The organism is Parvibaculum sp. (assembly GCF_035511255.1).
Classification (GTDB): domain Bacteria; phylum Pseudomonadota; class Alphaproteobacteria; order Parvibaculales; family Parvibaculaceae; genus Parvibaculum.
In genome coordinates, this window is sequence record NZ_DATKFR010000158.1 from 1 (window position 1) to 40,509 (window position 40,509).

Below are 40,509 nucleotides of genomic sequence, written 5' to 3' on the forward strand. Positions count from 1 at the left end.
GGATCGGCCTCGAATTCGGCAATGATTTTCGGCACCGCCTCCCACATGTCGAGGCTGACGGCGTTCAACCGCTCCGGATTGTTGAAGATCATCCAGCCGATCGCGCCGTCTTTCTCGGCGATCATGCGAGGCGTGGGGGAGGGCATGGGGGCTCCTTGCGGATTTGAAGGTGGCGCATTCTGCCCAACCCGACCCCAAGTGTCATCCCGGCGCATGCCGGGACCCAGGGGCGGCTAGCACTGAGCCATTGGCCCCTGGGCCCCGGCACAAGGCCGGGGTGACAGATTTTGATCTCAAACCGGCGCGACGCATTCCATGCGGGGTTCGTGGACCGGCGGGAGATTGTCCTTCAGATCGGCAAGGAGATCGGATTTGATCGTCTTGTAGGCCGGATCGTTCCATAGGTTCCGCCATTGCTGCGGATCGTTCCCGTGGTCATAGAGCTCGCCCTCGGTGCCGTCGTAAAGCGTGCCGGGGAGATACGCCGTGATCGTGTAGCCGTCGCGATAGATGGTACGGAGCCCTACGGTCGTCCCATCGACATGGGTGCAGTCCCATTCGGTGAAGACACGTTCGCGCTTCTGGCGGGCGGCGTCCGCATCGGATTGGGGGAGCGGCTTTCCCTGCATCCATTCGGCGACCGGCAGTCCCGCGATTTCGCAGAAGGTCGGTGCGAGGTCGATCTGCCCGACGGGTGCCTTGACGCTCGTCGGCGCGACCTTCGCCGATTTCGCTGGTCTCCAGATGAAGGGAAGACGCATCAGCGCATCGACGTGATAGGGGCCCTTGAAGAGCAGGCCGAATTCGCCCTGAAACTCGCCGTGGTCGGTCGTGAAGATGACATCGACATCGTCGCCCCAGCCGCGCTTTTCGATCGTCGCCATGATCTTCGCCACCGCCTCGTCGATCAACTCGTTCTCGACATGGGTGAAGGCGTTGATCTCGCGCACCTGATCGGCGGTCATGTCCTTCGCGCGGAAGTCCGGCGGCGCTTCGTAATTGGTGACGCGCTCGCCCGTATACCATTCCATCCAATGGCGCGGTTTGCCGGCCAGGATCGCTTCGATCTTTTCCTTCGAGCCTGGATAGAATTCCGGCATCGGCGTTTCGCGCCACGGATGCCGGCCGAGTTCCGACTTCGGCGGATCCCATGGGTGATGCGGATCGGGGAAGGAGACCCAGCAGAACCAGTCGTCGTCGGATTGGAGTCCGTCGAGCCAGGCGATGGTCCGGTCCGCCACCCAGTCGGTGTGGTAATGCTCGCGCGCGATGTCGTTGTAATGAAGCTGGCAACCGCCGGTCTCGCCGCCGCCTTCGGCATTGACCTGAAACTTGTCGTTGAGGTTGCGGTAGAACTTTCCGATCGCGTCCGGGTCGGTCTTTTTCAGCCACTCATTGTAGTGGAGGATCAGCGGCGAATGCGTCGCCATCTCCATGTGTTCGAAGCCGCGATGCGGGCCGTACTCGCCGACGCGCGCCATACGATTTTCGTAGAATTTCAGTTCGAGATCGAGAAAGGGCTCGAAATGCGCCTTGCCGATCAGCGCGGTGCGGTAACCGGCTTTTTCATGGAGGTATTGCGCGACGCTCGGTGCGTCGGCGGGAAGCGGCACGCCGTTCATCCAGACGCCGTGCGTGGACACATATTGTCCGGTAATCATGGTCGAGCGCGCCGGCATGCAGACCACGTTCTGGTTATGCGCGCGGGTGTAGTTGATGCCGTTCGTCGCCAGCGCGTCGATCGCCGGCGTACGGGCGACCTTCTGCCCATTCGCGCCGATGGCGTCGAAACGCATCTGGTCGGTGGTGATGAAAAGGATTTTCCGGCCCATAAGCGTCCTCCCGCGATGCCTTCTATATTAATGTTTATCATTAAAGCATCGGGAGGGAACGCGCCAGACCGTTCTATTCCTCGCCCTTGAGGAAATGGATCATCGCGGGGAAGGCCTCGCGATCCTGAATCATGAACATGTGTCCGCCCTCGAAGAAGCGCAGTTCGGAGCCCCTGATGCGGCCCGCCATTTTCTCCTGCGTCGCGGGAAGCGCGATGCCGTCATGGCGGCCGGCGCAGATGAGCGTGGGGCAATGAATCTGCCCGAGCCGGTCCCAGGTGTCGTGTTTCGCACGCGCCTCGAGTTGACGGTGGCGACCCATGGCCATGCCAGGTTCATCCGCATAGGGATCGTTCGAGGCGAAGGCGACCATCGCCTCGTACTGTTCGGGATGCGCCTCGGCCCAGGCGGCGTCGTACCGCGTATCGGAAATCGGGATCATGTGGCGCGCCCGCGCTTCGCCCTTCAGATGCTCGATTTCGTGGAAGGGGAAGGAGGCGCCGCCCGCACCGCCGGGCGAGGTGCAGGCGAGCACGAGGCCTTCGACCATGTGGGGATGGTTGATGGCAAGTTCCTGTGCGACCATGCCGCCGAAGGAAACGCCGATGACGAGAGCCGAGCCCCAGCCGACGGCCTGCATCAGCCCGGCGGCATCTTCCCCGTAATCGGCCATGGAATAGGGACGGTCGGGTTTCGACGTCCGACCGAGGCCGCGCTGGTCATAAGCCAGCACGTCGAAATGTTTCGGCAACGGCCCGTCGAAAATATTGGGCTTCATGCGGAGGTCGCTGGCCGTGCCGGAAATGAACAGGAGGCGCGGGCCCTGGCCCTGGCGCTCATAGTAAACGTCGAGATCGCCGACTTTCGCGAAAGGCATAATAAAAGATATCCCCACTTATATTCCGAACGACTCAGACCATATCACTTGGAGCGGAGAGACTTGCGGGACGCATGGTCGCTTCGCCGGGGTGGGCCAGCGGGATGCTGGCCGGGGAGACCGGTGGGAAGCCGGTCTCGGCAGGGGGCAGCGGGACGCTGTTAGTTCTCTTGTTGAACTATCCCTTAACCGCTCCATATGCTAGTTTGTCGGCCCGAGTTTGTGGAATTGGCTGGCCCTGAGGGGCCATGGGATCGAGGAAGGAGCACCTGCATGTCGAAGCCGGTGGAACGCAATTATGCGGAAGCTCTGGCCGTCTGCGATCCCGTATGGGAGCGCATCCGGTCGGAAGCGCAGGAAATGGCCCAGAGCGAGCCCGCGCTGGCGAGCTTTCTCTATGCGACGGTTCTGAACCATCGTCAGTTCAACGCCTCGCTCGCCTATCACCTCGCGCAGAAGCTCGGGAACACGGAAATCCGGGCGATGCAGCTTCGCGAGATTTTCGACGAGGCGCTGGCCGACGCGCCGGATATCGGCGATGCGGCACGGGCCGATATCGTCGCCTATTACGACCGCGATCCGGCATGCCATTCCTATGTCCAGCCGCTTCTGTTCTTCAAGGGCTACCACGCGCTGCAGACGCATCGCATCGCGCATTGGCTCTGGATGAAGGGCCGCCGCGCCATGGCGCTCTATCTGCAGAACCGGATTTCGGACCTCTTCGCGGTCGATATCCACCCGGCGGCGAAGATCGGCCGCGGCGTCTTCATCGACCATGCGACCGGCATCGTCATCGGCGAAACGGCGGTGGTCGACGACGACGTCTCGATGCTCCACGGCGTGACGCTGGGCGGCACCGGCAAGGAAACCGGCGACCGCCACCCGAAGGTCCGCCGCGGCGTCCTCATCAGCGTCGGCGCCAAGGTGCTCGGCAACATCGTCATCGGCGAATATAGCCGCATCGGCGCGGGCAGCGTCGTGCTGCACGACGTTCCGGCCCATTGCACGGCTGTCGGCGTCCCGGCCAAGATCGTCGGTTGCGCGGGCTGCGACAAGCCGAGCCACGAGATGGATCACATCATCGGCGAAGAGAAGGGCGGGGCGGAGTAACTCCGCCTTACGGCAACCGGTCCTTCAGCGTATACCAGAGCACGCCGGCCAGTAGCCCCGGATAGCGCAACAATGTGCCGCCGGGGAAGATCGGCACCTTGATGTCGGCCATCCAGTCGAAACGTTCGGCTTGTCCCGCGACGGCTTCCGCCAGGAGCTTGCCGGCGAGCGTCGCGATGTTGATGCCCTGGCCCGAATAGCCCTGCGCATAGAAAACGTTCGGCGCGAGGCGGCCGAAATCCGGGATGCGCGGCATGGTGATGGCGAGTGTGCCGCTCCAGGCATAATCGATCTGCACATCCTTCAGTTGCGGGAAGACGCGCAGCATCGGCTTTCGCACGAAGGCAGCGAGATCGCGTGGTAACCGGCCCGAATAATTCTCGCCGCCACCGAAGAGGAGTCGATGATCGGCGGAGAGCCGGTAGTAGTCGATAACGAACTTCGTATCCTGCACGCCGACATCGTCGCGGATGAGCGCGCGCGCGGCGGCCTCGCCGAGCGGTTCGGTGGCGAGGATGAAATTGTTGACCGGCATGATGCGGCCCGCGATACGGGGCTCGAGCTTCCCGAGATAGCCATTGCAGGCGATGACGACATGCCGCGCGGTGACGGAGCCCTTGGCCGTTGCGACGCGGGCCGGATCGGTCCTGGCAATGTCGAGCACACGGGAATTCTCGAATATCCGTACGCCCTTTGCCGCGGCCGCCCGCGCCAAACCGAGGCAGTAGTTGAGCGGATGAAGATGCGCGGCGCCCAGGTCGAGAATGCCGCCATGATAGCGCGTCGTCGCCACCATCTCGTGGATCTCGTCGCGCGGCACATAGCGCAGCGTCGTGACGCCGTATTCCCGCGCCATGTGCTCGACCTCGGCGCGCATCTCCGGCGCTTCGCGCTCCTTCCAGGCGGCGTGGAGGATGCCGGGCTTCAACTCGCAATCGATCTTGTGATCGGCGATGAGGTTCTTGACCGTCGCCAGTCCATCGATGGCGAGCGACCAGAGGCGATGCGCCCATTCGCGGCCGAGCATCTCTTCGAGCGTCTGCTGGTCCTTGCGATGCGTCGTGCCGAGCTGGCCGCCATTGCGACCCGAGGCACCCCAGCCGACGCGTTCGGCCTCCAGAACCGCGACGCTGTAGCCGCGTTCGGCGAGATGGAGCGCCGCGGAGAGGCCCGTATACCCCGCGCCGACAATGCAGACATCGGCGGTTTCGTCGCCGCGGAGGGCGGGATGGGCGACGAGGCCTTTCGCTGTCGCGAGGTAGTAGGATTCAGGATGGCCTTGCGGCATGAGAATGCTCAATCGATGTCGAAAACGATTTCCTCATGCGCGTCGGCATGAACGTCGTTGATGTCGAAGCAGGCTTCCCACGGTACGGAATCGCGCATCTCCTCAAGCCCGTCCGCGTCGTCCCACTCGCTGTAGAAGGCGACCGTCTTGCCGTCGCTGCCGGTGAGAAGGCGCGCATGCCGTAGCCCGGCGGGTGGCGAACGGTCGAGCTCGCGCTCCTTGTAGGCGCGGAGCTGCGTCAGAATGTCTCCGGGTTTCGAGGTCTTGTAGCGAAGCAGATAGGCGACGGCCATGACGTTTCCTGTAAGGGTTGTTTGAAGCTCTATAGCACGGCGCGGCGTCTCTTTCCTCCTTTGCGGAAGACCGGGAAAACGCCAGAATGCCGCAAAACAAAAACTTGCAACGGGAGAGACGGATGGGACGGGTCGAAGGCAAGGTCGCGATCGTGACGGGCGCGGCCAAGGGTATTGGCGCGGCAAGCGCGAAGGCGCTGGCGCGGGAAGGGGCGAAGGTCATCTGCTCCGATCTCGACGAAACCGCAGGCGAGGCACTCGCGGCCGAAATTCAGCGGATGGGCGGCGAAGCCGTCTTCGCACGCCATGACGTGGTCGACGAGAGCCAGTGGGAACGTGTGACGAAGCTCGCCGAGGACCGCTATGGCGGGCTTCACATCCTCGTCAACAATGCCGGCATCGCACCCGAAGGCGGACCCATCGAGGACAAGACGCTCGAAGATTGGCGTCACACCATCGCCGTCGATCTCGACAGCGTCTTTCTCGGCTGCAAACACGGTATACGCACCATCAAGAAGACGACAGCAAAGGGCGGCTCGGGGTCGATCATCAATCTGTCGTCGATCCTCGGGCTGGTCGGATCGGCGAACGCCGCCGACTATGTGGCGGCGAAAGGCGGCGTCCGTCTGCTCACCAAGGCGGTCGCGCTCGAATGCGCCGCGGCCGGCTACCGCATTCGCGTCAATTCGGTGCATCCGGGCTATATCGACACGCCGATGGTGCGCGCCGTCGTCGACCGGGGCATGCCGGGTCTCGCGCAAAGCGGTAACGAAGTCGTGGAGCTCCTGACCATGCTGCATCCGATCGGCCGGCTCGGCGCCGCCGAGGAAATCGCCAATACCATTCTTTTCCTCGCGTCCGACGAATCTTCCTTCACCACGGGGACGGAACTCGTCGTCGATGGCGGTTACACTGCCCGTTGAAGGATGGTTTGCGCCTGGGCCCGCAAGCCGCTAAAACCTCGTTCATGCGAGGGCAAGCGGGCCCGCGCGACTGACGATTGGAGACGGATTTGGACAAGACCGAAATCAAGCGCATCGAAGCCTATCTGCGCGAGAAGTTCCGCCTGCCTTCGATCACGGTCACGAAGCGGCCGCAGAAGGACGATTCCTGCGAAGTGAATATCGGCGAGGAATTCATCGGCGTGATCTTCAAGGACGAGGAAGACGGCGAAGTCTCCTATGCCTTCCAGATGGCGATCCTGGATATCGATCTGCCGGAGTGAGCTGTCCGGCCTCGCCCTTCGAGATCCGTCTCGAAGGGACCCCGACCCTCAATCCGCGATCGTGCCTTCGAGATCGCTCGGCAATCCGGGAGCCTCGAATGAGGTGACGAGCCGGATGAGCAACTCGTCGATCCGCTGCCATTGATCGAGATGCGCGCGCTTGTAGCGATAGGTGAGCGCGAGGTTCTGCGTCAGCAAGAGGCTGCGCGTGCAGTTCGGACTGACGATGAGCGGCGTCGTCCGTTGGCACGTGATGAGGACGAGCCTGCCGTCGGTATCGGTGCCGACCAGCAAATCCTGATCCTTGTAGCCGGAGTCCGCCCTGAAGCCGAATTTCTCGAGCCCGTTCCGCAATTTTTCGGGCGGCGTGGAGGCGAGGTATTTCGAATAGACCTCCTTTAGCCGCCGTTCGGCCGGTAGCATCGCGGCCGACTCTCGCAGGGTGAAGAAGGTGACCGTTGCCTCCGGCGTGTTGTCGGTGAATTCCGCCTGTCGTTCCGGCACGTAAGGCGCGAAGTCGGGCAGCAACGCGTGCATCGCGACTTCAGGCTGCGCGCCGCCGCTGCGTTGCGAGGGATAGCGCGTATAATTTTCGGGAATGAGAAAGCGCGTACCGCCGATCACGGCCTCGACGCGCCGTGTCGCGGCGCTGGCCTTCGGATCGTGGCCGAGAATCTCGCCGGGCGTCGGACCGAAGTAGTAGTAGAGGAAGGCCCCGGAGAAACTCAGTACAGCGAGAATGACGAGAACCGGTAGAATCCAGGCCGGACGTTCGTGAACGAGTTCCCCGCCCGATTGCTTCTGCCGCGCCACTCCATCGTCCCCCGAAACATGCGCCCTGACTCTGGCGACATAGTAGCGACGCCGCTCTAACGGACAATGACTGTCTCGCCCTGAAACGGGCCGACGACGCAATCCGGCACGCCGTGACCGGCCGACTTTACGAGACTTTTTCTAACTCACTGAAAATAAAGGAGTTTTTTAAACGCTCCGCAATCCGGTGCGGCTGGTATGCGGCTTGCGGACAGGAGCCGAGAAAGCGGGGCACCCGCAATGTGCGGCAGGGGTTTGGGTAAGACATGTCTGAATGGTTGGCGTTTTTCTTTTCGGTTTCGACGGGCTTCGTGGCGGCGGGCCTCGTGGGCAGCATCTATCGTCTCGTCACGAGCAAGCCACCGAGTTTTCAGGTTTGGTCGGAATCGACCGTTGGACAGTTCGTGGGGGTGCTGACGCTGATCTTCGCCGGGCCGAACGTCATCCTCCGCAACGCGTTAAGGGCCCAGGTCTTCGAGAACAGACCGCCGGTATGGCTGCTGCTCTCGGCGGCGATCGCGATGATCTGGAGCTTTCTTTCCGGCGTCTTTCTATTGAGCTTCCTGCTCGCGGCCTGAACCTCAGGCCGCCCGCCTGCGTCTCAGTCTGCTGCCCAGCGAGCCGATGAAGGCGGCACCGATCGCCGCGATGAAGGCCCAGGCCCAACCGGCGGCCCACAGGATCAGGTTGGCGACCGTCTTGAAGGCACGAAGGCTGGTCTTTCCCGTCAGTTCGACGATGCCGCGCGTTTTTGTACCAAGCTTGCCGCCCATTTTTGAGAGGTGAGCGAGATCGTCACCGCTCTCCACATATTTCATCAGCCGCACAGACTCCGCCGGCCCTACGCTCTTTTCGAGTGCCGCAATGTCACCGAAGACAGGCGTGAGCTTTGCCATCGAAACGCCATTCGCGTAATCGGCGACCGCGTGGCGCGTCGCCGACGTATCGGCGAGATTGACGGTTTTGAGCGTGCCTCTGAGCTTTTCGAAATTGACCGCCTCGCCGACGAGCCGCGTCATGTCGCGCGTGAAACGCACGGTCAGCGTGCCGGCTTTCTTCGCCACCTTGAGGAGCGATACGCCGATCTTCGCCGGCAGTGCACCGCCGCCGGTGGCGATGGTCGCGGTCGTTGCCGCGAGGCCGACGACGGAGAGGCCGAGGACGAGCTGCGAATAATCCTCGCCGTTGATGAGTTTCGTTCCCTCCGAACCTATGTCGCGTACGTCGCCGACCACGGTGAGATCGGAGGTGATGGCGCCCATGAAGGAGGCTGTGTCGCTACCTTCGCCGGAGACGAAGCCCTCGAAGAACCCGCCTGTGTTGCGCATGATCGCGCGGCCAAGCGTCTTTTCGTGGGCGAGGCGCGACGCTGTGCCGGGTTCGATCGTGACCTCCATGTAGTCGGCAATGTCCGAATACATGATGGCGTCATCGTAATTGCCCGCGTCGAGCGCCCGGTCGATGCGCTGGCTGAGGTCGGAGCCGCTGGTCCGCTGCGCAAGTTCGGCTCGAATAAAGGGGTCGGCGGGGATGGCGTCCTCCGACACATAGCCATCGAGAAGACCATATTGAAAGGCCAGAATGAAGAGGATGGGGACGACCAGGATGAAAATCAGAATGTCCAGGAATATCCTCATACGGTGAAATCTCCGGGTGCCGACGGTGCTGACTTCAGCTTGCGGCATCGGATGCATATGCGCAACCTCGCAGCGACCTCATCCGCCGATCAGACCGCCCTTCTTTTCGCGGATCGCGAGGACGGAGGGGCGGGGTGGCATGTCGGCCGCGAAATCGGGCCAGCGTGTCGCGGGATCGTTGAAGGTCGAGGCACGTCTGAAACCTTCGAAATCCTCCGTGCCGTCGGCGGCCGGATGCTGGACGGCGACGAAGAGCGTCGTCGAATCTGGTGTAAAGCAGGGCCCGCACATCTCGGCGCCGACCGGCACACGAAAGAAGCGTCGCGCGGTGCCGCGTCCATTGCCATCGGTTTGCAGCGCGAAGATGCCATCGGCGGCGCCCGAGGTTTCGCTCCATTTCTCGCCCTGATCGGTCGCGACCCAGAGCCTTCCCTTGCCATCGACCGCGAGATTGTCCGGGCAGGCAAACCAGCCGTCCCCGGTCGTCGCCTCGTTCCATTGGGCTTTCACATCGGGCTTCGCCGGGTCGCCGCAGGCGACGAGGAGCGTCCAGGAGAAACGTTCCGAACCGTGGTCGCCGTCCTCCGGCGCGATCTCGACAATCTGTCCCCAGAGATTCTTCGCGCGCGAATTGACGCTGTCGACTTTGTCCGCCGTACGTTTCGCGTTGTTGGTGAGGGCGACATAGATTCTCTGTGTCAGCGGATCCGGCTGCACGTCCTCCGGTCGGTCGAGCGGCGTCGCACCCAGAATGTCAGCGGCACGCCGCGCCTCGATCAGAACATCGGCCTGTGAGGCGAAGCCATGCGATGCATCGAGACCGTTCTGTCCATGGACGAGCGGACGCCATATCCCGGTTCCGTCCTGCTCGAAGCGGGCGACATAAAGCGTGCCCTCGTCGAGGAGACCGCGATTGGCGGCGCGATCCTTGGTGTCGAATTTCGCGGCGCTGACAAATTTATAGAGATATTCGAACTGCTGATCGTCGCCCATATAGATCGCGAGGCGGCCGTCCTTCGTCGCGGCATTCTCGCAGCCTTCATGCTTGAAGCGGCCGAGAGCGGTGTGCTTGCGGGGCGCTGCCGCCGGGTCGAGAGGATCGACCTCGACCACCCAGCCGAAGCGATTGGCTTCATTCGGCTCCTTGCCGATGTCGAAACGGTCGTGGAACCGCGCCCAGCCCATCTTGTCGCCGGGAATGCCCATGCGCTTGTAATTCGCCTCTTCCGGGTGGCCGTCCGGCAGCGTGCCCGCGAAATAGATGTTCACATTCTCCTCGGCCATCAGATAGGTGCCCCAGGGCGTCACGCCGCCGGCGCAATTGTTGACGGTGCCGATGACACGCTTGCCTTTGGGGTCGGCGGCGGTCCTGAGGCGGTCGTGGCCGGCTGCCGGGCCGGCGATCTCGATTTCCGTGTCGAGTGCGGTTATGCGGCGATTATACGCGCCGCCGGGGACCGGTCTCCATTTGCCGCCCGCGTCGCGCCCGATCTCGACGATCGTGCCGCCATGGGCAGCCATCAGCACGTCAACCTGCTCCGCGCTGGCGGCCATCGCGTCGGTCAGGTCCGGAAACATCAAGTCGGCGTTGGTGTATTCGTGATTGACGCAGAGGAGGCCATGGTCGCTCGCGCCGGACCCGTAGGGCAGGGGCACGAAGCCGACATAGTCGTTGTTGTAGCCGAACTGTCGCCGCTGCCCGTCGGCCGTCTGGTTCTGGGGATCGAAGGCGGGGGCGTCCACGAGCACCGCATCGCCCCAGCGGATCAGGATGTCGGCGTCGTAGCCCTCGGCGACATGATGCGTCTGGTCGACACCGCGCGCGAGCTCCTTGAAGTTGAAGCCCCTGGCGGCCGGCTTGTCGCAGGCGCCGAGCGCGACGAGGCTCGTCGATGTCGTGGCGAAGAGACCCGCCGCACCGAGACCCTTCAGGATCGTCCGCCGCGACCAGAGGTCGCCGAGCGACGGCGCCATGTCGCGCGGCACGGCCGTGTCGTCCACGGCCTCGATTTCGGTCTCGAAAGACTTCCGCTGCGTCATGATTGTCCCCTCTGGCTTGTCAGCAATACCTAGGGTGCGTGCATTGCAGCTTTGTGACGGCGCGGCTCGTCTCCGGCGACGAGCCGTGCCATATTCGCCTAAACGGCATCCCATATTCGAGGACAAGACGAATGGCTATCTATGCGCTGGGCGGTACGCAGCCCATCCTTCCGCCGCAGGGCGAATATTGGGTCGCGCCGAATGCGCAGGTCATGGGCAATGTGAAGCTCGCTCGCAATGCGAGCGTCTGGTTCAACGCCGTCATCCGCGGCGATAACGAACTCATCAGCATCGGCGAGAATTCGAATGTGCAAGACGGCTCGGTGCTGCACACCGACCCGGGTTCGCCGCTCACCATCGGCCCCAACGTCACGATCGGCCACATGGTCATGTTGCATGGCTGCACGATCGGCGAAGGCAGTCTCGTCGGCATCGGCAGTATCGTGATGAACGGCACCAGGATCGGAAAATGCTGCCTCATCGGCGCGAACACGCTGATCCCGGAAGGCAAGGACATTCCCGACTATTCGATGGTGCTCGGCGCGCCGGGCAAGGTCGTGCGGACATTGACGGAAGAGCAGGGCGCGGCGTTGCGCCTCTCCTCCGATCATTATGTCGAGAACTGGAAACGCTATGCGCGCGAGCTGACGCTCGTCGGCTGAAGGAACAAGAAAACACCAGGGAGAACATCATGAGCAAAGCTCAAGAGAAGACGGCAGCCCCGCAGGAAGTGCTTTACGACGTCTTGGAACATATCGCGACGATCACGCTCAACGCGCCGGAGCGCATGAACACGATCTCGGGCCCGATGCTGGACCAGTTGACGGCGCGGCTGCTCGAAGCCAATGCCGACAAGAATGTGCGCGTCGTCATCCTGACGGGTGCGGGTCGCGCCTTCTGCGCCGGCCTCGACCTGCGGGCCATGACGGGAGGCGGCGGTGGCGGGACGGGCATTCTGAGCGGCAGCATTGTCTCGACCTCCCTTGATCTGCGCAACACGCCGCCGACGGTGCTGCACGAGATGGAGAAGCCGACCATCTGCGCGCTCAATGGCGGCGCGGCAGGCTACGGCATGGATACCGCGCTCGGCTGCGACATGCGCATCATGGCGAAGTCGGCGAAGCTCGCCGCCGCCTTCTGCAAGCGCGGCCTGGTGCCGGAATCGGGCGGCACGTGGTTCCTGCCGCGCCTGATCGGCTGGGAAAAGGCCGCGAAGCTCATTTTCACGGGGCGCACATTGTCCGCCGAGGAAAGCGTCGAATGGGGCCTTGCTTCGGAAGTTGTGCCGGACGAGGAGTTGATGCCGCGCGCCCGGGCGCTGGCGAAGGAAATCGCCGCCAATGCGCCGCTCGCGGTGCAGGCCGCAAAACGCATGATGCGCATGGGCCTTAACGAACCTTTCCCGGAACATGTGCATCATGTCTATCTGCAGCTTCTGCCTCTGATGCGGACGGAAGACGTGAAGGAGGGCATGACCGCCTTCATGGAGAAGCGGCAACCGAATTTCGTGGGAAGATAGAGAGCTAAAGGGCAAAAGTGGGGCAGGGCATCCATCCGAGTTTACCTCCCCCCTTGAGGGGGAGGTCGATTGGCGCAGCCAATCGGGCGGGGGGGCTTCTGCGAAGGACTCTTTTCCGCGGCCTACCCCCCTCCCAACCCTCCCCCTCAAGGGGGGAGGGCTTCAAAAAAACGCATATCGCGGCTGCAATTCTTCTCGTCCTACTCTTGATCCCAGCCGCAGCCGCGCACGCTGCCGGCTTCAGCGGCAATTTCAACGGCATCGCCACTGCCGCCGGCATGACGCTCAATCTGCAGGAGGTGGGCGGCCGCGTCGTCGGGCGGCTCAGCCTGCCTGGGGGGCAGAGCTACGCGCTCAACGGCGAGCGCAATGCGAAGGGTGCGCAAGGAACGCTGCGGGCCGGATCGGCGGCCGACAGCACCGCTTTCTTCCGCCTTGAGGAGCGCCCGCTCGGCGTCCAGTTCCTCTTCATCCCGCTCAAGGCCGACGGCGGTCCGAATGTCATAGAGGCGCACGACTATTCCTTTGTTGCCGAAGGTGTTGCCGTATCGGCGAAGACCAAGTTTCTCGCCGCGCCGCAGGCGAACGAGAAAATCGACGTGCTGCGCTTCATCGACGAATATCGTCAATGGGATCCACGCGACGTCGCGCGCATCTATGCGACGTTGGGAGAGCGGGATCGCGGCCTGATCCAGCTTTACGACCATGCCTCCGCCGATCTGCTCTGGCGGGTCTGCGCGGCGTCCGCGGCCGGTGCCGTCGTTGCCGGCGACACGCTTGCCGAATTGCTGGACCGTCAGCAGACGAACTGCGAAAGCTTTCTACCGCTCGTCGAAGCCGCGCAGAAGAAGGGGCTCTTTCCCGAATTCATCCGCCGTGCGCGGTTTCAGTTCGAGATCGTGCGCGAGACGATCGTCTGCGACCGCGGCCAGTCGTCGCCATCCAAATGCGCCGATGTAAGCGCACTCGGTGCGCCGCTGATCGTCAATTGGCGCGACGCTTCCTCGATCATGCGGGAGCTGGCGGGACTGCCTTTGTCGGCGTCGGTTGAGCAGACGCCCGACCAGCCATCAACCGACGAAGCCGCAGCGGGCGCGATGATACCTTATCCAGCTACCCGCGGATCGAAAGTGCAAATGCAGGACGTGCCTCTCCGCGCCGCGATCGTCGACGCGCCGGAAACATCGGCCGCGAAAACGCCATCGGGAAAACTGGGTGCCGCCGCGTTGAAGGCTTTCGTCGCGGCGCGCCGGCACGGTATCCGGCTGCCTTTGCCGGACCCGCGCCGCTGACATGCGTCAGTCCACCGCGACGAGTTCGATCGCGAAGGTGAGGTCCTGGCCCGCCAGCGGATGATTGGCGTCGAGCTGCACCGAGGTGTCGGTGAGTTCGGTCACCACCAGCGGAATTTCCCGCCCGTCGCCGCCGCTTGCGGTCAGCCGCATACCGAGAAAGAGCGCAAGCTCCGGCGGCAATTCGGAACGCGGCACATCCTGCACGAGGCGCGGATCGCGCTGGCCATAGGCTTCCTCGCTCGGAATAGTGAAGGTCTTGCGGTCGCCGACCTGCATGCCGATCACGGCGCTTTCGAAACCGGGAATGACGGCGGCACTGCCGAGCGTGAATTCGATGGGGTCGCTTTCGACGCTCGTGTCGAAGACAGAACCGTCGCTGAGCGTACCTGTGTAGTGAACCCTCACCGTATCGCCTGTTTCTGCTGCCACGGGTCTTGCCTTTCTGCGTGCGAACGGCGCTCCGTCAGGTCCGCCGTTTCGTTGCCGCTGTTTATAGAAACGGAAAAGGCCTTCAGAGGATTCCCCTGAAGACCCTGCTGGCCGTCGACCGAACTTAGCATCGACGACCCCGCGCCGTCACCCGTGCAATCGCGCTTCGCTTTTGCGGATTATACGCGTGAGACAACGAGCGGACTTGCGTGTCTGAATGAGGTCAGAAGGGACGACGCCAGACGCGACGGAGCTTGGCGTCGGTTTCTGGCCCGAGATTGAGCCATGCGGTGCGATCGCGCGTCGCATCGACGATGAACATGCTGTCCGTCTTGCCGATATGGATGCTGAGATCGTTGAGAAGGCCCGTCGCCGTACCGTTCGTGTTCACGCACCAGACATTCGGTGCGAGCTTGTAGGCTGGCCCAAGCGACATGATCGCCTGTTCCAGCGCGCCCGCATAGCGCGCCTTGATATCCATGATGACGAGAAAATTCGCGGTCTCCGGCTGTCGTCGCCGGTCTGTCTGCCCCTTGGCGGAGCCATAGGCCGAGCGGCCCTGCGTCCGGTCGTCGGCTTCCGCCTCCGGTTCCCTCTGACGTGGCATTGGTTGTGGCGCGGGCGCCGCTACTGGCGTCGGCGTTTCGATCGCTGGCTCGGACTGCGTCGCTCCGAAGAAACCGGCAAAATCCGGATAGTGCGAGGCATTGCGCCATGCGTCGGCACCGGGAAGCGTGCCTTCCGGCGCGACGACACTTTGGGCGATCACGCGCCCCTCCGCGATATAGCCCCTCATCGCCTCAAGGGTGTAAGGCCCATAGATGCGATCGCCATATTTCAGCAACCAGCGCGAGGCTTCGGCGTCGGAGCCTCTGGCGGTGTTGGGATATGCGTCGGATGGGGCCATGGCCTCTTCGATACCGTCGATGGAAGTTCCCGGGAGAATAACGCCGATTCGACGTATTCGGCAGCCGCGCTGCCAATTTTCTCAATAAGACTCGCTCGCTCCCGCTGCGTCAACTTCGCAATGCTTGCCCCGACATGGCCGAGCGGGCAGATTTCGTTCCAACAAAGCTCAGAAATGGCGGATCACGCATCCGCATCGCATCAAGGGGAACGCATGGCCACGGAACATTGCAAAGCCGAACGGGACGGACATCTTCTTGTCGTCACCATCAATCGTCCGGAACGGATGAACGCGTTGCATCCACCGGCGAACTTCGAGCTGGCGAAGATTTTCGACGATTTCGCGGCTGATCCGGAACTTTGGGTCGCGATCATCACGGGCGCGGGCGAGCGGGCCTTCAGCGCCGGCAACGATCTGCGCTATCAGGCGGAAGGCAACAAGATCGAGGTGCCGCCGTCGGGCTTCGCCGGGCTCACCTCGCGCTATGATTTAAACAAGCCCGTCATCGCGGCGGTGAACGGCGTCGCCATGGGTGGCGGCTTTGAAATCGCGCTCGCCTGCGATCTGATCGTCGCCTCCGAGAACGCGGTCTTCGCCCTCCCGGAACCGAAGGTCGGTCTTGCCGCTCTTGCCGGCGGTCTTCATCGTCTGCCGCGGCAGATCGGTACGAAGCAGGCCATGGGCATGATCCTTACCGGCCGCCAGGTGCCGGCGAAGGAAGGCAAGGAGCTTGGCTTCGTCAACGAAGTCGTTCCTCAGGCCGAACTCCTGACGGCGGCCAAGCGCTGGGCCGGGCTGATCATGGAATGCTCGCCGATGTCGATCCGCGCCTCGAAGGAATCCGTTTATCAGGGCCTGAACGAGGCCAATCTCGAAAAGGCCGTCACGGGCAAATATCCCGCCGTCGCGGCACTCTTCCACAGCGAAGATCTGATTGAGGGGCCACGTGCCTTCGCGGAGAAGCGCAAGCCCGTCTGGAAGGGAAAGTAGGATCCTTATGTCGAATACCGGCCCTGCCGCGTGGGGAGCGACAGGACCGGCCTCGACAGGACCGGGTCTGTGGGGGAGAGCCCGGTCTCGGGGGTAGGAGCGCGGCAGGCGCCGCGTGTGTGTTCTAGTTCGCAGCGAGGGCTGCGGTCGGTGCCGACGCGTGGTTCGCCGGCATCGCCTCTCCGGCGAGGCTCGGCCGCAGCGGTGCCGCTGTCTTCGCCTTTGCGCGGGCGGCGGCTTCAAGGAAAGGTACCGGCGCGTTCAGCGGTGGTATGATTTCGTTCGACGCTACCCGGAAGCTCGACTGGTCTAGATTGACCCAGATATAAGGCCTCTTAGGTGACTGCTGCTTCACCCAGGTATAGGGCGCGTCTTTCCAGGCGACGATTGCCCAGTTCTTGTTGTCGAGCACATGGTCGCCCTTATCGGAGCGGACGACCAGAATGGCATGACCGTCGCCGTTCCACTCGCGGACGACTGTGATGAGCAGATTGCTTGCCGGCCAACCGCGTTCGATCAGCATCTTGCGCTTCAGCAGTGCGAGATCCTCGCAATCGCCGCCGCGCTCATCTGGATAGGCCCACTTCTCCGCCACACCGTAATTGTCGATGTCCTCGATCTGCGGAATGGTACGGTTCACGTAGTCGTTGACCTCATTGAGCTGCGACCAGCGCTCCGGCGTCATGGCGATGTCGGCCGGCCGGTCGGTTCCGCCCTCGCACTCCGACGGATTGCGCATGCAGAACGCGATGAACCCGTAGGGAGGCACCACTTGCTGGCCTGTCGGTATGTGTGTCGATGCCAGCGTCACGCCGTCATTTGCCAGCGCATAGCCGAGTTGCCCCAAACTGCCCGTCGACTGACATCCCGCCAGCCACAGGGCCGTGCCCGCCGCAAGGGCGAGCGAAAAAATCCACTTCACGTCCACCACCCACTGTCGATGCAGAACTTCCTGTTCCGCGCGAACAGAGTGGCAAAGAGGACTTTGCCGCCGTTTAAATTGGTCCGGATGTTTTTAGGCGAATGAGCATTGTTTTTGATTTGAGTTTTGCTCAAATTTTATCGGATGGCCGATGCTCTCGCATAAGCGCTGCGGCGTCGGCATCGTTTCGTCAGGAGAATCAGGCGATTGCCGCGCGGCGGGGAGCGATGGAACGGCCGGCCGCGCCCGGGCGTAAGACATCCGGAATGGAAAAGACGATGCCCGACAATTTTTCGGGCATCGCCAATCAGGCTTAGAAAAGGGTGAAGAGCGGAGCTAGCTGACGATCTTCCAGCTTCCGTCGGGCTGGCGGCAGGCCGTCCCGTAGCCCTGCTCGCGTTTTCCGTCCACATAGATCGTCTGCTGGAACTCGCGGCAATATTGCCCCTGCTGCGAATTGTAGCTGCGGACGGGCGTCACATCGCCGTAATTGCCGGAGTCGGGGTTCTTCCAGCTGACGGGCTGACCACTGTCGAGGCTGCGATAGGTGCTGTTACCCAGATAGTTCTGGTCCTGGCAAGTGAGCTGGGTCGCGAGGTTGTTGCCAACCAGCCCGCCGGCGAGCGCCCCTCCGATCGTCGCCAGCGTTTTGCCGGAGCCGCCGCCGATGGTCGAGCCGAGCAGACCGCCGACGACTGCGCCGCCGAGGCCGCCGAGAATGCCGTTGGTGCTGGTCGGGCTGCAATCGGCGCGCGCCGTGCCGGGCGCGGCCACGAGCCCGATGGCGAGAAGCAAGGCCAGGGAGACGAGCTCCAGGCGTTTGAACAGGAACATTGGCATGGTGCCACCTCCGAAAGACGTGATTCGCCCCACGACGATATTAGCGCTCGGCAATTCTCTGCGCCGCTGGGTTGCGTTGCCTTTCTAACTCGCGGCGCCGTCAAAAGTTCTGGAATCCTCCTTCAGCGTGTCGCGGATGAGCTTCACCGTCGTCGCGCGTTCTTTTCGCTTGGTATTACGGAAAGCTGGCTGGGGCAGTAGAGCAAGATCTCGGGCACGGCCCATCGCCGTCTCGGCGAGGTTCGCCGCCGGCGCCGTTTGATCGAGATAGCCGACCAGCGCGGCTTCGACGGGATTGTAGATACGCGCCTGGGTGACGGCGGCGGTCAGGTGATTGCGGGCCAGCCTGTCGCGGGCGAGTTCGAGGCCGAAGACCGGCATGGTCATCTGGATCGCGACCTCAGGCAGGCCGATCTTGAAGTCGCCCTCCGCGCCGACGCGGACATCGGCGGCGAGCAGAAGGAGTGCGCCTGCCGCCATCGCGTGGCCGGTGCAGCCGATCACGATGGGAAGCGGGTGCGTATAGATGTCGAGCAGAAGCTCGGCGCCGGCGGACACCAGAGGCGCGACATGCTCGAGACCCGAAGCCATGACGGAGAGGTCGAAGCCGGCGCAGAACCGCTTCTCGCGGCCGAGCAGCAGCACGGCCTTGGCCTCTGTCTCAGCGCGTTTGAGGCCGGCGCCGATTTCGCCGATCATCTGATGGCCGAGCGCATTCGCCCGTCCATCGTCCATGGTCAGGATCGCGACACCGTCGCTGAGTTCGTACTTCAGAATTGTCTCGGCCATCGTTTCCCCCTCCAGATACGCAATCCGCGTTCCGTCCATGGAATCGGAGTCTAGACGAGGGGAGGACTGGGAGCGAGGCTCAGCCGAAAGGGCGGGAGAAGGCGGTCGCGCGTTCGGGAATGTCGGTGAACTCGATCGCGATGCCCTCGGGGGTATGGCGAACCACGCGACCCTTCATGCGGCCGATCGAGACGAGGGTGCCGACGGGGGCCCGAAGTTCGGTCGCGACATTGGCGCCGCCGAGCGACATATCGACGATGCGGCAAGGCGCCGTGCTGCCGTCCGCCAGTGTCAGCAGCGAACTTTCCTCGATACCGGCCTCCTGGGGGGCGTAGCGGGGGAAGGCGCGGCCACTGGCCGCATCCGCTTTGGCATTGCCATTGGCGTAGGCGTTCAGACGCTCTGCCACGCGCTCGCGGCGTGGGCCGCTGAGCGCGGTTTCGATCGCAAACCCGCCATCGAAGCTCCGGACGACCGGTCCTTCGAAGCGCCCGAAATCGTCAAGGTAGACAATGAGATGCGCGCCGAGCGGGACCTCGGCGTCAGCGACAAGCGCTATGCCCGAAAGGGACATGTCGCGTATGCTGCAGGCATGCTCCGTCCCGTCGGGCGCAAGGAAGCGGCCCTTCACGGTTACGGGAACGCGTGGATGGCGTCGACGTTCGCGGCCTGATTCGTCGTTCGTCATTACTTCTAGCTCGCCTTAGCGTCCGACTCAGGGTGACGCTGATGCATGCAGACTATGCCATCAGGGTTAATGAATTTTTAGCAGGGTTTATGGCGAACGCGTTATTTTACCGGGATTGCTTCAATTTGGCGGGCAATGAACAAAATTGACGCTTGCGTCAGCTTTGGCGATTGCTGACAATCCACTCAAAATCAGACCATCGCGAGACGTCGGACCGCCGGCAAGGCGGAAGAGTGCGACGGGATCATGCATCCCGCAAGGTCGAGTTACAGGGAAGGCCGGGAGACCATGAGTTCATTCGATTACATCATCGTCGGTGCGGGCAGCGCAGGCTGCGTGCTGGCAAACCGTTTGTCGGAGAATCCGGCAAACAAGGTTCTTCTGCTCGAAGCGGGCGCGAAGGACTCGAATTTCCTGATTCACATGCCGGCGGGCGTCGGTTCGCTGATCGGAACCGAACTCGCGAACTGGTACTACTACACCGAGGGCCAGCCGCATCTGAACAACCGCAAGCTCTTCTGGCCGCGCGGCAAGGTGCTTGGCGGCTCGTCCTCCATCAACGGCATGATCTACATCCGCGGCCACGCGCGCGATTACGACCTTTGGCGCCAGATGGGCCTCGAAGGCTGGGGCTTCGCCGACGTGCTGCCCTATTTCCGGCGCTCTGAAGGCAATGAGAACGGCGACAGCGCCTTCCACGGCGGCGAAGGCCCGCTCGGCGTCAGCAACCCGCGCAAGACGAACGTGCTCTTCGATTCCTTCGTCGAAGCTGGCAAACAGGCGGGTCATCCTTATACGGAAGATTTTAACGGACCGCGTCAGGAAGGCGTCGGCCCCTATCAGCTCACCATCAAGGATGGCAAGCGCTGCAGCGCAGCCGTAGGCTATCTGGTCCCGGCGCTGTCTCGCCCGAACCTCAAGGTCGAAGTGAAGGCTCTGACCTCGCGTATTCTCTTCGAGGGCAAGAGGGCAGTCGGCGTCGAATATGTGCAGGACGGACAGACGAAGATCGCAAAGGCGAACAAGGAGGTCGTGCTCTCCGGCGGCGCCGTCAACTCGCCGCAGGTCCTCCTGCTCTCGGGTATCGGATCCGGCGAATATCTGCGCAAGTTCGGCATCGACGTCGTCGCTGATCTGCCGGGCGTCGGCCAGAACCTGCAGGACCATCTCGACTGCACGGTCATCTATGAATGCAAACAGCCGATCACGCTGCACAGCCAGATGAACCCGATCCGCCAGCTTCTGACGGGTATGCAGTACACCTTCTTCAAGACCGGACTTGCAACTTCGAACGGCCTCGAATCCGGTGCCTTCCTGAAAACGCGCCCCGAACTCGAAATCCCCGATATCCAGATCCATTTCGTGGCCGCCATGATGCGCGATCACGCCCGCACGAAGTCGGACAGGCACGGTTACACCATCCATGTTTGCCAGCTCCGCCCGGAAAGCCGCGGCTATGTGGCGCTGAAATCGCTCAATCCCGCCGATCACGCGCTGATTCAGCCGAATTATCTCGCTGCGGAAACCGACCGCCGTGTCATGCGCGACGGTGTCCGCATCGTCCGCAACATCATCGCGCAGCGGGCGATGGACCCCTATCGTGGGCCCGAATTCTGGCCCGGCGCCGACAAGCAGAGCGACGAGGACATCGACGCCTGGATCCGCGAATCCGCCGAGACGATCTATCACCCCGTCGGCACGGCGAAGATGGGCAACGACCCGATGGCCGTCGTCGACAATAAATGCAAGGTACGAGGAATGGAGGGCCTGCGCGTCGTCGACGCGTCGGTCATGCCGACGCTCGTGGGCGGCAACACCAATGCACCGACGATCATGATTGCCGAGAAAATTTCGGACGACATGCTCGGCCGCGCGGCATTGCCCGCCGAACATGTCACGATTGCCGAAGACCGTCGCGGCAGCGCCGCCGCCTGATCGGACCGAACCCCGAAATGAGAAAGGCCGCTCATTTGAGCGGCCTTTTTTTCTTCTGTAATGAAGTGCCCTATTTGTGCTCTTCACCGCCAGCCGTCTTGATGAGGCGCAGATAGGAGCGTTCGCTGCGCAGCGGTGGACGGCGATGGGCGAGGCTGGTGACGGTGGCCGCGACGACCGGAGGCTTCTCGCGCACAATACGCCGCGCGGACTCGACCGCGCGTTCGCGCTTGGGCATCCGCTCTGGATCGAGAATCTGAAGACGGTCGATCCATTGGCGAGCGAAAAGGCGTTCGCCGATCCAGGTAAAATCGTCGATGGGCACGGCGGCGCCCAGCACGCGAGTGATGGCACCATTGTCCTGCGCAAGCGGCAGCAGGATCATTTCGAACGTCGCCTCGCGATGATCGTTGGTCGAGGCGGTATATTCGACGATGGCGACATTGCCGTTGTTGGTGACTTCGAGAAAGGCTTTCTCGAGGCTCTCCTGACAATCGTCCTGCCACATGGCGAGGAAATTGTGTCCGCGGAACTCCATGCCATAGATGCCGCAAAGGCCGGTGCCGGCGAGGCGGAAACGATAATTCTGTTCGCTCTGGCGCTCGAGAATGAAGACATGCGGGAGAACGCGGCGGATTGCCCCCGGTTCGATCTCGCTGCGCAGCGGGGCAGGGCGGCCGGCCCGCGCGGCATTCCAGTAATCGAAGAGCACCTGTGTCGTTTTGTGTTTCATCACACCCATCCCCTGCCGCGCCTGTCTCGCCCGGCGGGGAAGCCCCCATTGCCCCAGAACGAGAATGCTAACTCAAAGGCAAAAGCTCGTCCCGTTTCGGGTCGATCCTCGCCAAAATCTTTTCTTCGGCCGGTCCGTCCCGAAGAGGCACAGGAACCGGCGCGAAGTCCATTCGCGAGGGGTGGGGAGCAGAAAGCGTGCCATTGGTTGACGGTCACGCCGAATAAAAAATCAATCCGCTTCGAGGGCGAATTTAAAATTCATTTCGTTTCAATGGCTTGCGGATGAGCACCTCCGGCGCGATGCGGTGCGCCGCTGCCTTCGAATCTTGACGCCCGCCCTGCGGCACCGCCGTTTTGACACCGCCGCTCCGTCGCCATTCGGCACGCATCCTGCGATGGTCGAGCGGCGGAGTGGCCCTGAACGAGGCGGCGCAAACGCGCATCTCCTTCGGCACGGCTTTCGCATTGAGAAGGGCAGGCGCCCCTTCGGCGCAACAGAACGTGCCCTTGCGGGCCAGGAGTGCAAGGATGAAACAGTCAAACCTCTTCGCCACGATCGCCCTGACACTGGGGCTCGGCGTGGGAATCTTTGGTCTGACGGGCGCCGCCCCCGCTTTTGCCGGGGCTGGCTATCATGGCGGGGGGGAGGAAGATTGCGGTTGCGAACCGCCGCCGCCTCCGCCCCCGGCGGACGATTGCGGTTGCGACGACGATGGCGGCCACGGCGGCGGCAAGAACGTCAACAACAACCACAACGAGAACAATAACAACAATACGAACACCAATACGAATACCAACACCAATATCGTCAACGTCACGGTCAACTCCTCGGCGACCGCGACGGCTTCGGCGATTGCCAATGCGAATGCCGACACGGCGGCTTCCGCTGCCAGCCGGGCGGCGGGCGGCGGCGGTGGATCGGGTCGCAGCAATTCCGGCGGCAGCGGCTACGGTATCGGCAATGGCAATGGTTCGGGCGGCGGCGGTGGAAGCTATTATGTCGCCGCACCGCAGGCGACGCCGATGGGGCCGCTCAATGTCGTGACGCGGAACGAAATCGTCGTGAAGCCGGTCAAGGGCGTCTGCGTCAGCGCGAAAGGTCTCGAGGAAGCGGCTCGCTTCAGCACGCCGCTCCGCGAGGTCGCGCCCGAGGATGATGTCGAGCTGTTTCACTGTCTTGCCGGCGACATGCTCGTCGCCACGATCGGCCGTCTTGTTGATGACGAAGGCCGGAAGATGTCCGACTACACGGCTGGGTACACCATCGAGTGCCGTGAGGGTGAAGCTCTGCGCCACGGTTCGAACGGCATGCTCGCCTGCGCGCCGTTGCAGGGCAGACTCGTGCGCGGCGACGCTGCCGAGGGACGCCAAGCTTATGCGGAAATCATGATCCGCAAGAGTGGGGGCGCCGAGCAGGTGGTCTCCACGGCTGGCGGAGCCTGGTTCAGCGGCGGCGTCGGCTATTGATCCTGACCATCGGGATGAATGAAGGGAGAGCTTAGGCTCTCCCTTTTATTTTGCGGCACACACAAGGCTTTCCGACAGATTTCCAGACATGAAGGTTCACACGCGGGAACCGTAGGCGGATATTACTTTCGACACGTTGCGGAAGAAGACATAGGCTTGCCCTCTGTTGAAAAAGGAAGAAGCCATGTCGCAGCGTCACGATTTTGCCTATCTGACCTGTCCGGCCTGCGAAGAGGCGACCTGCTTCACGATCACTGATCTTCACAATGCGACGGCATTGAATTGCGGGCGCTGCGGCGAAAAATTCGACCGAGGTCTCACCAACCGGATTCACGTCGCCATGCGCGGCCATCTCATCCGCGAGCGGCTGCAGGAATTCCGCAAGACAGCCTGAGGGCGGGAATCGGGGCCGCTTCTACTGCGTGTCCCGTACCCACGTCTGCGTGCGTCCGAGAAGCGATATGCCGAGGAAGCCGCGCACATCGAGTTTCTGGCCGTTGTCCTTCACCTCGATCTTCGCGTCGTAAACCTCGCCATTCTCCGGATCGAGAATGGAGCCGCCCGTCCACTCGTCGCCATCCTCCTTCAGCCCCCAAAGAATGGTCATGCCGATGACGGGTTTTCCCTTTCGGTCGCCTTCGCATTTGTCGCACATCGGATTCTTGGGCTTGTCGCCGCGATTGAGCAACTGCACGACCTTGCCCTGAAGCTCGCCGTTCACCTCTGTGATCTCGACGACGCTTTTTTCCCGATGAGTCTTGTCGTCGATGGTGCGCCAGCGACCCTCGGGCGAAACGGCACTGAAAGCGGGCATTGCGAGACCGATGAAAACGACAGCGAGCGCCGCCGATTTGAAGAGCGCGTGACGTTGTCTGGCGAGCATTGGCGATACCTCGGTTGGCCCCCGAGAACACCTAGTCTGCCGCACTGCGATATCAAGGGCGATGGTGGCGCGGAACTGCAACACTTGCTCATTCCTTACGCACTTCACGCGGCTCCATATTGACGTTGGCCCAAGCGAGGCGTATCCATCAGCGACCTTGCAGGCCGGGCCTGCGTTCGAGCGAGTCGATCCATGGCGAATTCAATCACCACAGCACCCAAGGCGCCCCACGGCGATGCTGTGTCGCCGTGTGCGCCGACGACTCGCGAGGAACGCGCGAACTAAAAGTTCGCAGATCCCAAGGATCCCATCCCTCTCGAGCCCATGACCGCTCCGGAGGGATTTTTTATGTCGTATTTCCCGTTTCTGCCGGTCATCGGGCTCCTCGAAACAAAGCCCGTGTCATGACCGATACATCGCTGAAAAAATTCCCCGAAACCGCCACCGCGCATGCGACGCCCGCCTGGATCGTCGAGGCTCGCGCGCTGACGCGGCTTGCCGGACCTATCGTCGTCACCCAGCTCGCGCAAATGGGCGTCGGTACCATCGACGTGCTGCTTCTCGGCGCCTACAGCAAGGACGCGCTCGCCGCCTCCGCGCTCGGTCTGAGCCTCTTCTATGCCATGTGGTTGCTCGGCATGGGACCGGCGGTGGCCGTGTCGCCCATGATCGCGCACACGCTCGGTGAACGCCGCTTCGGCGCGCCGGCCGTCAGGGCGAGCGTACGCATGGCGCTCTGGGCGGTGCTCATGATGTCGCCGCCGATGATGATCCTGCTCTTCTTCGCCGGAGACATCCTGCAGGCGATCGGCGAGCCCGTCGGCTTGAGCCGGGACGCGGGCGCATTCGTGCGCGTGCTCGCTCTGGGCCTGCCATTCACGCTCGCCTTCAACGTGTTGCGCGGCTACGCCAACGCGCTCAGCCATCCGCGCGCGCCGCTGATCGTCATGGGCCTCACCGTCGCCTTCAACGCGACGCTTGCCTATGTCCTGATCTTCGGGCATTTCGGCGCGCCGCGCATGGGCTTGCTCGGCGCGGGTATCGCGAGCGCGATTTCCTTCGCCTTCAGCTTCTTCGCGCTGCTCGCCGCCGTGTTCCTGACGCCGACGCTTGCGCAGTACCGCATCCTGCATCGCTTCGGGCGCGCGTCCTGGCCGAAATTCGCCGAGATTTTCAAACTCGGCATGCCCATCGGCATGTCGATGATCTTCGAGGCGATGTTCTTCAATTCCGGCACGCTGATCATGGGCTATTTCGGCACGGCGTCCGTCGCCGCGCATCAGATCGCGCTCAACGCCTGCGCACTGGCCTTCATGATGCCGCTGGGCGTCGCCACGGCGGCGACCGTCCGCGTCGGCCTCGCGGCCGGCGCGAAGGACATGCCGCGCGTCCGTCTGGCGGGCATCACGGCGACCGCGCTCGGGCTCCTCTTCATGATCGTGACGGGCCTCGCCTTCGCCATTTTCCCGCGTCAGATCGTCGGCTTCTACATAGACGCGAGCGATCCGGCGAATGCCGACGTCATCGAGCATGCGGTCGTGTTTCTGCGCATGGGCGCTGCTTTCCAGCTCTTCGACTCGGCCCAGGTAACGATCGGCCTGTCGTTGCGCGGATTGAAGGATGCCCAGGTGCCCATGTGGATCAATGGCGCAAGCTACTGGATCGTCGGCTTTCCGGCGGCGCTGCTCCTCGTTTTTGGCCTCGGTCTCGAAGGCCTCGGCGTCTGGATTGCCTTTATCGTCGGCCTCTTCGTCTGCTCGGTCTTGATGGGTCTGCGGTTCGCATGGATGTCCGGCATGATCGGAAGGCGGGTGGCGGCGGCCTCCGCTTGATCGCGCGGCACGCGGGGTTTATGCCAGAAAGGCCGGGACGACCCGGCTGCCGCGCCGCGGAATGATGGAGCGAGGACGACCTCGCTATATTGCAGAAGGAGTTTGCGATATGGCCTGGATCGTTCTTCTCGCCGCGTCGGCCGGCGAAATCGTATGGACTTACAGCCTGAAGGCGAGTGCCGGCTACACCAAGCCCTGGATCGCTGCGCTCAATATCGCCGCGATGGTGACGACGACCTGGCTTCTTTCCCTCGCCACGAGGACGCTGCCGCTCGGAACCGCATACACGGTCTGGACCGGTATCGGCATCGTCGACACGGTCGTCATCGGCATCGTGCTCTTCGGCGAGGAGATGAATGTCGGAAAGCTCGCGGCGATCGCCCTGATCGTCGCCGGCACCATCATGCTGAAATTCGTCGAGGGATGAGCGCGTTGTTTTTGCAACAGGCGCGTTGAAGATGAAGTCGGTAACCGAATATCGGTTGGCACACGGACGACTCGCGTATATGTTCCGTGCCATGCAACACACCATGCACAACGTCTGGTCCTCGGCCTTTGGCCGCAAGTACGTGCCCACGGGGCCCGGTCGTTTACGCACGCGCTGATTTAGCCTGCCATTTCGACATCGAGGGCCCCACCAGACCGGTTGGGGCCCTTGTCGTTTCAGGACTCCCGCCGGCGATCCACGCCGAAGGAGTTCACATGAAAAATCCTCAGCAAGATAACCGGAGCAGGCGCGGTGAAATTCGCGGGCCGCCTTCCCGCGCACACTGACGACAGCTTCACGCACTTTCATTCCGGCATGTGCCGGCCACGCAAAACCGCATGTGGCCGCGGGGAAGCCGCGCGCCGATTTCGGGGAGTTCAGAATGTCCACGATACCGATCCATCCCGGCCCTCTCATAGCCGGAAATCCTCGTCTCACAGCCGTCGTCGCGGCGCTGGCCGTCTATATTGTCCTGTCGCCTTTTCTGGTAGCGGGCGCGGGGTTTCTCGAACTGGCGGTCATTGTTTTGCCGGGCGTCGAGGCCGCGATGTTCGCCGCCTTCGTGGCGCTTTATCGGGATCACGCCAAGCCGAGGGCACCGCGTCGCGATGTCGTGACGATCCTCGTCTGGATCGTGCTTTGCGTCGGCTTCTTCTGGCTCTATGCGCGTCTCGCCCGCGTTGGGATAGACGCCTACGCGAAGCTCGGCCTGCCGCCGACCCTGGACATGTCTCTTTGAATAAAAAAGGGGAGGGCAAAGCCCTCCCCAAGTGTCACTCGTTGTACGCGCGGCGCCGCTTTGGAGGCCCCCGAAGCGGCGCCGTTCCGGCTGCAACAAAGCCCAGCCGGGGGCCCTCAGATCCGGCGGGCAAGCGCCTGCCGGTGGCAACCTGAGCTCTGGGGCCGACGGCGTGGTCGCTATCGCGCCGCCGGCAAATGTCGATGAATGGAGAAGCGAACTTGCCTCAGTTGACCTGTCCGCGCAGGCCGGCGTCGTTTTCGACCGGGCTGTAATAGGCGTAAGGCGCGTTGTCGGTCTGCTCGGCCTTGCGAACAGGACGGGCGGGCGCTTCGGCTTCCGCTTCGCGAGGCGCCGGCGTGTTGACCGGCGCGTTGTGATCGACCGCCTGCGGGTTGGTCTGGCGATAGTCGATCTTGCCCATCGGGTCGCCCTTGGCGCCGAAGTTCGCGCAATCGCTCGGGTTCACGTGATAGAGCGGCACCAGCATCTTGAGGACGGCGCGCTCGATGACCGAGCGGACGGCGAGCTGGATCGGCTCGATCGCGCTTTCGCCGGCGCCGACCTCGAAGAGGTTGCCGCCGAGGAAGTCGAATACGCCCGCGCTGACTTCGCGGCCGACGATCTGCTTCTGGTAGGAAACGAAATCGACGACTTCCAGGGTGCGGCTGTTCACCAGTCGCAGGTCGAGGCCGATGTTCATCACATAGAGCTTGCCGCCGGCGCTCGCGCCCCAGCCTGTGTCGGACGAGCTGGCAACCGAAGCCGACACGCCGCCCGAGCGGATGTTGAAATTGAGTTCGGTGATGCCGCCGACGAGGTAATAGTCGCTGCCGCGGATTTCGCCCGCGAAGATCTTGCGGTAGTCACCCTGCTGCGCGTCGCCGATGAGCTTGTTGTTCGTGTATTTGAGTTCGAGTTCCGTGACCGACGTGTCGTAACGCTCGACCAGCGGCACGCCCGCCTTGCCCAGTGCCGACATCGCCATCAGCGACGCACCCTGCGTCAGCTTGCGGCCCGAGCCGTCGGCTTCTTCCTTGCCGGTGTAGTCGCGGATATTGCCGACTGCGATGCGGCTCGCCTGGATGTCGCCCGGGATACGCGTCGCAAGGCAGCGCAGCGCCGTGGAGTAGGGCGTCTCGTTGCTGATGACCGGCGCGTCGCCGATGGGGCTGGTGTAGGTTCCGGCGGAGCCGGCATTCGCGCTGATGCAACCGGTCAGGGCAAAAGCCATCGAAAGAACGCCGAGCGTCCTCTTGGGCAGGCCCTTGGTGGCCAATATCGACTTTGCGGTTGCGAACACGATAGGTCTCCTGGTTGCCATGTCCGGTTTCCTGCCGCGGTCCTTTGGACTCTTCCGGTGGAAATCGAAGATGAACCAGTGACTGCAACCGATATGCCAGCGATGACGATCTGTTGGAAATCGCGGAATCGCGCCGATTCCCTTGGCTTCCTGCAAATCCCGTGCGTCGATTGTGGACGGCCCGGCCGGATGGAACGTCCCGCTTCGACACGCGGTCCAATGAAATGTTAATCCTGTGCGCCCTTGGCACAATGTGGACGACCCGGGATGGATGGCACAGTGTCCGGGTTGCGATGCCGATGGGCGCGGGCGACACTCGCCTTAACCAAGTTTCGTCAGGAACAAGCCTTGTCCAAACCCGTCCTTGAATTCTTCTTCGATTGTTCGAGCCCCTGGACCTATCTCGCCTTCAGCCGCGTCGAGACGCTGGCCGAGCGGGCGGGGGCCGTCATCGACTGGCGGCCGGTTCTTGTCGGCGGCATTTTCAATGCGGTCAATGAGGCGGTCTATGAGCAGCGGGCTCATCCGCATCCGGTGAAGGGAAGATATTACGTGAAGGACCTGCGCGACTGGGCGCGCTATTGCGGCATCGAGATCGGCCAGCCGCCGGTCTTCCCGGTCCGTGCGGTCGATGCCATGCGCGCCGCGATTGTCGCCGGAGACGAGGGCAGGTTGCCTGCTTTCGCCCGCGCGACCTTCCGCACCTATTGGGGCGAATTGAAGGACATCAGCCAGCCGGACGTGTTGGCGGGCATCTGCGCCGAGGTCGGGCTCGACTGGGATATGGTGAGCCGGCGCATCAAGGAAGACGACGTGAAAAACCGTCTGAGGGCAAATACCGAGGAGGTCATCGCGCGCGGCGGCTTCGGCTCTCCCACCATGTTCGTGAACAAGACCGACATGTATTTCGGCAATGATCGCCTGCCTCTCGTCGAAGCGGCATTGAAGGCGGCGGCGCAATGAGCCTTATTCCCGAAGTTCCCGCGCGGCCGTCGAACCCGCCGGCGTTCAACGTGCCTCCCATCGTGCTGGCGATCATCGTCGCGATCCTTGCCGTCTTTGGTGTCGTAAGTTCGCTGCCCGAAGCGACGCAGGATGAGATCATCGTTCTCTTCGCGCTCTTTCCCGGCCGCTTCACCGGGGTTCCGGCGCAACCGGATCTCGTCTTTCCGGGCGGCACGGCGGCCGATGTCTGGACGCTCTTCAGCTATACCTTCCTGCACGGAAGCTGGACGCACGCGATCGTCAACAGCGTCTGGTTGCTTGCCTTCGGCAGTCCCGTGGCGCGGCGCATCGGCACTGTCCGGTTTCTTCTTTTCTATTTCCTGTGCGGCATCGTCGGCGCGTTGACGCATGTCTGGCTCAACGCCGGCTCGCTCATTCCAGTTGTGGGCGCCTCCGCCGCGATCTCGGGCATGATGGGCGGCGCGGCACGTTTTGTCTTTCTTGCCGACGGACCGCTCGGCGGCCTGGGGGGTATGTCCGGGCCGAGCAGCGCGCCTCGCGCCCAGGCGAGTATCGGCCGCGCGCTCACCGATCGCCGTGTACTGATCTTCGTCGGCGTCTGGATTGGCCTCAATTTCCTCTTCGGGCCGACGGGCCTCACCGTCACGGGTGAGCAGGCGAGTGTCGCCTGGGAAGCGCATCTCGGCGGCTTCCTCGCCGGTCTTCTGCTGTTCGGCTTTTTCGATCCCTATCGCACCTCGCCTTCGGGCGGGCCGGGCAATGTCGGCTATGGTGAATGGAGCGGACGCAACAAGCTGCCTTGAGCTGAGGAAACCGCGCTTGAATCCCGGTCGGCAATAGCCACATGCAATATGGGCTCATTTTTGGCCCTGATGAGGAGGACCCTTCAGATGAGCGACACCTCGGCGTCGTCGGATGTCACCGAGCAGGAGCCGGTCTGGCTCCGTTTCGTCTATATGATCGTCTTCGGATTTTTGGCGCATGTCGCCTTTTCGCTATCGCTCTTCCTTGGCGTCGTGCAGCTCGTGGTGATCCTGGCCACCAAGGAAAAGAACGAGGAGTTGCGCGGTTTCAGCCGCAACCTCGTTCAATATGTCGGCGAATGCCTCGCCTTCATCGTCTTCGCGCGCGACGAAAAGCCGTTTCCGCTGGGCAGGTTTCCTTCGGTCGCTCCTACGCCATGAGGCCTGCGCTCGCGAGGGCCTCGAGCTTGACGAGGCCCTTGGGCGTCAGCAGCCCCTTCAGGACGGCCGAGCAGGTGAGGGCGAAACCCTCGCCGGCGTCGTCCGCGCTTCTGTAGAAGCCGGCGAGTTCGAGGCTGCACAACCCATGCACGGTCGCCCAGAAGGCGTCCGCGATCATCGCAGGGTGGATGTCCGCCGGCATGCTGCCTTCCTCGACACAGGCCTGAATCGCTTCGAGCAGATTCTGATAGGAGGAGTGACGCGAGATCGCGCGCGCGGGTGGCGTTGAATAATCAGGATGTTCGTGTCTGACCGTCTCGTTCACGGGCATGGTCACGCTGATCATCAGCGCATAATAGGAGGGGTTTTCGAGCGCGAACCGCCGGTAGGCGCGGCCCAGATTGGCCAGCCACACCAATGGCTCCTTGTCCCGGGGCACCGAATTCTGCGCCGTGGAGAGGCGGTCGAAGGCTTCCTCAAAGAGCGCCGCGATCAGCCCCTCCTTGCCGCCGAAGGCCGTATAGACGGCCATGGTCGATGTCCCGACATTCGAGGCGAGCTTGCGCAGCGAAATGGCGTCCGGCCCGCCGCGCATCAGCATTTCGCTGGCGGCGTCGAGCAGGGCGGCGCGCTGTGCGGTGCGGCGCCGATCGGTGGCTGTGTCGATCCTGTCGTCGAGACTCATTCTTGCGACCCTTCCGTACTTCTATCGGGCAGGCTTGACATGCTGTCCAGCAGTTCTTTATAACAAAGTTATAACATCGTTTCTACCGGGAGGAAACCAATGTCCAAGCCATTCCCCAACAATCCGATGCTCCAGGGCAACTTTGCTCCAGTCATGGCCGAATGCGCCGCGCCGGATTTGATCGTTGCGGAGGGCGAAATTCCGGCGGGCATGAATGGCACTCTCTATAGAAACGGTCCGAACCCCATGTTTCCGCCGCTCGGAAACCAGCATCATTGGTTTTTAGGCGAAGGAATGATCCACGCGATCCATCTCGAGGATGGAAAGGCGAGTTACCGCAACCGTTGGGTGCAGACCGAGCAGTATCGCGCGCAGCGCAAGGCCGGACACAGGTTGATCGGCACCGGCTTTGGCGAGCCGCCGGCACCAGGCGGCGAGGGTGTCGCGCACAACGTGGCCAATACCAATGTGGTCTGGCATGGCGGCAAGCTCCTCGCACTGGATGAAGGCAGCCGGCCTTTCGCGATGGACGGCGATACGCTGGAGCCGAAAGGTTCATGGACCTTCGAGGGCAAATACGAAGGCCCGATGACCGCTCATCCGAAATTCGACCCGAAAACCGGCGAGATGCTGTTTTTCGGCTATATGGCGGCGGGCCCGGGCACGCCCGACATTTCCTATCAGGTCGTCGACGCCTCGGGCCGCCTCACGCGCTCGGAGATGTTCAAGGCGCCTTACGCCTCGATGGTGCATGATTTCATCACCACCGACGAGCATGTGATATTCCCGATCTTCCCGGCGACGATCGACGTCGAACGCATCATGAAGGGCGGGCCCGTCATTGCCTGGGACCCCTCCGTCGGGACGCGCGTCGGCATCATGGCCCGCAATGCGAGCGTCGAGACGATCCGCTGGTTCGAAGGCGATCCCTGCTACGTCTATCACCCGATGAACGCCTGGACGGTCCACGAGGGCGGCAAGACGAAGGTCGTCGCCGACGTCATGAAGTATGACCGCGTTCCACTCTTCCCAAATGCGGATGGCAGCAAGGCCGATACCCGCTTCGAGGGCGCGGCCTCGGTGCTGGTACGCTGGACCTTCGATCTCGATGGCAACACCAACGCATACAGCGAAGAGCAGCTCACCGACCTCGGCGGCGAATTTCCCCGTCTCGATGAACGCTTCACCGGGCTCGGCTATCGCCATGGATTCTACGCCGCGAACACCCGCCCGCTCTCGGCCGGCAAACCTTTCGACACGCTCGTCCATCTCGATCTCGCGACCGGCAAGCGACGCACCTTCGATCCGGGCGCGGGTCGATATGTGATGGAGCCGGTCTTCGTGCCGCGCTCGGCCGCCGCGCCCGAAGGCGACGGTTGGCTCACCACGCTCGTTTATGACGAGGCCCGCAATCTCAGCGACTTCGTCGTTCTCGATACGGACGATATCTCGAAGGGTCCGATCGCCCGCGTTGAGTTGCCGACAAGGGTGCCGTTCGGTTTCCACGGTAATTGGCGCGGGGCGGCGTAAGGTAGGGACAACATATGGGTATCTTGGAGATTCTGGATTGGCAGTGGTCCAGCTATGGGGTCGCGCATCGTTCGCGCGCCAATCTGCTGATCCACATTGTGGCCGTACCGCTCTTCATGGCGGGTTCGCTGGCGGCCGTCGCGGCCTTCATCTGGCTCTCTCTCGCATGGGCAGTCGCCGGCGTGGGCGCGATGGTGCTTTCTCTTGCGCTGCAGGGGCGCGGGCACAAGGGGGAAGTGACGGCGCCTGCACCCTTCTCCAGCCCGGCCAATGCGGTAGCACGTATTTTCCTTGAGCAGTGGATCAACTTTCCGCGTTTCGTGCTCACGGGCAGGTGGTTCCGGGCTTGGGCCAGTGCGGCCGATCCGGCCTATAGCAACGGTTCTTCGTAAAGCAGCTCGCCGTCGACGCGAACGCCCTTGATCGCGGCCTCGCCGTTCCCGGCGAGCGCCACATCGACCGATAGGGCGCGGGAGTTGCGCGCATTTTCCAGCTTGCGGCCTTCGCCCTCCGGCACGAAGTAGCTTTCGATGCCGTAGGTCACGGTCGCCATGACGCAGTCGTTGCAGGGCACTTCTTCCATGTCCCCGGAGAAGGGAATGGCCCGCACGCGCGGGATATTCTTCACCACATCGGCGATGCGCCCGCGAATGACTTTGTCGCCGTCGGCGGGTTTGGGCGGCGCGCGCCAGACGCCCACCGCGCGCCATGTCTCACGCGCGGGGGTGATTTCGACATAGATCGTATCGCCTTGCTCGAATTCCTTGTCGCCCGGCAATCCATCGAGCGCCAGTCGTGAGATGCCATAGGCCAGCACGACATAATCGCCGCGGAAAAGATCGCGCGGGTCGATGGGCTGCGTCGTGAGCGTCACGATGTCGGGTGAGCGCAGTATCGAGACGCGCCCCGCGATGATCCATCCGAGCGCCAGCGTCTGGATGACGGCGAGCAGGATGACGGCCGTTCCGAAGCGGCCGAATTTTTTTACGAGGCCGTTCATCGGGTGCCTCCATCATCGACGGCTTTGACGACTTGTGCCCGCACCCGCGTCAGGATGAAGGCGCCCGCGATCAGGATGATGCCACCGAGCGCGAAGAAGGCGGCCGTGCCGAGCAGCGTTCCGAGCGTCTCGAAATAGAGGTAGAGAACTTCGCCCGCGAAGGCGACGAAGCCCGCATTGAGCGCGAAACGGCTCTTGCGGTTCGCGCCATAGGCGACGAGCCAGATGCTGAGCGCGATGAAGAGTGCTGCGTATGTCCAGGGCACCGCCCCGGGCAAGGCATGCGCCAGCGCCGAATAGAACGCGGCGGCGGCGGCCAGAACGCCGAGGCCCATGACGTCGCGGAGCGTCAGGTGTCCGGCCCGCAATTCACCGAAAGCGAGAGCGCCGAGGATCGCGAGGCCGATGACGACGAGGACAACCCAGGCCGTGCCGATATGGCTTTCCGGTGGCGCCGCCTGCAGCACCCAGAGCAGCGTGAACGAGACCACGATGCCATAGCCTTCCATCGCCATGCCGAACCGCGTCGAACGCGCCGATACGCGCAGCGATCCGATCCAGAGGAGCAATGCAGCAAGAATGTAGAGGGCGGCAATCTCGCCGCGTTCGCAACCGAGCCCTTTGGCCAGGGGCTCCGCGTTGAGCACCGCCCAGACGAAAACGGTGAGGATCGCCAGATGGAATCCCGATAGCCAACTCAGCCGTAACGTCAGGATGAGAGCCACCGCCCATGGCAGGAAGAACCCCCAATGCGCTTGTCCCTCGACCGGCGGCACCCATGACGACCAGAGCGTCGCGAGCAGGAAGGCGAGCGCGAGGGCGGGCCGCGAAGGCAAGGCCCAGGCGCTCGCGAGCGCCACGAGGCACCAGAGCAGCACCCATCCGGGATCTCCGGAATTCACATGATAGATCTGCGCGATCAACATGATGTTCGCGCCGAAAAGCGCGAGCCCGCCGACGACCGCGGCCTGCGCGAAGGCCGGATGTTTCCGCCGATCGAGCAGGAAGGCCGCGCCATAGGCCGCCCACATCGCCGCCATCAGCAGCGAGAGCTTGGTGAGCTTCGAAAGCTCGCCCCAGTTCGCGGCGACGAAGCTCATGGCCGCGAAGCCGATCAGCACCGCGCCGAAAAGCGCGAGGAGCTGCGGCACGCGTCGGATCGCGGTTTCGCCGCGCGTCGAGGCCAGGATCGCCTCGGCGTTTGCTGGCGTCACCCAGCCGCGCTCGATCCACAGTTCGAGGTCCTGTTTGAGACGTTGAAAGTAAACGCGCTGCCACATGAGGTTGCCCGCCCGAATCGTTACATCTGATGAGGAGCTTAACGGCCCTATGATGCCCGGGGACAACTTCGCGAACCGTCCAGAAGTGTCAAAAAAGGTCATCGAAGGACGAGGGCTTGGGCTTGCGAGCTGCGGCGGAATGCCGCATCATGAGGATCGGGTAGTTGCCGGCGTGGCCAGCAGCAATGGCCTCGTTTTCGTCGGCGGTTCCGCCCGGTAAGGGAGGGAGAGCCATGAACGTTGCCACAATCCTGAAAGCCAAGGGATCGGACGTCGTCACCATTGCGCCGATCATGACGCTTGCCGAAGCCGCGAAGCTTCTGACCAGCCGCCGTATCGGCGCCGTCATTGTCATGCACGGACAGCAGGTGCTTGGCATTCTGTCCGAACGCGACATTGTGAAAGCAATTGCGGCTTCGGGCGCGGAAGCACTGGAGCGTCCCGTGCGCGATGTCATGACCTCGCGCGTCATCACCTGCAGTCTCAACGACGGCGTCGACGAGCTGATGGATTCGATGACGGAAGGTCGCTTCCGCCATCTGCCGGTGATCGACCGCGGCGAGCTCGTCGGCATCATCTCGATCGGCGACGTCGTGAAACATCGCATCGCCGAAACTGTGATGGAGACCGAGGCCCTGCGTCTCTATATCGCCAACAGTTAGCTCAGCAGCTCCGACATTTCGCGGATTTGCGGCAGGGCTTCCTCAGCGGCTTCCTCGCCGAGACGGATCAACTCGTCTGCCTTGTCGAATTCGAGCAGCGTCAGGTGTCCGATCTTAGGCGCGATCACGATGTCCGGCGGATCGGAGGCGAGCCGCGCACGCGCGAGCCTGTCCTGGATAATGTTGAGCGAGGCAAGCATCACGCTGGCGAACCCCGGGCCGCGGCTCCGGCCGCCCACGGCGCGCTTAACGAGTTCGCGCTCCGGCGTCGGCGCCTTGCCGCGCAACCGGCTCAACGTGCCGCGAATGCCGGCCATCAATTTTGAATCCGCATCGGTCTCGCCGGTATCGAGACCGGCTTCCACGACGGCTTCGGCCTCGTCGACCAGTTCGTCGATCTCTGCCGCGAGATCGTAGTCCTGCGGCATCGGCGGCAGTGTGCGCACATAGAACGGCTTGTGCCCCTGTTCCCAATGGCGCCGCGTCGCCGGATCGAAGGGATCGGTGTTGAGATTGACCGCGATGACGAGCCGGGCGCCCAGCGCGCGCGTGACCGACACCGGCACCGGATTGACGATGGCGCCGTCGATCAGCCAGCGATTGTCGATGGGCACGGGCGCGAAGACGCCGGGAAGTGCATAGGAGGCGCGGATCGCCTGTACGAGGCTTCCTTCGCGCAGCCAGAGTTCGTGGCCCGTTGCGAGTTCGGTGGCGACGGCAACGAAGGTGCGGTCGAGTTCGTCGATGCGGATGTCGCCGAGATAGTGGCGCATCAAGGCTTCAAGTTTGGCATCGCCGATAAGGCCAGACGAACGGAAACGGAAATCGACGAGGCCGAGAAGCCGCCGCCGCGTTAGCGATCGGGCGAAGTCTTCCAGCGGCTGGAGTTTGTCGGCGAGATAGCAGCCGCCTACCAGCGAACCGATCGAGGTACCGGAGACGATATCGGGCTCGATGCCGGCGCGGGACAGCGCCTTCAGCACCCCGATATGAGCCCAGCCACGGGCCACGCCGCTGCCGAGTGCAATGCCGATCTTCGGACGGATCATTCGATGCTTCATCACTTACACAACCAGATACACATCATGCGCTCCCGCCGCCCCGTGTGGAAGGGGCGGCAGAGTGGACGCCGGCAGCGCGGCATCAGTCAGGCGGAAATGTGACCGAAGGAAGCCCGATTCAATGCGCGTGGCCGCCGCCGAGCTTCTTGTCTTCGAAGCGGAGTTCGACCGCTTTCGCCGAAGGCCCGATCGGCACCGAGCGATAGAAGCAGGAACGGTAGCCGACATGGCAGGCGCCGCCGTCGCCTCCGACCTCCACCTTGAGCAGAATAGCGTCCTGATCGCAGTCGATGCGGATTTCGGTGACGGTCTGCGTCTGGCCGCTGGTCTCGCCCTTGCGCCAGAGCGAATTGCGCGACCGGCTCCAGTACCAGGCCTCGCCGGTGCGCACGGTTTTCTCGAGCGCCTCGGCATTCATCCAGGCAAACATCAGCACCTCGCCGGTCTTCGCATCGGTCGCGAGGGCGGGGATCAGCCCATGCTCGTCGAACTTCGGCGCGAAGGCGGTGCCTTCCTCGATCTCGTGTTCGGAGCCGCGTGGGCCGAAGAGGGGAGATGTGGTGCTCATGGCGCTTATCCAAAATAAAAGGCCCCGTCATTCTGATGAAGGACGGGGCCCGCGGAAACTCTTTTAAATCGTCGCGTCGGTCAAGTACCCCGGATCATCTGCATGAAGCGGGCTTCGAGCCGCGGATCGTCGCGGAAGACGCCGGTGAACTGGCTGGTAATGGTCGCCACGTCCGGCTTCTTGATGCCGCGCGTCGTCATGCATTGATGCTTGGCCTCGATCAGGATCGCGACGCCGGCGGGTTCGAGCGCGCGGTTGATCGTATCCGCGATCTGCGCCGTCATCGTCTCCTGCGTCTGCAATCGCTTGGCATAGATTTCGATGACGCGGGCGAGCTTCGAAATGCCGACGACCTTCGAGGTGGGGACATAGGCCACATGCGCCTTGCCAAGGATCGCGACCATATGGTGCTCGCAATGGGACTCGAGCGAGATGTCCCGGAGCATGACCATGTCCTGATAGCCTTCGACTTCCTCGAAGGTGCGGGTCAGTTCCTTGTAGGGGTCTTCGTTGTAGCCCTCGAAGAACTCTTCATAGGCGCGGACGACGCGGCCGGGCGTATCGAGCAATCCCTCGCGCGCCGGATTGTCGCCGGCCCATGCGATGAGCGTCCGCACGGCGGCTTCCGCTTCCTCGCGGCTGGGCTTCTTCAAGGGGGCGGAGCGAGTTTCCGTCAAGGTCGAGCGCAACCCGTCTACAGCATTCATGTCTTTGACCATCTTCTTTAGGGGTTTCCCGGCGGCGCCCCTGTTTCGGGAATGCGCGCCACCAGTTCAAGTCATGCCCGGTCCCGAAGGTCCGGCCATTTGCCCATCAAGCACGTGGTCTATATGCCATGCGTTGATCGGCCTTCCATCGCCCCAAGGATGCATATGGCTTTGCGGAAACGGCCTATCAAGCCCGGCCAACCCCCGAAATCTGCAAGGGATATGAGGCCAATGGCCGCCCGTTTCCGCCATGTTAAGTCTTGCTCGCCAGGATTAACGGGATTAACAACTGCGGTATCTCTTGTCGCGGACGGGGATACTTCGGAGCCGGGCCATGACCTGTCGAACTTGCCGTGAGACGACCCGAACCGCCTGAGCCTCCAGATGGGGCCACGGCGCAAACCCCATGCTGCATCCGAAATCAGGCCCCGACATGACGACGCCCCGCCTTCAACTCCATAATTCGCTGACCCGCCGCAAGGAGGTCTTCGAGCCGGCCGATCCCGCTCGTGTGACCATGTATGTCTGCGGACCCACGGTCTACAACTTCGCCCATATCGGCAATGCGCGGCCTGCCGTCGTGTTCGACGTATTGGCCCGCGTGCTCCGGCGGCTTTATCCGAACGTCGTCTATGCGCGCAACATCACCGACATCGAGGACAAGATCATCGCCGCCGCGAAAGAGCAGGGCGTCGAGATTTCCACGATCACGGACAAGTATGCCGCGATCTATCGCGAGGATATGGGCACGCTCGGCGTGCTGCCGCCCGATATCGAACCGAAGGCGACCGATACGATCCCCGGCATGATCGCGATGATGCAGGCGCTGATCGACAACGGCCATGCCTATGCGGCGGAAGGCCACGTGCTCTTCAACGTGCCGAGCTATGCCGAGTATGGCCGCCTCTCGGGCCGCGACCGTGACGACATGATCGCCGGTGCCCGTGTCGAAGTGGCGCCCTACAAGCAGGACCCTGCCGACTTCGTGCTCTGGAAGCCGTCGACGCCGGAACAGCCCGGCTGGGACAGCCCCTGGGGCCGTGGTCGTCCGGGCTGGCATATCGAATGCTCGGCGATGATCGAAAAGCATCTGGGCACCACCATCGACATTCACGGCGGTGGCATCGATCTCCAGTTCCCGCACCACGAAAACGAGATCGCCCAGTCGAATTGCGCTCATGGCAACGCGCCGCTGGCGCGCTTCTGGCTGCATAACGGCTTCGTCAACATCGAAAAGGAAAAGATGTCGAAGTCGATCGGCAACGTGCTGCTGGTCCACGACCTCATCAAGGAAGCGCCCGGCGAGGCGATCCGCCTCGCGCTCCTCAACGGCCACTACCGCCAGCCCCTCGACTGGACGGCGGACGGTCTCGCCCAGTCGCGCCGCATGCTCGACCGGCTCTATGGTGCCCTCCGCGCGCTGGCCGACGTCGAAGCGAAGGCATCGAACGAGGCCGTCCCCAGTGCGTTTCTGGAGGCGCTGCTCGACGATCTCAACACGCCGAAGGCGCTGGCCGTCCTCTTCGATCTGGCGAAACAGGCCAATACCGCCACCGATGCGGCCGAAAAAGTGAGGCTGAAGGCCGCTTTGCTGGCTTCGGGCGCGCTTGTCGGCCTCCTTCAGGCCGATCCCGAATCCTGGTTTGCAGGAATGGGGATGACACCCAATATAAACCTCGAGGAAATCGAGGCCCTGATCGCCGCCCGTGCGGCGGCGCGCAAGGGCAGGGATTTCAAGGAGGCCGACCGCATCCGCGATGAACTCGCCGAGCGTGGTATCCTGATTGAGGACGGCCCCCAGGGAACACTCTGGCGGGTGGCGAGCTGAGAACCGACATGCTGAACGAGATCTACAACGCGCGCATTCTGAAGCTGGCAGCGAACATCCCGCTGACGGAGCGGCTTGCCGCGCCCGATGCCAGCGCGACGGCGGTCTCGAAGCTCTGCGGCTCCAAGGTCACGGTCGACGTGAAGATGGAGGGCGACCGCGT

General features: G+C 62.9%; 43 protein-coding genes and 2 pseudogenes. 23 read left to right on the top strand and 22 right to left on the bottom strand.

The genetic code is table 11. The features are described 5' to 3' along the window. Window positions 1-293: 293 nt before the first annotated feature. Window positions 294-1,832, bottom strand: a complete 1,539-nt coding sequence (locus VMR03_RS05640; protein ID WP_325403106.1) for a sulfatase family protein — start codon at window positions 1,830-1,832, stop codon at window positions 294-296. 73 nt (window positions 1,833-1,905) lie between these two features. Next, on the bottom strand, window positions 1,906-2,709 hold the full coding sequence (locus VMR03_RS05645; RefSeq protein ID WP_325403108.1) for an alpha/beta hydrolase: 804 nt from the start codon (window positions 2,707-2,709) through the stop codon (window positions 1,906-1,908). Window positions 2,710-2,982: 273 nt separating this feature from the next. On the opposite strand from VMR03_RS05645, the gene cysE reads away from it, so the two are divergent. Continuing rightward, on the top strand, window positions 2,983-3,819 hold the full coding sequence (gene cysE / locus VMR03_RS05650) for a serine O-acetyltransferase (protein WP_325403110.1): 837 nt from the start codon (window positions 2,983-2,985) through the stop codon (window positions 3,817-3,819). A 7-nt stretch (window positions 3,820-3,826) separates the two neighbouring features. On the opposite strand, the gene VMR03_RS05655 is transcribed toward cysE, so the two are convergent. Both VMR03_RS05655 and VMR03_RS05660 read right to left on the bottom strand, forming a co-directional pair. Beyond that, window positions 3,827-5,119, bottom strand: coding sequence for an FAD-binding oxidoreductase (locus VMR03_RS05655; RefSeq protein ID WP_325403112.1), 1,293 nt, complete (start codon window positions 5,117-5,119; stop codon window positions 3,827-3,829). Then, a complete protein-coding gene (locus tag VMR03_RS05660) occupies window positions 5,116-5,400 on the bottom strand; it encodes a hypothetical protein (RefSeq protein WP_325403114.1) in 285 nt (94 codons plus the stop codon). Before VMR03_RS05660 ends, VMR03_RS05655 begins: the two co-directional genes overlap by 4 nt. A 122-nt stretch (window positions 5,401-5,522) precedes the next feature. Here VMR03_RS05660 and VMR03_RS05665 point away from each other — a divergent pair, with 122 nt between their 5' ends. After that, a complete protein-coding gene (locus tag VMR03_RS05665; protein WP_325403116.1) occupies window positions 5,523-6,323 on the top strand; it encodes a glucose 1-dehydrogenase in 801 nt (266 codons plus the stop codon). A gap of 89 nt (window positions 6,324-6,412) precedes the next feature. Continuing rightward, window positions 6,413-6,625, top strand: coding sequence for a DUF3126 family protein (locus VMR03_RS05670; RefSeq protein ID WP_325403118.1), 213 nt, complete (start codon window positions 6,413-6,415; stop codon window positions 6,623-6,625). A gap of 48 nt (window positions 6,626-6,673) precedes the next feature. On the opposite strand, the gene VMR03_RS05675 is transcribed toward VMR03_RS05670, so the two are convergent. Then, on the bottom strand, window positions 6,674-7,438 hold the full coding sequence (locus VMR03_RS05675) for a hypothetical protein (RefSeq protein ID WP_325403120.1): 765 nt from the start codon (window positions 7,436-7,438) through the stop codon (window positions 6,674-6,676). Window positions 7,439-7,704: 266 nt separating this feature from the next. On the opposite strand from VMR03_RS05675, the gene VMR03_RS05680 reads away from it, so the two are divergent. Then, complete coding sequence (locus tag VMR03_RS05680) at window positions 7,705-8,016, top strand: DUF6949 family protein (protein WP_325403122.1); 312 nt, start codon at window positions 7,705-7,707, stop codon at window positions 8,014-8,016. A gap of 3 nt (window positions 8,017-8,019) precedes the next feature. On the opposite strand, the gene VMR03_RS05685 is transcribed toward VMR03_RS05680, so the two are convergent. Next, window positions 8,020-9,075 carry a hypothetical protein gene (locus VMR03_RS05685; RefSeq protein ID WP_325403124.1) on the bottom strand — a complete coding sequence of 352 codons (1,056 nt, stop codon included), beginning with the start codon at window positions 9,073-9,075 and terminating at the stop codon, window positions 8,020-8,022. Between the two features lie 78 nt (window positions 9,076-9,153). Beyond that, complete coding sequence (locus tag VMR03_RS05690; RefSeq protein WP_325403126.1) at window positions 9,154-11,115, bottom strand: PhoX family phosphatase; 1,962 nt, start codon at window positions 11,113-11,115, stop codon at window positions 9,154-9,156. A gap of 389 nt (window positions 11,116-11,504) precedes the next feature. Here VMR03_RS05690 and VMR03_RS18975 point away from each other — a divergent pair. The 3 genes and pseudogenes from VMR03_RS18975 to VMR03_RS05705 all read left to right on the top strand — a co-directional run. Next, window positions 11,505-11,603 (top strand): annotated as a pseudogene (locus tag VMR03_RS18975) (gamma carbonic anhydrase family protein); the annotation flags it as partial. A gap of 203 nt (window positions 11,604-11,806) precedes the next feature. Beyond that, entirely contained in the window at window positions 11,807-12,634 is an 828-nt protein-coding gene (locus VMR03_RS05700) for an enoyl-CoA hydratase/isomerase family protein (RefSeq protein WP_325403130.1), read from the top strand. A 206-nt stretch (window positions 12,635-12,840) separates the two neighbouring features. After that, window positions 12,841-13,926, top strand: coding sequence for a hypothetical protein (locus VMR03_RS05705; RefSeq protein WP_325403132.1), 1,086 nt, complete (start codon window positions 12,841-12,843; stop codon window positions 13,924-13,926). Between the two features lie 6 nt (window positions 13,927-13,932). Here the strand turns inward: VMR03_RS05705 and VMR03_RS05710 are convergent, their stop codons facing one another. Together VMR03_RS05710 and VMR03_RS05715 are read right to left on the bottom strand one after the other, a co-directional pair. Continuing rightward, window positions 13,933-14,358 (bottom strand): peptidylprolyl isomerase, encoded by a 426-nt coding sequence (locus tag VMR03_RS05710; protein WP_325403134.1) that lies wholly within the window; start codon window positions 14,356-14,358, stop codon window positions 13,933-13,935. A 223-nt stretch (window positions 14,359-14,581) separates the two neighbouring features. Next, window positions 14,582-15,265, bottom strand: coding sequence for a hypothetical protein (locus VMR03_RS05715; protein WP_325403135.1), 684 nt, complete (start codon window positions 15,263-15,265; stop codon window positions 14,582-14,584). A gap of 213 nt (window positions 15,266-15,478) precedes the next feature. Here VMR03_RS05715 and VMR03_RS05720 point away from each other — a divergent pair, with 213 nt between their 5' ends. Further along, window positions 15,479-16,255, top strand: a complete 777-nt coding sequence (locus tag VMR03_RS05720; RefSeq protein WP_325403137.1) for an enoyl-CoA hydratase-related protein — start codon at window positions 15,479-15,481, stop codon at window positions 16,253-16,255. Between the two features lie 124 nt (window positions 16,256-16,379). Here the strand turns inward: VMR03_RS05720 and VMR03_RS05725 are convergent, their stop codons facing one another. Next, entirely contained in the window at window positions 16,380-17,177 is a 798-nt protein-coding gene (locus VMR03_RS05725; protein ID WP_325403139.1) for a transglutaminase-like cysteine peptidase, read from the bottom strand. 101 nt (window positions 17,178-17,278) lie between these two features. Between VMR03_RS05725 and VMR03_RS05730 the strand changes: the two genes are divergently transcribed. Further along, a complete protein-coding gene (locus VMR03_RS05730; protein ID WP_325403141.1) occupies window positions 17,279-17,494 on the top strand; it encodes a hypothetical protein in 216 nt (71 codons plus the stop codon). 19 nt (window positions 17,495-17,513) lie between these two features. On the opposite strand, the gene VMR03_RS05735 is transcribed toward VMR03_RS05730, so the two are convergent. From VMR03_RS05735 to VMR03_RS05745, 3 genes are all read right to left on the bottom strand, one after another. Further along, the gene (locus VMR03_RS05735; RefSeq protein ID WP_325403142.1) at window positions 17,514-18,017 is read right to left on the bottom strand and encodes an RT0821/Lpp0805 family surface protein; all 504 of its coding nucleotides are present in this window, start codon (window positions 18,015-18,017) and stop codon (window positions 17,514-17,516) included. 84 nt (window positions 18,018-18,101) lie between these two features. Continuing rightward, complete coding sequence (locus tag VMR03_RS05740) at window positions 18,102-18,806, bottom strand: crotonase/enoyl-CoA hydratase family protein (RefSeq protein ID WP_325403144.1); 705 nt, start codon at window positions 18,804-18,806, stop codon at window positions 18,102-18,104. Between the two features lie 79 nt (window positions 18,807-18,885). Continuing rightward, window positions 18,886-19,494 (bottom strand): PilZ domain-containing protein, encoded by a 609-nt coding sequence (locus tag VMR03_RS05745; protein WP_325403146.1) that lies wholly within the window; start codon window positions 19,492-19,494, stop codon window positions 18,886-18,888. 288 nt (window positions 19,495-19,782) lie between these two features. On the opposite strand from VMR03_RS05745, the gene VMR03_RS05750 reads away from it, so the two are divergent. Beyond that, the gene (locus tag VMR03_RS05750; RefSeq protein ID WP_325403149.1) at window positions 19,783-21,429 is read left to right on the top strand and encodes a choline dehydrogenase; all 1,647 of its coding nucleotides are present in this window, start codon (window positions 19,783-19,785) and stop codon (window positions 21,427-21,429) included. Window positions 21,430-21,499: 70 nt separating this feature from the next. On the opposite strand, the gene VMR03_RS05755 is transcribed toward VMR03_RS05750, so the two are convergent. After that, window positions 21,500-22,162, bottom strand: a complete 663-nt coding sequence (locus VMR03_RS05755; RefSeq protein WP_325403151.1) for a PAS domain-containing protein — start codon at window positions 22,160-22,162, stop codon at window positions 21,500-21,502. 530 nt (window positions 22,163-22,692) lie between these two features. Here VMR03_RS05755 and VMR03_RS05760 point away from each other — a divergent pair. Beyond that, window positions 22,693-23,631, top strand: a complete 939-nt coding sequence (locus tag VMR03_RS05760) for a hypothetical protein (protein ID WP_325403153.1) — start codon at window positions 22,693-22,695, stop codon at window positions 23,629-23,631. Window positions 23,632-23,815: 184 nt separating this feature from the next. After that, on the top strand, window positions 23,816-24,025 hold the full coding sequence (locus tag VMR03_RS05765) for a hypothetical protein (RefSeq protein ID WP_325403155.1): 210 nt from the start codon (window positions 23,816-23,818) through the stop codon (window positions 24,023-24,025). 21 nt (window positions 24,026-24,046) lie between these two features. Here the strand turns inward: VMR03_RS05765 and VMR03_RS05770 are convergent, their stop codons facing one another. Beyond that, the gene (locus VMR03_RS05770) at window positions 24,047-24,514 is read right to left on the bottom strand and encodes a DUF2147 domain-containing protein (RefSeq protein WP_325403157.1); all 468 of its coding nucleotides are present in this window, start codon (window positions 24,512-24,514) and stop codon (window positions 24,047-24,049) included. A 404-nt stretch (window positions 24,515-24,918) separates the two neighbouring features. Between VMR03_RS05770 and VMR03_RS05775 the strand changes: the two genes are divergently transcribed. The 3 genes from VMR03_RS05775 to VMR03_RS05785 all read left to right on the top strand — a co-directional run bounded on the left by VMR03_RS05775 (window position 24,919) and on the right by VMR03_RS05785 (window position 27,572). Further along, complete coding sequence (locus tag VMR03_RS05775) at window positions 24,919-26,346, top strand: MATE family efflux transporter (RefSeq protein WP_325403159.1); 1,428 nt, start codon at window positions 24,919-24,921, stop codon at window positions 26,344-26,346. 109 nt (window positions 26,347-26,455) lie between these two features. Further along, window positions 26,456-26,773, top strand: a complete 318-nt coding sequence (locus VMR03_RS05780) for a multidrug efflux SMR transporter (protein WP_325403161.1) — start codon at window positions 26,456-26,458, stop codon at window positions 26,771-26,773. 442 nt (window positions 26,774-27,215) lie between these two features. Then, window positions 27,216-27,572 (top strand): hypothetical protein, encoded by a 357-nt coding sequence (locus tag VMR03_RS05785; protein ID WP_325403163.1) that lies wholly within the window; start codon window positions 27,216-27,218, stop codon window positions 27,570-27,572. 226 nt (window positions 27,573-27,798) lie between these two features. Here the strand turns inward: VMR03_RS05785 and hfaB are convergent, their stop codons facing one another. After that, entirely contained in the window at window positions 27,799-28,875 is a 1,077-nt protein-coding gene (gene hfaB / locus VMR03_RS05790; protein WP_325403165.1) for a holdfast anchoring protein HfaB, read from the bottom strand. Between the two features lie 348 nt (window positions 28,876-29,223). On the opposite strand from hfaB, the gene VMR03_RS05795 reads away from it, so the two are divergent. The 3 genes from VMR03_RS05795 (at window position 29,224) to VMR03_RS05805 (ending at window position 31,025) form a co-directional block, all read left to right on the top strand. After that, window positions 29,224-29,838 (top strand): 2-hydroxychromene-2-carboxylate isomerase, encoded by a 615-nt coding sequence (locus VMR03_RS05795; protein WP_325403167.1) that lies wholly within the window; start codon window positions 29,224-29,226, stop codon window positions 29,836-29,838. After that, the gene (locus VMR03_RS05800) at window positions 29,835-30,644 is read left to right on the top strand and encodes a rhomboid family intramembrane serine protease (RefSeq protein WP_325403169.1); all 810 of its coding nucleotides are present in this window, start codon (window positions 29,835-29,837) and stop codon (window positions 30,642-30,644) included. The genes VMR03_RS05795 and VMR03_RS05800 overlap by 4 nt, the downstream gene beginning before the upstream one ends. Window positions 30,645-30,731: 87 nt before the next feature. Beyond that, entirely contained in the window at window positions 30,732-31,025 is a 294-nt protein-coding gene (locus VMR03_RS05805; protein ID WP_325403171.1) for a DUF4389 domain-containing protein, read from the top strand. Here VMR03_RS05805 and VMR03_RS05810 read toward each other — a convergent pair. Further along, a complete protein-coding gene (locus tag VMR03_RS05810; RefSeq protein WP_325403173.1) occupies window positions 31,015-31,710 on the bottom strand; it encodes a TetR/AcrR family transcriptional regulator in 696 nt (231 codons plus the stop codon). The genes VMR03_RS05805 and VMR03_RS05810 overlap by 11 nt on opposite strands. Window positions 31,711-31,809: 99 nt before the next feature. On the opposite strand from VMR03_RS05810, the gene VMR03_RS05815 reads away from it, so the two are divergent. Beyond that, on the top strand, window positions 31,810-33,240 hold the full coding sequence (locus VMR03_RS05815; protein WP_325403175.1) for a carotenoid oxygenase family protein: 1,431 nt from the start codon (window positions 31,810-31,812) through the stop codon (window positions 33,238-33,240). Between the two features lie 14 nt (window positions 33,241-33,254). Continuing rightward, window positions 33,255-33,632, top strand: a complete 378-nt coding sequence (locus VMR03_RS05820; protein ID WP_325403177.1) for a hypothetical protein — start codon at window positions 33,255-33,257, stop codon at window positions 33,630-33,632. Here VMR03_RS05820 and VMR03_RS05825 read toward each other — a convergent pair. Continuing rightward, the gene (locus VMR03_RS05825; RefSeq protein WP_325403179.1) at window positions 33,611-34,240 is read right to left on the bottom strand and encodes a GDYXXLXY domain-containing protein; all 630 of its coding nucleotides are present in this window, start codon (window positions 34,238-34,240) and stop codon (window positions 33,611-33,613) included. The two genes, VMR03_RS05820 and VMR03_RS05825, sit on opposite strands and share 22 nt — an antisense overlap. Next, on the bottom strand, window positions 34,237-35,520 hold the full coding sequence (locus tag VMR03_RS05830) for a DUF2157 domain-containing protein (RefSeq protein ID WP_325403181.1): 1,284 nt from the start codon (window positions 35,518-35,520) through the stop codon (window positions 34,237-34,239). Before VMR03_RS05830 ends, VMR03_RS05825 begins: the two co-directional genes overlap by 4 nt. A 233-nt stretch (window positions 35,521-35,753) precedes the next feature. Between VMR03_RS05830 and VMR03_RS05835 the strand changes: the two genes are divergently transcribed. Continuing rightward, window positions 35,754-36,182, top strand: a complete 429-nt coding sequence (locus VMR03_RS05835; protein ID WP_325403183.1) for a CBS domain-containing protein — start codon at window positions 35,754-35,756, stop codon at window positions 36,180-36,182. Here the strand turns inward: VMR03_RS05835 and VMR03_RS05840 are convergent. The 3 genes from VMR03_RS05840 to folE all read right to left on the bottom strand — a co-directional run bounded on the left by VMR03_RS05840 (window position 36,179) and on the right by folE (window position 38,518). Next, window positions 36,179-37,231 carry a patatin-like phospholipase family protein gene (locus VMR03_RS05840; RefSeq protein ID WP_325403185.1) on the bottom strand — a complete coding sequence of 351 codons (1,053 nt, stop codon included), beginning with the start codon at window positions 37,229-37,231 and terminating at the stop codon, window positions 36,179-36,181. The genes VMR03_RS05835 and VMR03_RS05840 overlap by 4 nt on opposite strands. A 130-nt stretch (window positions 37,232-37,361) precedes the next feature. Next, window positions 37,362-37,811 (bottom strand): phosphoribosyl-AMP cyclohydrolase, encoded by a 450-nt coding sequence (gene hisI / locus VMR03_RS05845; protein WP_325403187.1) that lies wholly within the window; start codon window positions 37,809-37,811, stop codon window positions 37,362-37,364. Between the two features lie 80 nt (window positions 37,812-37,891). Further along, entirely contained in the window at window positions 37,892-38,518 is a 627-nt protein-coding gene (gene folE, locus VMR03_RS05850) for a GTP cyclohydrolase I FolE (protein ID WP_325403189.1), read from the bottom strand. A 406-nt stretch (window positions 38,519-38,924) separates the two neighbouring features. Between folE and cysS the strand changes: the two genes are divergently transcribed. Together cysS and VMR03_RS05860 are read left to right on the top strand one after the other, a co-directional pair. After that, on the top strand, window positions 38,925-40,346 hold the full coding sequence (cysS, locus tag VMR03_RS05855; protein ID WP_325403191.1) for a cysteine--tRNA ligase: 1,422 nt from the start codon (window positions 38,925-38,927) through the stop codon (window positions 40,344-40,346). A gap of 8 nt (window positions 40,347-40,354) precedes the next feature. After that, a pseudogene (locus VMR03_RS05860) lies at window positions 40,355-40,509 on the top strand (iron-sulfur cluster assembly scaffold protein); the annotation flags it as partial.

What these genes read in the sequence shown, in the direction of transcription:
- VMR03_RS05835 (WP_325403183.1), top strand. Translation starts at nt 35,754, where the DNA reads ATGAACGTTGCCACAATCCTGAAAGCCAAGGGATCGGACGTCGTCACC.
- VMR03_RS05700 (WP_325403130.1), top strand. Translation starts at nt 11,807, where the DNA reads ATGAGCAAAGCTCAAGAGAAGACGGCAGCCCCGCAGGAAGTGCTTTAC.
- VMR03_RS05810 (WP_325403173.1), bottom strand. Translation starts at nt 31,710, where the DNA reads ATGAGTCTCGACGACAGGATCGACACAGCCACCGATCGGCGCCGCACC.
- VMR03_RS05715 (WP_325403135.1), bottom strand. Translation starts at nt 15,265, where the DNA reads ATGGCCCCATCCGACGCATATCCCAACACCGCCAGAGGCTCCGACGCC.
- VMR03_RS05690 (WP_325403126.1), bottom strand. Translation starts at nt 11,115, where the DNA reads ATGACGCAGCGGAAGTCTTTCGAGACCGAAATCGAGGCCGTGGACGAC.
- VMR03_RS05840 (WP_325403185.1), bottom strand. Translation starts at nt 37,231, where the DNA reads ATGATCCGTCCGAAGATCGGCATTGCACTCGGCAGCGGCGTGGCCCGT.
- cysS (WP_325403191.1), top strand. Translation starts at nt 38,925, where the DNA reads ATGCTGCATCCGAAATCAGGCCCCGACATGACGACGCCCCGCCTTCAA.
- VMR03_RS05830 (WP_325403181.1), bottom strand. Translation starts at nt 35,520, where the DNA reads ATGTGGCAGCGCGTTTACTTTCAACGTCTCAAACAGGACCTCGAACTG.
- VMR03_RS05740 (WP_325403144.1), bottom strand. Translation starts at nt 18,806, where the DNA reads ATGGCCGAGACAATTCTGAAGTACGAACTCAGCGACGGTGTCGCGATC.
- VMR03_RS05775 (WP_325403159.1), top strand. Translation starts at nt 24,919, where the DNA reads ATGACCGATACATCGCTGAAAAAATTCCCCGAAACCGCCACCGCGCAT.
- VMR03_RS05680 (WP_325403122.1), top strand. Translation starts at nt 7,705, where the DNA reads ATGTCTGAATGGTTGGCGTTTTTCTTTTCGGTTTCGACGGGCTTCGTG.
- VMR03_RS05645 (WP_325403108.1), bottom strand. Translation starts at nt 2,709, where the DNA reads ATGCCTTTCGCGAAAGTCGGCGATCTCGACGTTTACTATGAGCGCCAG.
- VMR03_RS05770 (WP_325403157.1), bottom strand. Translation starts at nt 24,514, where the DNA reads ATGCTCGCCAGACAACGTCACGCGCTCTTCAAATCGGCGGCGCTCGCT.
- VMR03_RS05640 (WP_325403106.1), bottom strand. Translation starts at nt 1,832, where the DNA reads ATGGGCCGGAAAATCCTTTTCATCACCACCGACCAGATGCGTTTCGAC.
- VMR03_RS05825 (WP_325403179.1), bottom strand. Translation starts at nt 34,240, where the DNA reads ATGAACGGCCTCGTAAAAAAATTCGGCCGCTTCGGAACGGCCGTCATC.
- VMR03_RS05750 (WP_325403149.1), top strand. Translation starts at nt 19,783, where the DNA reads ATGAGTTCATTCGATTACATCATCGTCGGTGCGGGCAGCGCAGGCTGC.
- VMR03_RS05765 (WP_325403155.1), top strand. Translation starts at nt 23,816, where the DNA reads ATGTCGCAGCGTCACGATTTTGCCTATCTGACCTGTCCGGCCTGCGAA.
- VMR03_RS05755 (WP_325403151.1), bottom strand. Translation starts at nt 22,162, where the DNA reads ATGAAACACAAAACGACACAGGTGCTCTTCGATTACTGGAATGCCGCG.
- VMR03_RS05760 (WP_325403153.1), top strand. Translation starts at nt 22,693, where the DNA reads ATGAAACAGTCAAACCTCTTCGCCACGATCGCCCTGACACTGGGGCTC.
- VMR03_RS05685 (WP_325403124.1), bottom strand. Translation starts at nt 9,075, where the DNA reads ATGAGGATATTCCTGGACATTCTGATTTTCATCCTGGTCGTCCCCATC.
- VMR03_RS05730 (WP_325403141.1), top strand. Translation starts at nt 17,279, where the DNA reads ATGAGCATTGTTTTTGATTTGAGTTTTGCTCAAATTTTATCGGATGGC.
- cysE (WP_325403110.1), top strand. Translation starts at nt 2,983, where the DNA reads ATGTCGAAGCCGGTGGAACGCAATTATGCGGAAGCTCTGGCCGTCTGC.
- folE (WP_325403189.1), bottom strand. Translation starts at nt 38,518, where the DNA reads ATGAATGCTGTAGACGGGTTGCGCTCGACCTTGACGGAAACTCGCTCC.
- hisI (WP_325403187.1), bottom strand. Translation starts at nt 37,811, where the DNA reads ATGAGCACCACATCTCCCCTCTTCGGCCCACGCGGCTCCGAACACGAG.
- VMR03_RS05665 (WP_325403116.1), top strand. Translation starts at nt 5,523, where the DNA reads ATGGGACGGGTCGAAGGCAAGGTCGCGATCGTGACGGGCGCGGCCAAG.
- VMR03_RS05800 (WP_325403169.1), top strand. Translation starts at nt 29,835, where the DNA reads ATGAGCCTTATTCCCGAAGTTCCCGCGCGGCCGTCGAACCCGCCGGCG.
- VMR03_RS05815 (WP_325403175.1), top strand. Translation starts at nt 31,810, where the DNA reads ATGTCCAAGCCATTCCCCAACAATCCGATGCTCCAGGGCAACTTTGCT.
- VMR03_RS05780 (WP_325403161.1), top strand. Translation starts at nt 26,456, where the DNA reads ATGGCCTGGATCGTTCTTCTCGCCGCGTCGGCCGGCGAAATCGTATGG.
- VMR03_RS05820 (WP_325403177.1), top strand. Translation starts at nt 33,255, where the DNA reads ATGGGTATCTTGGAGATTCTGGATTGGCAGTGGTCCAGCTATGGGGTC.
- VMR03_RS05745 (WP_325403146.1), bottom strand. Translation starts at nt 19,494, where the DNA reads ATGACGAACGACGAATCAGGCCGCGAACGTCGACGCCATCCACGCGTT.
- VMR03_RS05660 (WP_325403114.1), bottom strand. Translation starts at nt 5,400, where the DNA reads ATGGCCGTCGCCTATCTGCTTCGCTACAAGACCTCGAAACCCGGAGAC.
- VMR03_RS05805 (WP_325403171.1), top strand. Translation starts at nt 30,732, where the DNA reads ATGAGCGACACCTCGGCGTCGTCGGATGTCACCGAGCAGGAGCCGGTC.
- VMR03_RS05735 (WP_325403142.1), bottom strand. Translation starts at nt 18,017, where the DNA reads ATGCCAATGTTCCTGTTCAAACGCCTGGAGCTCGTCTCCCTGGCCTTG.
- VMR03_RS05720 (WP_325403137.1), top strand. Translation starts at nt 15,479, where the DNA reads ATGGCCACGGAACATTGCAAAGCCGAACGGGACGGACATCTTCTTGTC.
- VMR03_RS05785 (WP_325403163.1), top strand. Translation starts at nt 27,216, where the DNA reads ATGTCCACGATACCGATCCATCCCGGCCCTCTCATAGCCGGAAATCCT.